Source organism: Formosa algae, assembly GCF_001439665.1.
GTDB lineage: Bacteria > Bacteroidota > Bacteroidia > Flavobacteriales > Flavobacteriaceae > Formosa > Formosa algae.
The window spans coordinates 57,672-98,308 of record NZ_LMAK01000036.1; the positions used below are offsets into that span (position 1 = coordinate 57,672).

The following is a 40,637-nucleotide window of genomic DNA, read 5'->3' on the forward strand; positions in this document are numbered from 1 at the left end:
TGGTGGTTTTATAATCCAATTGTAATACTCCAAAAGACGATGTTGCAGAGATGGTATATTCAAATGGAATTAAATTGCCGTCTGTATCGCGCTTTGTAATCCAAGTATCTTGAGATCCTAGAAATACATATGCTTCTACTAGCAATTCGGTTTCAGATTTAGAGTCGTAGTTTACAGGTTTTGTATCTGAATAAAGCTGCCCCGTACTTTCATCCATAATATTTAAAATTCTGAAGCCGTCGTAACCTGCATAAGAGTACGAACTAGAAAAATAAATTAGTAAATACGTATAGGTTTTTCCCGAAGTTACACCGGTGACTTCTCCGTTAGCGTACCACCATTCGGTTGGTTCTTCGGAATGGAATCCTTCGTCGGTAGGAAAGGACACTAAGCTACCTGTAGGTGTATAAGGATATGTTTTCCAGTCTTGAGCAAAAGTTAACGTAGAAATAAAACAGACTAATAATAAGGTGGTTAGATTGGTTTTCATAGCGATTGATTTTACAATCAATATAGCCACTAATGCTAAACACCTAAAAATAAACCCGTTAAGTTTCAGTTTTTTAAGCCTAAAGGTAAAACTGTGAGGTTATTTTTTAAGATAACCACTCTTTGAATGTCTTAACACGTTCTCTGGATACAATAACTTGGTCTGCTTTGAAGGTTTGTAATTTAATCTCTAATCTGGAATTTGTATAGTTTACCATATCGTGAATGGCATTAATATTTACAATGTATTTTCTGCTAACGCGGTAAAACATATCTGGTTCCAATTCGTTTTCTAACTGATCTAAAGTTGAGTTTAATAAATAATTACGCCCTGAAGTTGTATGTAAATACGTCCCTTTATTCTCACTGTAAAAACACTCTACATCTTCGCTATTTATTAATTTTAAATGCTGACCAACTTGAACTGAGAATCGTTTTTTATAAGTGCGGTCTAATGGATTCACTAATAAATTCTTGATTTCATTAAAATCTAAAACGACTTGTTCTTGTTTAGGCATTCTGGATTTATACTTAGCGACAGCTTGTTCTAAATCGTCTTCATCTATAGGTTTTAATAAATAATCTATACTGTTTAATTTAAAAGCTTTAAGTGCATACTCGTCGTAGGCTGTAGTAAAAATTATAGCTGATTTAATGTCTAAACTTTCAAAAATTTCGAACGACAAGCCGTCACTTAACTGAATATCTAAGAAGATCAGTTCAGGATGTTCGTTATTTTGAAACCATGTTATGGATTCTTCTACGGAATGTAACATAACATCTGCTTGTAAGTTTAATTGTGCTAACATACGCTGTAAACGCCTTGCAGATGGTTTTTCGTCTTCTATAATTATAACTTTCATAAAGGATTGAAATTTCTAATGTTTAGTATACTGTTCTTGGGTATTGCGTGAGCGATTGCAGCAAGCTACCGTGTAACGCGGAAAGCGCGGTTTTGGAGCCCAAGCGGAAAAACACGCCCAAATTATTCCCATTTATGGTTTTTCTCTTTATCCATTAAGGATTTTATTTTTTCGTCTTCCCAGTTTTTGCCTATCACTAATGTTGGTAAAAACACAGACACGCCATGAGCCAACAACCCTATTCCCCAAGAGCCTAAGGTTATAAAGTTCTTCCATTGCAGATAACTTTCTCCAGGTTCCAGATTATTAATATTTATAAAGACAAGCATAAGGTTAATCACGACATATACTATAGCATGTGTATAAAATCCTTTAATACGTCTCACTCGTTTTTTTGCACGTTCGTAGCGCTCTTGTTCAAAGTATGTGTTTTCCATTAGTTCCAATTTTTTTGTTGTTTTTCTTCTTTTAAAATTTCTTCTATTTTGCGTTCTTCCCAAGATTTACCATATCCGAAGACAGAAAACCCGTGAAAAACAAGTCCCATTCCCCAACCTAACATCGGGTACCAGAACCATTGATGACCCCAAAATGTTTGATAATTTATAAATATTAAAAACGGAATCACGACACAGTATGACAGTAAATTACCATAAAATCCTTTAATTTCTTCTACTCGTTTCTTTGCGCGATTATACGCGTCTTGCTCGTTATAATTATGTTTTGGTATTTCCATGATTGCAATGCGTTTTGTTAGTATGGGTAGCTTTACCGCGAAATACGTTTGGGTTTCGTCTACTAATACTTTTCTGTTAGTTAATATGGCGTAGCGATTTACTATGTTTTGTAAGCCTACGCCTTTTCTGGTTTGTAAAACCTCTTTCTTTTGTAAATTATTTTTAACAACTAAGACATTATCTTCTATTGTTATATCTATTTTTAACGGTTTTTGCTCACTTACCGTATTGTGCTTTATGGTGTTTTCTAACAATAACTGCAAAGATAAAGGCACCACTTTAGCTTCTGGATTATCGTAATCTTCCGGCAAATTGAAGACGATACTGTTTTCGAATCGCATTTTAAGCAAATTCATATAGGTTTTAGCGAATTTTAACTCCTCTTCTACCGTTACTAATTCTTTATCCTTTTGCTCCAATACGTAACGGTAAATTTTAGATAAAGACACTGTGAAACGTTGTGCACTATGCGGATTTTCTTCGATTAAAGAGGTTAATACATTTAAACTATTGAATAAAAAATGTGGATCGATCTGATTTTTTAAACTCTCGAACTGTGCACTGGCCGTTCCCGCTATTACTTTTTGTTCTTTTAATCTCGATTTTTGTAACTCTTTGTAATAATAAACCGCATGAAAAAACAACGAAATCACTAATGTTATTAATAGCGCACTGAAGTAAAATGCTGTTTTTTCAGAATCTATAAACTCTTGCCAAGTTTCACCTTCAACGACAACCTCAATAAAGGCTCGTACAAAAAATATAGTTATCAGTGTAATGGATACTGACCCCAAAAAACCAATTAACATTCTATATTTAGTGTATCGCTTCCAAACAATTTTATAATTTAAATAATGAAAGAAATAAGAGTTGACTAAACTTAAAGGTACCGAGTAAATTAAGTAATATAAAAACGAACGAAAGAAGTCTTCATTAAACTCAAATGTAGCTCCAGAAAAAAACTGAATGGTTTGATCTATCACCATAATCGCAATACCGACTATGACTCCAGATAGTATACTTTCTAATAACTTTTTCATTTGTATCCGTTCTAACTTTACTACAATTACTCCTCACATGATGCTAACACTTGTTTAGCGCGATCTTCTCCCCATTTAGGATGAAACGGTGATTCTGGTTTAAAGTTAACAAAAAGTTCTAATGCATGCGCTATGTCTTTACAAAACGGCGCTGTGTCTTGCCCAAAGTACTTGGCGCTTCCCATGCCCCATTCTGCTTTACCTAAAACTACCATTGGGTTTTCTGGAGCAATAGCATACGCTTTATTATACAGTTCTGTAATTTTTCCAGAATACTTCATACCGTAGGTCATCCCATCAAAAGCTACCCAATTGGTGTAAACTTGAGCTTGTAGCACCAGGATATCTGCATTATTAGTGCTAATCCCTTTAGCGGTGTTTAAATACTCCTGTGCCTTATCTAAATTCGCTTTAAGAACTGTTGCATCTTGCTCTCCCCAGCTCTTTAAACTATTTATTTGAGCCACATAGTAATTTGGTAACCATTGGTCTGTTTCGGCAGCTGCAATACGTTCAAAAAGCTGTTCTGCTTCTGTTACTTTATTGTCTTGCCATAATGCAAAAGCCTTTTGCATACCTGTTTCAAAATTGGTTTGTGCATTAGCTACTAAACTCACTAAAGACACGACTAAAAGAATTAAATGTTTCATATTATTTTTGGTTGATTAATTATTATAAAGCAAATATCTATCGAAACTCTTGGTTTCTAAAAATTGAACTACTGAACTGTTGTTTTTATATGATGAATTGTTACTCGTGATATAATCGAATTAAAACGACTATAAATTATCTAATTGATTGTCGGTTCCATTATCACTTATAGTCCAGAAAAACCCGATAAAGAAAAACTGATCTGCAGCCGGTTTTAAAGCACGCCTGTTATACACACCATTACTATTAGGTGTACTTGCATATTGATAACCATTAACGTTCTTAAAATCGAGCGCATTACTTACGGCTACATATAAAATCTTTTGCGGACTCATTAAATACGCCCAGTTTAAACTTAAGTTGTTATACGTTTTTGTTTTTTGGTTTAGAAATCCAGTTTCGTTTGGATTAGTGTAAGTACGCCCAGAGGCTAAACTATAACTAAATCCGATCTGACTCTTCCAATCTTCCACCCAATATTTTCCTACTACAGAAAGGTTGTGTGCATTTGCAAAATTAGGCTGTGCTTTGGTTGGATAATTCTTATAATCCCGCTCAGTATCTAGGTAAGAATAACTCACCCAATACTCGAAATTTCTAAGACTTACATTATCGCGCCAAAACAAATCTATTCCCTTAGCATACCCATAGCCATCGTTATTAAAGTTACTCGTATAACTTGCGTATTCTGTATCGTATTTAATGAGATTATTATAGTCTTTATAATATGTTTCGGCACGAAATAAGCGCCCTTCAACATTAAACTGATAATTTAATATATAATGACTAGTTTCTTCTGAATCAATATTTTGACTAAACTTTAATATATCATTATTCGGATTTTGATAAAACGAACCATACGCTAAAGACAACTGACTTTTTGCAGATGTTTTATACGCTAAAGACACACGCGGAGCTACTTCAAACGCTTTAAAAAGCTGACTATATTCTGCACGCAACCCTGCTTTTAATGCTAATTGTTTTGTGAAGATTACATCGGCTTCTGTAAATGCTGCAGCGATATTATTATCGAATCCGTAAGACTCCGTATCAATAGAAGGAGATGAATATTTCTCATTAAAATGGGTTAAAAAATACTCTGTACCGAAGTTCAATTTGAAACGATTATTGAAACGGTATTTTAAACGTGCTTTGGCATGAACGGAATGTTCTATATTATCTACCGCATCATCAATTACATCAACATCAGAATTATTATTGGTGTAACTCGCTCCAGCAAACACAGACCAATTTGCATTTAGTTTGCCTTGGTATGAGGAGTTGACATACGTATTTTTGTTATTCAATTTGTAATGAATGCCATCCTCATAGTCAATATCTTCCAGAGTTAATTCAAACTGACTGAATTCATAGGCTGTATATAGCTTAAACAAACCTTTACTAAATTGTCTACGATACACAGCTTCTCCAGAAAAACTCTGAAAAGGTTTATCCCAATCATTTCTACCTGGAAATAGCTTTATATACGGCCCTAAATTCATATATGACCCATTTACACTCAAAGCACTTTTTTCCCACTTTTTAGTATGCCCTAGTGCGCCACCAACACTCATAATCCCGATATCTGTTTTATTTTGTTCAGGTTCATCAATAGTATTTAATAAGAGTACACTAGACAAAGCTTGGCCATATTCTGCAGAATATCCACCCGTTGAGAAAGTTATACCGTCAAACAAAAATGGAGAATAGCGTCCTCTAGACGGCACATTGTTTGTTGTTGGTGTGTATGGAGTAAATACGCGAATGCCGTCAATAAAAATCTGTGTTTCATCGGCTTCTCCTCCTCTAACAAACAACCGTCCATCTTCTGCCACGGTTGTGGTTCCTGGCAACGTTTGTAAAGCCCCTACAAAATCGCCCATAGCACTTGCGGTAGTGACCACATCTAAAGAAGACAAGGCATTGACTTTACTATTATCTCCTGCAGAAAACGTTCCTGCCGACAACACCACCGCATCTAAAGCATTTACATCTTCTCTTAACTTGATGTCAACATCCTGGAAAGCCGATATATGAGCAGTTTCACTATAAGTTTCATAACTTAAAAAAGAGACTATTAAGGTTTGAACACCTGTTTCTGTCGTTTTAAAACTAAACACCCCAGAATCGTCACTGGTTCCGCCATCGTAAGACCCTTGGATATATACATTCGCTCCTGCAATTGGATTGTGCTTAGCATCTGTAACGCGACCAGAAATTAAGGTTTGTGAAAACCCAACACTTACTGTGAATATGCACACAAGGTTTAGGAGTAGTTGTAATTTTTTCATGATTTGATTGTTTAAATTAGCAATACAAAAATGAAACAGAATTAAAGGTTTAAAAACTAAACCACACCCAACTGTTATATTTTAAGGATGAATTGAAATTACAACTGTTTGTATTAAATAAAAGGCTTAAAAGTTTCATGTTCTATCTGCCTATAAAAGTATTTTATTTTCAAATTACAATCTTAAATTACATAATTACACAAGGGATCAGCAACTAAAAAACATCATTTTTTTAAGCACTAAAAACCATATAGTTTATATTTTTTTCGCATATTTAAGAATAAATATAATTAGCTATAGAAGACTTAAAACACGTACCATAAGCTTTATCTATAGCACGAACTCAAACAACTCATAATCAAACACAAAAACATTTTAAACTAAACCATTTATTTAATTAAAATTTAATTTTACACAGGGTTTAAAATGATAAAAATTCAGTATTTTAAGTTTCAAAATATAATAAAAACACCACAGTTAACACATTTAAACATTCACCTTAAAAAACAAAATTTAAAAACTTTTGTAACAATTTTTATATAAAAGACACTAATATCTTAACTAACCTCTCGACTTGAATAAAGAGCAAGAACATAACTTTATACAATTGCTTGAAGAGCATCAAAACATTGTTCACAAAGTGTGCCGTTTGTACACTAATGACTATGATGCACACAACGATTTGTTTCAAGAAATTACCATACAACTTTGGAAAGCCTATCCTAAGTTTCGTGGTGATGCAAAGTTTAGTACTTGGATGTATCGTATTGGTTTAAATACAGCCATTACTTTATACAGAAAGTCGAAACGGAGAGTGACAACTCAGGATTTTGATGCCGTTCAATTTAGAATAAAAGCAGAGGATTATGATGATACCGAAGAACAGCAATTAAAACTGCTTTACAGTGCCGTAAAACAATTAAACGACATTGAAAAAGCATTAGTCTTCTTGTATTTAGAAGATAAAAATTACAGAGAAATTAGTGAAACAATGGGAATTAGTGAAGTAAACGCTAGAGTGAAGATGAATCGCGTGAAAACAAAGCTGAGAACTATTTTAAATCCGTAACCGTATGGATGAATTAGATATTTTAAAAAAAGACTGGAATAAGCCGGAAAATCAGAATTTCCCTAAGCTGTCTTATAACGATTTATATATTATGCATGTTAAGAAATCCTCTTCTACAGTGAAGTGGATTTTTATAATTAGCTTGTTAGAGTTTGTATTTTGGACCATTATCTCTTTTGGTATTAAAGATAACAAAGCTATGGCACGCTTTAAAGACACTAGTGCAGAAACCATTTTAGACACCTTATCTGTAATGGGATACTTGGTATTGTTTTACTTTTTCTACCTCTTTTACAAGAACTACAAAAAGATTTCTACCACAGACAATGCTAAAAAACTTATGGAAAACATTTTAAACACTAGGCGCACTGTTAAACAGTATGTTGTGTTTAACCTGTTATTCTTAGTAATCTCTACAGTAGTGGTGTTATTAATAGAATTTAATCAGGATCCGGTTTTAGGAGCAAGAGTAAACGAAGCTGCTGCCAGTGGCCATATCTTTATGTTTTACTCTAAAGTAATACTTATAACTGCGGGAATTTTAACCATTACTATTACCATATTATTAGGATTTTATTATCTGATATACGGAATCTTGCTAAAACGATTAAACCACAATTATAAAGAGCTTAAGAAGATGGATTTATAATTAAAATCCTCTTTTCGTATTTAGATCTTCTATATCTTGAATTTGTTGTTTCGTAAGTACTTTTAAGAACGACGGGTGTTGTTCTATAGAGTATTCAATCTTTTCTACAATATCATCAATAGTATCATTCTTGTAATCGATATCTAAAGGCGCTTTAATCTCCATAGTTTGAAGAATATTCTTTTTCTTAACACGTAACCCCTTTTTATCAAAAGAACGTCTAAAACCGTCTATTACGACAGGAATCACGATAGGCTCGTAACGTTTTATAATGTGAGCTGTTCCTTTTCTAATAGGCTTAAATGGTGTGGTTGTGCCTTGAGGAAAAGTAATTACCCACCCATCTTTTAACGCTTTAGCAATACTAGAAATATCACTCATTTTAACTTGTCTATTCACGTCTTTTCCTTCAGATCGCCACGTACGCTCAATACTAATGGAACCCGCATAAGCAAAAATCTTAGGTAAAAGCCCAGATTTCATTGTTTCTTTTGCGGCAACATAATAGATATTAAGTTTTGGATGCCAAATATATCCTATGTTTTTAATCGAGTCTTCTCGTCCGCTTAAACTGGCATTAAAAACATGAAACATAGCCACTACATCTGCAAAGTATGTCTGGTGATTAGATATAAAAAGCACATTTTCTGAAGGTAAATCTTTAATAATCTCAGATCCTTCAATTTGAAGTTCGTTAAACCCCCTAAAGCGTCTATGGGTTAGAATTCCTAAGAATCTAATAATCCATTTTTTAAATAAAAGTATATGTCCGAAAGGATTTCGTTTCAACAATCCCATGATTTTTGTCGTTTTTTATAATTTACAAATGTAGGGAAAACTCAAAGATATCGCACTTGTTTTAAAATGTCTTTTACTTCGCTTAGCATCATAGCAGTTGCTCCCCAAACTACATGCCCCTGAAAAACAAAGGCTGGCACATCTATTTCTTGAGCGTAAGATGTTGTTACTCTTTTAGTCACCACATTTTTTTCGCTTAGAAACTCTACCAATGGCACTTCAATAATAGCATCTACTTCTATATCTTGTTTTAGAAAAATTGGTGTTTTTTCAGCTATTCCAATAAATGGTTGCACCACAAAATGACTTGGAGGAATATAAATATCAGTTATTTTTCGCCAGACGTTTATATCGCGTTCGGGCACACCAACTTCTTCAAAAGTTTCCCTAATCGCTGCTGTTTTAAGCGAATCATCTTCAGGTTCTAACTTTCCTCCTGGAAAACCAATTTGTGCAGAATGCACACCTTTGTAGGTGTTTCTCAGTATTAAAACCAAATGGGTTTGCTGTAAGTTATTTGGATAAAATAAAGCCATGACCGCTGCTTTTCTAGCTGTTTTCATCTTAATTTTATTCGCTTCCAATAAATCTTCTCTAAATGGTGGCGACATTTTAAACTGAGATGCTTCGGCTGGAAGCGGTATATTTTCTATTTTTGATCTTAACTTTATAAAATCATCAAAATTCATCTATGAGATTCTTAGTATACTGTTGTCTGTTTGTATTCTTACTTAACTGTGAAGATACGAAATCTAAAAAAAATAATAGCGATAAACCTGCTATAGAAACACCCGTAAAGCAAACTTCTGAAACTAAAACATTACAAACAGACGCGATACCTGAAATAGTTGAAGACACACGAGAGTTTCCGGTACTTACAGACGATAATGCCATGGAGTTCTTCTTAGAGTATGAAAAAGAACATAAAGAGAATACAGTTAGAATAACTACTGAATACGGTACAATTGATATTCAACTATTTAACGAGACTAAATTCCATCGTGCCAACTTTATCTTTTTAACCAAACAAGGTTATTTTAATAACACTCAATTTTACAGAGTTGTAAAAAACTTTATTATTCAAGGTGGTGGTAGCGATGATTCTGAGATAGGAAAACGCCGTGTAAGCATTGGAAAATATCTTTTACCAACAGATGCTAAACGCGGATTTAAACATGATAGAGGTGTTATTTCTATGCCAAGTAGCGATATAGAAAACCCGTATAAATTAGCTTCGCCTTACGAGTTTTTTATCGTTCAGGCTCCCGGAGGTGCCCACCATTTAGATGGTAGTTACACCATTTTTGGAAAAGTAATTAAAGGTATGGATGTGGTAGATGCTATATCGAATGTAGAAACCGATGATGCAGAATGGCCGTTACACAACGTATATATTAAAAAGGTTGAAATTATAGATTAATTTCTTCCACGTCATCCTTATACACATTCGGTAAACTAATTTTAAAACGCACGGCTAATAATCGGATTGTAATGATAATTACCCCTGAAATTAAATAGATAAAATTACTATCTACATGCAATTTACGTAGTAAAAAAAAAGAAACGCCTCCTAAAATACAAGCCGTTGCATAAACCTCTTTCCTGAATATTACAGGAATCTGATTACATAAAATATCTCTTAAAACACCGCCAAAACAAGCAGACATGGTACCTAAAGAGATACAAATTATAGGATGTAGTCCTAAATTAATCCCTTTCTGAATCCCTACAAGCGTGTATAATCCGATCCCGATGGTATCAAACATAAACATAGGTGTTTTTAAATAATCTATTTTTCTTTTAATAATAACCGCTGAAATTGTAGTCGCCAGAATAACGTACACATAAGTCATATTGGTCATCCAAAACACTGGTGTATCTCCAATAAGAACATCTCTTAACATCCCGCCTCCAGTTGCAGTAACAAAAGCAATAATAAGAATACCGAACGCATCCATTCGCTTATTTAAAGCCACAAGCACACCTGAAATAGCAAATGAAATAGTTCCTAAAATATCTATAATATAAAACATTTAATACGGTTTTAATTTATGCTTTTTACCATTAAGAAGCTTCAAATGTATGCTTTAATAACGGTAATCAAAATTTGAAACATAAAAAAACCCTTTAAATATATATTTAAAGGGTTTTTAAGAATATACTAAATAATTAAACAGTAGTTTCTCCTAACCATGCTTTCATCATCCAGATTGTTTTTTCTTGTTCTGTAATAAAATCACTCATCATAGAGTTTGTACCTTCATCTCCTGCATCTCCAGATTTATCTAAGATATCACGTTCAATTTTTAAAAGTATAGATAATGATTCAACGATAAGAGCTACAGCTTTTTCATCGTCAGATACATTTTTACCTACAGGCACTTTTGCATGATCTGTATAGTCGCTAAATGTATGTAATGGCGTTTCTCCTAAGGTTAATACACGCTCTGCTATTTCGTCTACTTTTACGTTAGCATCTGTGTACAATTCTTCGAATTTAACATGTAATTCAAAAAATTGCTTTCCTTTAATATTCCAGTGTATACCTCTTAAGTTTTGGTAATACGTTTGAAAGTTAGCTAATAAGCTATTTAAGTCTGTTGCTAAATCTTTAGTTTTCTTGGCGTCTAATCCTAATATATTAAGTGTCATAATTAATGCTTTTTTAGTTTATACAAATTTACTTATAATTAACACAACTATTAATCAGTTTTATTGATTGATTTTATAGTTTTATAGTCTAAATTTATACCATGACAATTACTCAACTATATTATGTTTTGGCAGTTGCCGAAAACCAGAACTTTACCAAAGCGGCAGAGAAATGTTTTGTAACTCAGCCTACCTTAAGTATGCAGATACAAAAACTTGAAGATGAATTAGATATATTAATATTTGATCGTGGTAAAAAGCCTATTGAACTAACTGAGATTGGTAAAAAAATTGTAAATCAGGCAAAAAACATTGTTAACGAATCTTATAGAATTCAAGATATCGTTGATCAACAAAAAGGATTTATTGGAGGAGAATTTAGATTAGGTATTATACCAACAGTAATGCCTACGTTATTACCCATGTTTTTAAATACCTTTATAAAAAAACACCCTAAGGTTAAACTAATTATTGAAGAAATTACGACCGAAGAAATTATTTCTCGATTAAACGAAGGCCATTTAGATGCTGCTATAGCTGTTACCCCTTTAGAATCTGAGCTTATAAAAGAGCGAGTATTGTATTTCGAACCTTTTGTTGGTTATGTACCTACAAACCATAGATTGTATAAGAATAATACAATTAGTCCAGAAGATTTAGATGTAGATGATATGCTTTTATTAGAAGACGGACATTGTTTTAGAGAAGGTGTTCTTAATATTTGTAAGTCTTTTAAAAACCATAACGACACCAATTTTCAACTTGAGAGCGGAAGCATAGAAACCTTAATAAAACTTTCTAATGAAGGTTTAGGGATGACTTTATTGCCGTATTTACATACTTTAGATTTAAATCCGAACACCTTACACCATCTTAAACAATTTGAAGCACCATCTCCTGCTAGAGAAGTGAGTTTAATTTACCATAAAAGTGAATTAAAAATGCAAATTATTGAAGCTTTACAATCTGTAATTTCAGGAATAGTTAGAGGAGCTATCACATTCCAGAATGTAAAAATTGTGAGTCCTCTACCAACAAAGAAAGCGGTATAACAACCTAAGAAGTTACGGTAGAACCAATATACAAGAGGTTAAACACCAAAAAAAGCAACTATTTCTAGTTGCTTTTTTTTATGCTTCTAAATAAATTAAGCATTTATTTAAGTCAGGGTTTTGCTGTACCATAGATTCTATAAAAATCTTCAGCTCTTCAATTTCGTAAGGTAACAACCTCTGAAGTGCTTTTTGTACTTCTTTACAAAACAACGTAGTATCAAAACTAACTTTATTAAGTATAGTTTTAGTATACTCGAACATTGCTCTAGCCATAATTATTCAATTTAGGTTTAATAATTTTTTAAAAGTAGATTTGTTTAATAGGCAACTACAACGTTTTAAATTCAATTAAAAATAGATATTTTTATCTTAATAAAAACTTAAAATTTCAATAATTTTATTAAAACCTATTATCTCCACTCAATAAATCTCCCAATCCGCCCAACACACTTCCTTCGCCTTTATTGTTATTTCCTTTAGGTAATGCTGCAAGCACACGCCCTGCCAATCTGCTAAAAGGTAACGACTGTACATATACTGTTCCTGGCCCTGTAAGCGTTGCAAAAAACAGACCTTCGCCTCCAAAAACCGTATTTTTTATACCGCCAACAAACTCTACATCATAATCAATATCTTTGGTAAACCCTACAATACAGCCGGTGTCTACTTTTAATTTCTCTCCTGCTTTTAAAACTTTAGTAGCTAAAGTACCGCCTGCATGTACAAAGGCCATACCGTCTCCTTCTAGCTTTTGCATGATAAAACCTTCGCCACCAAATAATCCTCTCCCCAAACGCTTAGAAAACTCTATGCCTACGCTTACACCTTTTGCTGCACATAAGAATGCATCTTTTTGGCAAATTACTTTTCCTCCAAACTGCGTTAAATCTACAGCCAGTATTTTACCTGGATAAGGTGAAGCAAAAGACACCGAACGCTTATCGTGAAGCGTATTATAAAATGCCGTCATAAATAGACTCTCTCCGGTTAACAATCGTTTTCCTGCTCCGAAAATAGAATCCATGAAGCCCTCATTCTGTTTAGAGCCATCTCCAAATATAGTTTCCATTTTAATGCCCTCGTGCATCATCATAAAACTTCCCGCCTCGGCTATTACGCCTTCATTTTGGTCCAGTTCTATTTCTACATATTGCATTTCTTCTCCATAAATACGATAATCTATCTCGTGTGCTTTCATAATGTCTAAACGTTTAAGGTTACACTACATATGTTGATGATTATTATATTTTGTTACACTTTCAACTTAACTTTTACATTAAATAACAAGAATACTATATGGCCAGATTCTATATTAGATCACTATTTACAACTAAAAAAGGAATTAATATAAACGCTTCACATTCGTTTTACTCTTAAAAATATATTTTACTCCTACATTTAAATAAAAACTGTTTGGTATCTCAAAATCGTAAATTTCTTCATTATCATAATCTTGTAACTGCAAACTATTATATACAGAATACCCACCATTTAGAGTTGCTTTAAAATTCTTTAAGAAATTAAAGTTGTAACCTAAACCTAGTAAAACACTAGTTTGTCTTAAGGTACCGCTATATTCCACTTTATAAACATCTAACCCATCGTTTACATTTCCAGTAAATCCATTTAAAGTCGCAAAACCTTCAACTTCATGATTTTTTGCAAAAGACCATTTTACTCGGGTATCTGGAACTCCTATTTTATATGCCCAAGCATCATCTATTCTCTTGGTATAAGAAATTACAGGAATTGGATATATTTAATATCGTATGCCGCTCCAAATGTCCAAATCGATTTTTTTTCAGCATTGTATTTTTCTAAAGTAACTAAGGCGTTAAAGAACAAATCGTCTGTCTTGATTTCATTCTCGCCAAAATTTGAAGACACCTGAGATTCTCCCATAACGTTTAAGGCCCAACTGTCACTTAAACTACGCTGATAGTTGAATCTAAAACTAAAGGCATTAAAATTTTCAATTTCATCGGTTTCAAAAGGCACATCTTCATCGACGTAGTTAAAACTGGTATTCTGAACTTTACCTCCGATAGTTAATTTATCTTTACTTGTGTTTATTACAGGAAGATCTATACCTGCTTCTAATTTAACCGCAGTACTCACATCAAAACTTGGCAAAATCTCTGTATTAACATACACACCATCTACCTGTTGGGCATAAGACACGCTAGTCCCAATACATACCAAAAGAATCCATACTTTTTTCATAAAACAATTTTACTTTAATTAAGGTTTAAAGAATGTTTGTAATCCATTCTTACAGATTGTAAAAATGTTTAAAACAAGCTCTATTATCAATTGGAATAGATAGACGGGTATAGTTTATAGAACAAAAGGAAGATTTTGTCTACCAAAAAAAGAAACTATTTTTAAACCCATAACCCCTTATAAACATTGAAGAAACAACAAAAAGTTTAACAAAATTTTACAGGACATTACACAATAAAGTCAATGTGTATTATGCTTTAACACGAACTGTCCATTGGAATTTAAAAGTAGAGACCTCTACTCCATCTTGGTTAACGCCAATCGCTTTCATCCAGAAGGTTTGCCCATCGCCTGTAGCGACTGTTTTATCTATAGCGTCTTGTATTAGATGGCCATCTTGGCAAGTAAATGTAATTTTTCCCGTTGCTTTTTTTGTAAAGCTAGCTTCATTACTTAATACAAGCATAGAGATTTTCTTTTTGCTTTCTGCAATTCTTAACATTACCAAAGCTCCTGTAGACAGTTCTGCAGCCATGCCTTGTACAGCCCAAAACATAGATTTAAACGGATTCTGATTAATCCACCTGTGTCTTACAGTAACGACACAGCTATCTGGATTTAGGCTCTTAGTGCGCACACCACATATATATGCCGATGGTAGTTTAAACATTAAAAAGCCATTTAGTTTAGAAGCTGTAAGTGTCATAATCGTGTTTGTTTGTAGTAAAAATATCGAAAATAATCGGATTCTCAATTTGTTAATATTATGTTAAATTACACTACTATGTTTTGCATAATACCTTTTTTTAAACATATATTTGCATAGACAACTATTATATAGTTATAAAATCATGAAAAAAATCACTCTAATAGTTACCCTTTTTACTTTCGTATTAGTACTTAACTATACTAAACAAGTGGATTTAATTTACATGACAACATTAAAGCAATAAATTTCTAAGGTATCTATTAGAGATAATATTAATAGCATTAGAAAACAATGAGAATTCGAAAAACATGTAAAAACACTAAAACGAAACCGATTTAATTATATAAAAAAAGTAGTTCAGAAACATTAAACCTATTCCAGTAAACCCATAGAAACCATGCCAAACAACCACCAAAAAAATATAGCTACTTGTATTCATCTCTCTACTTTTTCTAGATTCTTTTTTCCTTTAGGAAATTTTATTGCTCCAATTATTTTATGGATTACCAATAAAGACAAATCGGAATTTATAGATCAGCATGGTAAAGAAGCTATTAATTTTCAGTTAAGCATTTTATTATACACTATTGTATTGGGCTTAATTACTGTACCCTTTTTTATATTCAATGTCTTTAGTGGTTTAGATTTTATTCAAATTAATCCTTTTGATAGTATTCAAATTAACCTCGATAAACCTTCACCCCTTTTATACCTGGGAGGTGCTTTAGGCGGATTAGCCATTTTAGGATTTATAATAGAACTCGCCTTAATTATAAGAGCAAGTTTAAAAGCGAAAGACGGAGAAATTTTTCATTACCCATTAAACATACATTTCATCAAATAAATCAATCATCATCAATCAAAATCAAAAAATGAACAGTTTAAATTTAAAACACACTAAAACATGACTCACACTATTTTAAACCTTATATGTCCATCACAGAGTCTTAAAACCATTGTAAAACACACAAACAGATGAAAATAGAAAACACAAAGGCACAAATGCGTAAAGGTGTTTTAGAATACTGCATCTTATCTGTTTTAAAAGACGATGACGCTTATGTTGCAGAAATTTTGCAGACCTTAAAAGATGCCAAAATGCTAGTTGTAGAAGGGACTATTTATCCATTATTAACACGACTAAAAAACGCAGGACTTCTTAATTACAGATGGGAAGAATCTACATCGGGACCACCACGTAAATATTACGGGCTCACCGAAACAGGACAATTATTTTTAAGTGAATTAAACACCACTTGGAGTGAATTACAACATGCAGTAAACCTAGTAACAAGCCAAAAAAACAACAGCAATGAATAAGACAGTCAACATAAATTTAGCAGGTACATTCTTCCATATCGATGAAGATGCTTACCAAAAGTTACAACGCTATCTTGATGCTATAAAGCGTTCGTTTACAGACTCGCAAGGCCGTTCTGAAATTCTTGCTGATATTGAAGCTCGTATTGCTGAATTGTTTAATGAGCGCGTAAAGCACGATAAGCAAGTTATTAGCTCTAAAGAAGTAGAAGACGTGATTGCTATTATGGGGCAACCTGAAGACTATCTTGTAGACGATGAGATTTTTGAAGACGAGCCTAAAGCAAAACCGTTATTTAAGGCTTCTAAAAAATTATATAGAGACACAAGCAACTCTTATATTGGAGGTGTCGCTTCTGGTTTAGCGCATTATTTAGGTATAGATTCTATTTGGGTACGTTTAATCTGGGTTTTATTAACCTTTGGATCTGCAGGTACGTTTATACTAATCTATATTCTATTCTGGATTCTAGTGCCTGAAGCTGTAACCACAGCAGAAAAGCTAACTATGACGGGAGAACCTGTTAACATTAGCAACATTGAAAAAAAAATTAAAAAAGGGTTTGAAGACGTCTCAGACACTGTAAGAAGTGTAGATTATGAGAAATACGGTAGCAAAGTCAAGTCTACTTCCAAATCTTTTTTTGATACCATTGGAGATATTTTGATGTTTTTCTTGAAATTGTTTGCCAAATTTATAGGGTTTATACTTGTTCTTTTCGGGGCCGTTTCCATTTTCGCCTTACTTATTAGTGTATTGTCTTTAGGAAGCTCATCGTTCTTTCACCCATGGTGGATGGATTACCCTGATGCTGTAAACACAACCGGATTACCTATTTGGTTAGGGTCGTTATTAGTATTTTTCACTATAGGAATTCCATGTTTTTTCATCTTATACTTAGGTCTTAAAATTTTAATCAATAACTTAAAATCTATAGGTAAACCAGCTAAATTCACCTTATTAGGTATCTGGTTAATTTCTCTTATCGGGTTAATAACTGTTGGTATTAAACAAGCGTCAGACCACGCTTTAGATTCTGTAGTAACACAAAAGGAAACGTTATTTTATGACACTCAAGATACATTGCATATCACGATGGTAAAGAATAACAAATTCAATAGAAGTATTAGAAGAAGTTCTGATTTTAAAATCGTGTATAATGATAATGATGAGAAAGTGATATTCTCTAGAGATATTAGAATTAATGTGCGATCAACAAAAGATAGTGTGGCTACTATTCAGATTGAAAAAGAATCGAAAGGAAAAAACTTTCTAGAAGCTAAAGATCGTGCAGAAAAAATCATGTACAATTATACACTTAACAACAACACCTTATTATTAGACAGCTATTTACTCACTGATTACGTCAACAAATACAGAGAACAAAACATTCAGATTGTTTTATATATTCCTGAAGGTACTTATGTAGAGTTTAACAGAAATATGCGTTCGTATTTACAGAATCATAAATCGGCTGAAAGTATTATCACCTACAAAGATTCCAGCCATATTATGAAAATTTTAAATGATGATGCCAATTGTATAAATTGCTTGGATGATGGTTTGGATGAAGATTCTGACTCTGAAAACAGTATCGATTTAAATATAAACGATGGTAATGGCTCTGTTAAAATTAACAACAAAGGTTTGAAAATTAAAAATGACGAGGTCGATATTGAAATTAGCAGCGAGGGCGTGAAAGCAAACTCTGAAGAAGTAAATGTTAATATAAACGAAAACGGTATTAATATAACATCAGAATAACCACATGTAATTGCCCAATATATCTATTGGGCAATATTTATTTTAAACATCATCATCAATCAAAAACCAAACAATATGAAATTATTAATCACTTTTATAACCACATTAATTCTCGATATATTGTGTTAAGTCATAATATATAACAAAAACAAGCCCCAAACACATATCATGTTTGGGGCTTTAATTTTTATAATAATCTGTATTTATAATTCTTCTTTAGAAGCTAAATAACGTTCTGCATCTAACGCAGCCATACATCCTGTTCCTGCTGCTGTAATAGCTTGTCTGTATACATGATCTGCGGCATCTCCAGATACAAACACGCCATCTATATTTGTTTTAGAAGACCCTGGTTTATTAATAATGTACCCTGTTTCATCTAAATCTAAAAACGATTTAAAAATATCGGTATTGGGTTTGTGGCCTATGGCTACGAAAAATCCAGTTGCTGGAATCTCTGTTAGTTCGTTGGTTTGATTGTTTTTAACCATAACACCTGTAACCACTTGTCCGTCTCCTAAAACTTCTTCTGTTTCAGAATTAAAAAGAATTTCTATGTTTTCGGTTTTCTTAACGCGATTAGTCATTATTTTAGAGGCTCTAAACTCATCACGTCTCACTAACATTGTAACCTTCTTACATAATTTAGATAGGTAATGTGCTTCTTCACATGCAGAATCTCCAGCTCCAACAATAACAACTTCTTGATTTCTATAGAAAAAACCGTCGCAAACGGCACAAGCAGATACACCTCCACCTAACTGAAGATATTTTTGTTCTGATGGTAATCCTAAATATTTAGCAGAAGCTCCTGTAGAAATAATTACTATTTCTGCATGAATTTCTTGAGTTTCGTTTACCCAAATTTTATGTATACTTTCAGAAAAATCTACTTTAGTAACCCAACCATCACGAATATCTGTACCAAAACGTTTTGCTTGATCTTGTAATTGTATCATCATATCTGGCCCAGTAATCCCTTCTGGGTAACCTGGGAAATTTTCAACCTCATTGGTTGTCGTTAATTGACCACCAGGCTGCATTCCTTGATATAACACAGGAGACATATTTGCTCTTGCAGCATAAATAGCTGCAGTATATCCTGCAGGACCAGACCCTATAATAAGGCACTTTACTTTCTCAATAGTATCAGACATATCTTCTTATCATTTTTTAATGTAACAAAAGTAGAATTTTTGAAACAAACCTAACAATTTAAGTTATTAAAAGTTATTATAAAATCATAGAAAGTATTGATAGGAAATAAGCATAAAAAAACCTAATACAGAGACAATAGTCTCAATATTAGGTTATATGTAATTGTTTTAAAAGTATTTTTACGTCATAGACGGTTATGTTTTATTTAAATAACTTTTTAAGAAATACCAAAGATCCGATTTTACCTGTATAATTAATGGCAGTATGTACCCAATTAAGGGGTTTAAGATCTTCTTTAACATTCCCTTTTAACGCTTTAAATTCTTCAAGAGCAATTTGGCGTTCTAAGTCTAAACGTTTCAGTTCTAATTTAATCTCATCAAAATTTGTAAATTCTTTCCTCATAGTCTAATCGAAAAAGTTTTCAGACATAACTTCTATAAATTTTTGATCTATACGACGTCTTAATAAATAAATTACAAATGCTATTAACAAAAATGAGCCACCAACAATAAGAGTTCCTATTGCAAAATTATTGAACAAATAACCAATGGCTAAGGCTGCAGACATGGCCAAAAACAGGAAAGCTATAAATAGCATAGCTCCTATTAGTAGCATTTTGCCAAACAGGCTCATAGCACCAGTAAGTTGCTGAAAAATTTTAAGCTTTAAATATTGATGAGAAGACTCTACGTACCTCTCACCAATATCTTTAGCTTTATTTGAAGTCTCATTTAAAGATTCAAAAACATTCATATATTACGATTTTTGAAATTTCTTATTTTTCTCCTTTAAATATGCTAATTTTTTTTCTAGAGTTGAAATTACATCATCTGCTTTATGGCTAGCATCAGTAACAATAGTTTCCAATTGTTCATCTAATGTTCCTTTTTGACTTGCCATAGTACTATTAACTTTAGCTTTTAAGTCGTGTGCACTACTGCTCACTTTTTCTTTTAAATCGTGTGCACTGCTATTCATTTTATCTCGAGCAGCCATAGCTTCTTCAGATAAACGTTTTCTAGTTTTACTTCCTTCTTCTGGAGCATATAAAATTCCTAATACTGCTCCTATAGCTGTTCCTGCTATAAGACCTAATACGGTGTTACCACTTTTACTCATAACTGTATGTTTTAATGGTTAGATAAATATTATGATTTACTTAAAAATCATTATCAAATTTACACAATATTAAGATATTAACCGTATTATAAAACACAATTTTAAGTTAAACAACGCTTTTTATTTCGCCTAAGACAATACACACAAAATACTTATAATCAATTAATTAAAACAACATAAACTCTTTTGTATATTAACTATATTATGCAGTTTTTGTTAACAATATCGAAATGAATATTAACGCAAATACATAAAAATAAATTCGCTTAAACGCAGAACATGGTAGAAATAAAAAAAGCCTTGTTCAAAACAAGGCCTTTAAAATAATGGGAATTGGTTTTTAAATTAAGTAGTGACTTGTACCGCTTGTTCTACTTGTAAACTGAGTGCTTTTAATCTGTTTAATTCGGCTTCTAAACTATCTTTAATTGTGCTCTTAGAGGCTTCAAAATAACCTTTTGTCTCAGCTAAAAGTTCTTCATAATAGGTTACACCTTCTTTTAAGTTATTTATAAAAGTTGTAAAATATTTTTCTTCTCGCTTATTAGAGATTACAGGAGACTCGTTAAACTTTTTAGTAATATAGTCTACATAAATAGTAAGCTCTTTCACAAAAATATGTGGTCGTTTTGCAGACACAATGTTTTTAATTTCACCATAGATGTGAGCAGTCATTTCTTTTAAACTCATCACCTTCGAGAAATAGGCCATATTTGGGCCTGGACAAATAGACACGCCTCTACCTTCCGTTTTTGTATCTAAATTGTATTTTAATAGTGCAGATGTTCCTAATCCTACACATGTACAGGACTTGACTGTAATTTTATCTAACTCTTTTTTATAGTCTATAGCATCTAATCCTTGGGCATCTAATTGTTTAATTTTTAAATGCTGATATTGTCTAGAGGCAGTACACAAACCTTCTTCTGTAAATTCTTTATCTAGTGCAACAAACTTTTTAGGACACGCACTTCCCGGTCTGTTTTTAGCAATATTTCTATACTTTTCTTCATCTTTAGTATTCCCTTTAAGACTGTTAAAAGGCACGCCTAAAGGCGATATGTCGCTTAAATATAAATCTTCTTCCTTAGCGCCCACTAATTGCTGTAGAGTCTCATTATCTACTGCTGTGGCTTCTGGAACCAATAAAAACGGTGTTCCCCAACCTATAGAATCTAAATTATATTTACTTAATAAAAATTCATGTTCTTCAGAAGTTCCTACACCACCTTGAGCCGTTATTTTAATGGGTAGCGCTGTTGCTGGCACATGATACTCTTTAGTCTTTAAAGCTTTAGTAAGCAGCTCGTGAAGCTCGTTTGTTAGCACCTGCTTGTTTACTGTAAATTCATTTAAAATGGGTCCTAGTAACAATCCGTTAGTTGCAAAGGCGTGTCCGCCACAATTTAATCCAGATTCAATTCTAAATTCTGAAATCCAAATGCCCTTTTTAGCTAATATTTTACCTTGAATTAATGCCGATCTGTAGTCACTTACTTTAAGAATAACTTTCTTTTTTATGTAACCCGTGGCATCAGGATAGAAATCTTTAAAGTTTTCTAAATAACTAAATAAGTGCGGATTCATTCCTGCAGATAAAATTAAAGATGAACTTAAATTAGAATTCGCATACCCTCTTAACGCTGCATGCGCATCATTATATTCTGCAGGTAATTTTTCTTTATCGTTAAAGTGATCTTTATCGACTTTAGTCATGATGTTAACATCAATACTGCCTTTAACCAAATGTTCTGTAAAAAACTTTTTAGCTTTATCTAAGTTAAAAGTATCTGAAATTGCATTCATAAATTGCGATTTAATTTCAGAGGTACTTGGTAATAAATTAAAGTAGTGCTTTAATTCATCTGTACAAGATTTATTAACTTCTTTAAGCTGATTAAATTTTTCTTCGGTAACATCATGTATCATATCTAAATAAGACGTTATGCGCTTTGCTCTAAAATCGGGTTGCGAATTATCGATCTCTTGATAAGGTAACTCGAACATATTACAGTACATTTTCCGAAGCTTCTCTAATAAGATATCATCTACTAAAGATATAGCAGAATCTATCCCTAAATGAGATACTTTCAGCGGTGTATCAGCAGTAAACCCTATACCCATTACCGGTATGTGGAAGGAATGTAGTTTTTTCATTATTAATGTTTTTAGTGACTCTTTTTTTTAACAAAAAGATTTACAAAAGTGAGATTATTTTTATCTAAAACTCATGACATTTATCATGTTACATCTCTGCCAACTAAAACATAAAGCCTTAACAAACCCTAAATTAGATGTTTAAAATACAAAAGACCACCTATGTAGATGGTCTTTTGTTACTTATTTTAATGAATCATTTACAAAAACAACCCTACATTAATACTGTTTTAACACGTACTAATGGGACGTAAACGCATCCATAATTTTAGTGACTTGTAATGCCTCTTCTGCAGCGCATGGATTTTCTCTTTGTCCTAAGAAATAATCTACTACAGCAGCAATCATAGGTTCTTGTACATGTTTTGGATTCTTAAAACTAAATGTTTCTGAAGTTTCTTTTGTAGAACAGGTAACATGTTCCCCAAAAAATGAAAACGTTATTTTCCCTTCACTGCCATAAATAGTACAGGCATCTTTTTGGTCGGATTCTGAATTATTGAAAGACCAAATACCACGACATTGAATTCCGTTATTAAAGTTAATTATACCATTCACAATATTGTCTGCACCATCCCCACTTCTATTCCCTGAAAAACCTATAGCTGAAGTATGCATGCCGAAATATTGACACATTAAATCGAGTTGATGTGGGGCCAAATCATGAAACAATCCGCCACCAGAAATCTCTGGGTCTAATCGCCAAGGCTCCTCTGTTTTTGTAATAATTTGAGATTGTCGAGATTGTAAAATCTGAATATCTGCGAATAACACCTCTCCTATTGCTTTTTGGTCTAGCAAGGCTTTCACTTTTAAAAAAGCAGGCAAATGTCTTCTATAATGCGCCACTGTTAATTTGGTTTTAGATGCTTTTAAAGCCCTTACAATTTGATCTGCTTCTGCAGTATTTAAAGTCATTGGCTTCTCTAAATACACATGTTTTCCAGCTTTAATGGCCTCTAATGCATATTGTAAATGAGATGCTGGAGGCGTTGCTATATAGACTGCATTAATATCGGGATCGTTTAAAATATCTGAAGCATCGTTAAACCAATGCTTTACGTGATGGCGTTTAGCAAAATCCTCCGCTTTGGCTAAATTTCTTCTCATAACCGATTTTAATTCAGAATTTTTAACCAACGAAAAGGCTGGACCGCTTTTAACCTCGGCAACATCTCCACAACCAATAATTCCCCAAACAATTTTATTCATATTATTACATTTTACACCATTTAATTCTGAAGTACATATTCAAATTTAAGAATTTCAATCCGGACATTAGTGCGCTTTCAAATTGAAAACGGCTGTTTTTAAAACAAAAAAGCTTGAGGATAACCTCAAGCTTTTTATTTATATGTAGTAAACTACGTTTTACTTTTATTTAAAGTACTATTTGTAATACAATGGATCTACACCAATTGTACCTTCTAAGTCTTGTAAATATTCAGCTGTATTTGCTTCATTATACAAGTCTTTTACAGATTGTAAACGGCTCGCTAAATCCATTTCTGCAACAAGTTGTTTATTACTAGTATTAGACATAAACGTTTCTAAATAATTAATTTGTTTGGTGTAGAAAGCGATATCTTTTTGTTGTTTCAATTTCAATCTTTCTTTATACCAATCGCTATTAATTACATAGTCTCTTGTAAAGTAACCTCTTAATTCTGGATCGCTCATTTCTTTACCTTCGTAATTTCCATAAGCCATCATATGTAAAAGAATTTTTAACGGTGGAATGGCAGCATCAATACTTCCATCTTCGAAATATCTTAAAGCTACTTTTTGTTGTGCTTCAACAATATTGTTAATACCATCTACATAATCTTCCATACCTTGTAGTTCTGGTTTAAGCATTTTTTCGTTGAACACAGCATTAGGTTCATCAAAAATACGGTTTAAACATCTTAAAGAAAATTGTTTAGTAATACGGTAACCTAAACGGCTTGCTAAAACTTTCTGACCGTTATATTCGAAATCTTCAAGTTTTTCAAGAGCACCATCGCTAATTAAGAAATTAGGATCTCTATCTTGTGGCTCTAAACGTGCCCAGATTTCAGGAATTAAGATACTAATATCATGATCTACTTTGTTTTCTCCTCCTACATAACCTGCAGCCGTACTAAAGGCATTAGATTCTGTTAAGATATGAGATAGTAAAGCGTTATTTAAATCTGTTGTTGGTGTTAACATATTAAAAGGTCCTTTTGTTAAGGCACCTTCAGACCCTGCTCCTGTTGTAGATGGAGACTTACCTGTAAGACTACAAATAAAGTCCATAAACAATTCTGGAGTTTCTTGATAGTGAATTGGGTTATACACTGCTAACGGGCGAATTCCTGCTTTTGTATCGGCTGGATTATTACGTCTACCTGGTAATACCGCATTTACAACATCGATAATTGGATCTTCAGAATCTACTTTTCTGAATAAACGCATCCCTACTTCAGCTAAATAACTCGCTTCAGACTCATTTAAGAAGATGTTTTTTTCTAAATAACGTGGGTTTTTAGTTGGTTCTCCATTTACAATTCTAGTATGTGATGGTAACGCAAAATACTCCTCGTCTTTATCGCTCTCTACAACACTTTCAATTAAATCTTTAACTGGTTGTGTATATTTATCGAAGTTAATAGTGTCTTCGTAAATTTCTATTGCATCTTTTTTAGTTAACAATTCGTAATTAGTTAAGAATACATTTTCTCCAACTATATCACGTTCTGCACCTTTATCATATCCACGAATAATAGCTTCATCTGGTCTTTGGAATAAATGCCCTTCACAGTTTGCTGCAACTTTTAAACTCTTATTTGTGTACTGCGTATTTAGATTTTTAAATTTATTACGTGGTAGTGTAATAGACGCTGTAATATCGTCTTCCATTTGAATTTTTTGACTCGCAGAGAAATCAGATCTTAGTTTGTTTAACAACCAATTTCCATCTTGATTAAATCCGATACGTACATAACTCCCCACAACAGGATTATTCATGTATTTAAGACCTGTTCCTTTTTGTCCGTTTACAATGTCTACAGATACACAATCTTTCCAGTTTAAAGCCCCATGATCTTGACGATATAGACGTTTAATAAATAACACTAAAGATCTAATATGTACAGGAATGTTAGTTACAAACTCGTTATACTCGTCTGTAAATACATCTAAAGGCTGTAATAATCTTACTGCAGACCCTAATGTTCTATTAGAACTTAAGAATGAATGTGAAGGTGGTAAAGTAGGATCGTAATCTCTCCATCGCTTAGAATAGTCGTATTCAATAATTTCATCGGCTTTCTTAAAGTCAGCTTCAATATCAATAATGTTGAATGCACTATACGTAATCGCATTTTTCATAGATTTAGAAATCTCCGATTTTCCTCCTCCAGAAACTGTACAAGGTTTGTGGCAGAACACCCCTTCTGGAGCAGTCGCTACAATTCGCCAAAGGGCAACAGCATCGTGTTTTTCTAATTTAAATTTATGTCCTGATGGGTGCACATAAGATTTATTTGGATTTAAAAGGATACGTTGTTCTTCTCCGTTATACGTCCACGTAATATCATTTGTATTTGTATTTATATATGCATTTTCAGGCACGTATATAATATTTGGATATTTCTTATCTATAGCATAGTTTCCGTCTTGGACATCAATTCTATCGCCTAAGTATTCTTTAACGCCTTCAAAACTGTAAATGTTATTATATTTAGCAGAAAATCCATTCCCGTTAACGATATCTCCCATAACTCCTCTAGGATAAGCTACAGCTCCTCCAGAGTGCTCTTCTTCTACCAAACCAAATAAGTTTGCAGAATAGCTAATTTGAGTCTTAATTTCTTTTTTAGAGTAACCAAAATAGTTGTCTGCAATTAAAGTTACAACAACACCTCTATCATCTCTACATGTTAATTTAAATGCACCACCGTCGTTATACAGTTCGTCTGCATCTTTCCAGCACATACCATCTGCTTTTTGACGCTCAGTAGCATCATCAACATGTGGTAAACCAACATCTTTTTTCTTAAGTAATTTTAATTGAGGCGCAAGAATAATACAACCTGTATGTCCTGTCCAATGTTCTGTATCTAAAGCCGCATCGTTTTGCACAAGAGATGGATCTCCTGCATTACCAAAAATAGCTTCAACAAAGTCTAAGTTACTCACTAAACTACCTGGCGCAAAGAAACGGACTTCTAAACTCTTTTTAGACATTACTCCTTTTACTTCTGGGCAAACCATTGGTCTCATTAACATAGACACCATAACTTCTGCTTGCTCCTTTTGTTTAGAAGTAAACGGTAACGTTTTTAATTCTGAAGATGGCTTAAGCGCTTCTGCTAGTAAATGAGCAAAGGTAATTTTAGGCACTTCAAACTTATCTAAAGGCACAGGTAATGGTCCTTCCACAATATGGAACGTTCCTTTAGTTGTTCTTTTATCATGTATAGGATTATTTAAAACCCCTTGTCTTACTCTGTACGAGGTAACGTCTTCACTCACAAATTTATCACCATTTGGTGGTAAACTCACTTCTCGAGCATGTCCTGCTTGGTTTAGTACTAGAGTATCGTTTGGTATTTTTATATCTTGATCAAAAGTAATGTCTTTTAAATAATCTTCAATAAAAGACTGAATACGACTATCTACAGGTGATAAATGATCTGAAAGTATTCTGGATTTTTCACGGAAACTTTTAATTAATCCGTTAGTTAATTTTTGAAAATTTGGATTACTATATGCAATTTCTGCATTTTCATCATCGTGATAAATAGGTTGTCCTAAAGCTGCTAACTGAAGGTTGATGTACCGAATGGTGTCTTTTCTGCTTCTTATTACAGCCTCGTTATTCGTATTCTTTTCTCTACTCATGTTATATGTAAATTTAAAATCGATATACTTGATGTTAAAAACTAGTGCTAGCTATACATTTTTTAAAGCCTAAAAAGAGGTAAAAAAAAAAGGAGGTATTAACACATTGTTTTTCTTAAAAATTTAGCTTGTTTTTGATGCTTTTTTTAGTAGATTTTTATACTAATTTTCAACTGCTAATTTAGACATGCAAAACAATCTTATTACTCTTGTAAATTTAGTTAATAACGCTGTAAAAAACTAATAAGTTTCAGGAATATTCAGGCTTAAATCACCTAAAAACAAACAACTTGCAAAAAAATAGAATTATTCTAAATAAGAAAATACTTACTTAAATTTATTCAAACGTTTTCGTCTTTATATTTACAAAACACTAATAAAAACACTTAATTTTTAGGCAAAAAAGAAGAGCAGATAAAACAATGGAAATAGGTGCTTATTTTAGCTTAAAGATTGACTGAAATTTAATGTAAAATATTAGGAATTACAAACCTTGGTTTTACAACCATAATTGGTCTAAAAAAAATAGAGACAAAACTGCGCTTTGAATAATTCTGAAAATGAAACTAAAATTTTAGAAGTCTTTTAATTTAAAGTTTAAATATTAAGAATAGCATACCTTAAGTTAATCTAATTTTAGATAAAGAGAGCTCAAAAAAAGACTAATTACATGTAAGTAAAATTATTGAATCTATTTTTTTATAATACGGAAGCTCAATTTCACATTCATTAGTGATCACTTAAAAGAAAAGAAGAAAAGGGTGTAAAACAAAAAAGCTTTCGATTTCTCGAAAGCTTTTTGTGATGGCAGAAGGATTCGAACCTTCGACCGCCTGCTTAGAAGGCAGGTGCTCTATCCAACTGAGCTATGCCACCATTCACGAACAACTAGTGTTCTGAAGTTGCTTTCGTAGAAACTTAATTTCTGAAAAGCTGTGCAAATATATGAGTCTTTGTAAAACTACACAACATTATTTTAGATATTTTTTAAAAAAATTTAACTGCTTTTTATAACCCTATTGTAAATCAATTATTTCAGGTTTTATATTTTTTAAAACACATGCAATTGGCAAGATTTAAAACAAAAAAAGAACTGTCTTGTAAGACAGTTCTAAAATTTAAAATGTAATATTTAGAAAAAATTATTTTCTAACTGCTTTTACTATAGCTAAAGCAGCTTTAACATCTTGCTCTAATTTTGCATAATCTTTATTTGCAATAATATCTTTAGATATTAATTGAGATCCCATACCAACACAAGTAACACCAGCATCAAACCATCCTTTTAAATTTTCTTCTGTTGGAGAAACACCACCAGTTGGCATAACGCTTGTCCAAGGTTGTGGGCCTTTAATTCCTTTTACAAATTTAGGTCCGTAAATATCACCAGGGAATAATTTAACGATTTCACATCCTAATTCTTCTGCTCTAGTAATCTCTGTTAAAGTACCACATCCAGGAGACCATAATACTTTTTTACGGTTACATGCAATTGCGATATCTTCTCTTAAAACAGGAGTTACAATAAAGTTAGCTCCTAAAGCCATATATAAAGATGCTGCTGCGCCGTCTGTAACAGAACCAACACCCATAATCATACCTGGTAATTCTGCAATTGCATATTTAGTTAACTCTCCAAAAACTTCGTGAGCGAAATCTCCACGAGCTGTGAATTCCATTAATCTTGCTCCACCATCGTAACAAGCTTTTAATACTTTTTTACTTAACTCAATATCATTATGGAAAAATAAAGGAATCATCCCTGTATCTTTCATTGCTTGAGCCACTTCTAATCTTGAAAATTGTGCCATTTTGTTTTGTTTTAATTTTTAATTCCAGTTTAAGATTTTCTTGAAATCGTATGCTTCTGGATTTGGTAAATATTGTTTTGCTTTTTCGTAATCTTTTTCTTTAATATAAAATAGATTATCTATGAAAAGCTGAGCCATATCAGAATTGATATCGACTAATCTTGGTGGTATCTTTCCGTTTTCATCTTCAAAATCCTTTAAATATAAAGGCGTAATATCACCTTTTGAATTTGCACTAACGATACAACCTGAAATACCTTGATCGAACAACTTTTTCACACCTATTCCTAACAATGAACACAGTGTTAAATCGAATGCTATAGGATTACAACATCTTAATTCGTAACCAAGTTCTACTGGTCTTGATTTTACGACTAAACCAATCTCTTTCAATTTGACTTGTAACAGATAATTGAAAATATGTGACTTACTTACATTTCCCAATTCTGGATGCCCATGATCATCGTAAGTAAAATTAATTCCAGAATTTATAATTTCTTCTTCATCCATAAAATGAAAAACACCCTCGCTAACTAAAGCTACTCCATATTCAACACCTTCTAATTTACATTTCACTATAGAAGATACAATCATATTTGTAAGCTTCTCGAATGTAATTTTTGTTTTGTTGAACATTTCAGGAATTATCATCATTTGAAAATGACATGCAGAAGCAATTCCAAATGCTAAATGCCCTGCCGAACGTCCCATAGCAGACATAACAAACCAGTTTTCACTCGTTCTAGCATCTTCATAAACCGTATTCCCTATTCTAACCCCTTCGTCTTTAGCTGTATGAAATCCAAAAGTTGGGTTTCTATCAGGTAAAGGCAAATCGTTATCTATAGTTTTTGGTACGTGTACATGCTTTACGTCCAATTGTTCTGTTTGAAGAAATTTAGTTAATCTATTGGCGGTAGACGCTGTATCGTCGCCGCCAATAGTAACTAATAATTTTACATTATTTTTCTTAAAAAAATCTGATTTAAAATCACTGTCTTTTGGTTTAAACCTACTCATAATTAAAGTAGATCCGCCACGACTAAAAATACGATCTGCATGGTGAAAATCAAAAACTTTAACTTCTGGCTCTTCAGAAAGCAATCCTTGGTACCCGTGATGCACACCTATTACTTTGTAACCATCTTTCATAAACGTTTTGGCTACAGTACTAATTACGGTATTAATTCCAGGTGCGGGCCCTCCGCCACAAATAATTGCAATTGATTTTTCCATGTATAAATCGTGTTTGTTTTTTAAATGATTTTAAGTTTTCAGTTATTATCTAGCAACACGACCAGAAGCGTCTCCACCCATAAGTTTGTTAACTTCAGCAACAGTAGCTAAGTTAGCATCACCTTTAATAGTGTGTTTTAAACAAGATGCAGCAACAGCAAAGTCTAATGCATTTTGATCGTTATCTGGGTATGTTAATAATCCGTAGATTAACCCTCCCATGAAAGAATCTCCACCACCTACTCTATCAACGATATCAGTAATTTGGTATTGACGTGTTTCTAACATTTTAGTTCCATCGTATAATACTCCAGCCCAAGTGTTATGAGATGCAGAGATAGATCCTCTTAATGTTGTAATTACTTTTTTAGCTTTAGGGAATTTAGCCATCATTTGCTTACAAACAGATAAGAATGCTTCAGCTTTCACATCGTGTCCAGCAGTTTGAACAGCAGCACCATCAGGCTTAATTCCGAAATGCATTTCTGCATCTTCTTCATTTCCTAAAACAACATCACAGTAAGATGTTAATTCTGTCATTACAGCTTCTCTGTGCGCATCGTCACAGTAGTTCCATAATTTAGCACGGTAGTTTAAGTCTGTAGAAATTGTAATTCCTTTTTCACTTGCTGCTTTAACAGCTTCTAAACATACATCTGCAGAACTTTGAGAAATAGCTGGAGTAATACCAGTCCAGTGAAACCACTCAACACCATCAAAAACAGTATCCCAATCAATCATTCCTGATTCAATTGTAGACATAGAAGAATGCGCTCTATCGTAAACCACTTTACTTCCTCTAGATACAGCACCAGTTTCTAAGAAATAAATTCCTAGACGCTCTCCACCCCATACAATTTTATCAACACCAACGCCTCTTTTACGCATTTCCATCATAGCACACTCACCAATATCATTCTTTGGTAAACGCGTTACAAAGTCACAAGACACACCATAGTTCGCTAACGATACTGCTACGTTAGACTCTCCTCCTCCGTAAACAACATCAAAATTGTTAGCTTGAGAAAATCTTAAAAATCCTTGAGGAGCTAATCTTAACATGATTTCTCCAAACGTTACTACTTTACTCATTTATTTAAATTTATATTAATTAAGTTTTACTTTTTAACAGGAATCCCATTCCTCTTTGTATTTTTACAATGATAAAATTATTCAATAATTACCATTAAGACAAACGTTTGTGCAAATCTTTTATATTTCCCTATTCAATTCAAAATCAAGAATTGATTCAGATTTTATACTGAAATGAACCGCAAAAGGAATATATTTGTTCAAACGATTGACCAAATTTACATAAAATTTTGAAAAACAAAAGAAAAACGACCATAAAAGATATAGCAAATGTGTTAAATATTACGCCTTCTGCTGTTTCAAGGGCGTTACATAACCATCCTAGAATCAGTGATAAGACTAAGGCTGCAGTGAAAAAAGTAGCTAAAGAGTTAGATTATCAGCCCAATCATTTAGCCTCTGCCCTACGTAGTGGAAAAAGTAAATTGGTGGGGATTATTGTAGCTAAAACCAACAGTTACTTCTTTTCGTCTGTCGTAGAAAACATAGAATCCGAGCTTAATAAAAAGGGATACAATCTTATCATTACACAGTCTAACGAATCTTTTGAAAAAGAGTGCAGAAATATTGATGCCCTTTTACAAACTCAAGTCGATGGTATTATTGCTTCTTTAGCGAATGAGACCGTAACGTTCGATCATTATAACAAAATTAAAGAAAAAGGCATTCCGTTAATCTTATTTGATCGTGGTGAAAATGATATTGGTGTAGATTATGTAGGTATAGATGATTACCAAAGTAGTAATATTGTTGTAAACCACTTAGTAGAACAAGGCTGTAAGCGTATTGCACACATTGCAGGTTATAGTCATACCAGAATATATAAAAACAGAATTAGAGGGTATAAGGATGCGTTAAAAAAGCATGAATTACCAGAAGACGAAGATCTATTATTAGAAGGAAGTTTATCTATAGAAGATGGAAGAGCTAAAATGGAACAACTTTTAAAACTTCCTATTTTACCTGATGCAGTTTATGCTGCTGGCGATTATGCTGCCTTAGGTGCCTTACAAGTGCTACAAGAGCACAATATTAAAGTCCCTGAACAAATTGCATTGGTAGGATTTAGTAACGAACCTTTTACATCACTCGTATCTCCTTCTATTTCTAGTATATACCAACATAATAAAGAGATTGGTAAATTAGTAGCCAAACAGTTTTTACTGCGTGTAAATGATAAAAACTACAAGCCTGTACTACATAAAAGTATTTTGGAACCTGAATTAATTATTAGAGATTCTTCTAGAAAACTAAAATAAAACGTTAGTATAGCTGTTATATCATTTTTTATAAGATATAACAAAGCTTGTAACCTACATAGAAACAATCTCTTATTTCTGAGTTAGCTACAAGCTTTACTTTTAGATTTGCATGTTACAACACCTTATTGTGGCGTAACTTTACTATTTCTTACCCGGTGGTCTTTGTCCGCCTTCAGGTTTTGGTGCGTTTTCTAATTCTGTTTTAGAAACAAAACCATCACCGTCTGTATCGATCTCAGAGAAGGATTCGGCTATAGGACCTTTCAGTTCGTTTTCAGCTAATTTCCCATCTTTATTTGTATCCATTTCAGACAACAAGGTATCAAACGTTGGTGGTCCTCCTGGTCTGCGATCTGGATGCGCTTTTTCGGTTTTGCGAGTGTCGGCTTCTACTGTTGTTTGTTGTTCCGCTTTTTTGTCTTTCTTAGACTCACAAGCAAAAAACACACAAGCAAAAGCGCCTAAAAGTAATATTCTTTTCATGTTTAAGGTTTTATATTAATATTTCACTTTTTGAACACAAAATGCATTCAATTTAAATGGTTTTCTTGTTTTTACTAACCTGTGTCACCACTGTTTCGTTACTTAATTCGTAACAACTTTTGGCTTTTTGTAATCCATATCTAACTCCGTTTTTTACTATAAAATTGCGATACAGACTTCTGTTAATTCTCCATGCTTGTTGCAAACCAAAGAGGCGATCGTTTTTATACCGGTATGAATATGATAAATTTCCATTTTCGAACCAATTTTTATGAGAGCCTTCTTTCTTTTGATCGTAATAATTATATTCAAATTTTAAATTTCCGTTACTTTTCCAATAGGCAACATGTGTTCCAATAGCTAGCCCATTACGGTAATATCTAATCTCGTACGGTTTACCATTGTCATAAAAACTACGATACGTCCCATGAAGTTTGCCGTTTAAGACAGAACTATACGTTTTAACGTCGTATCCTTTTAAAACAGTGTAAACTATACCTGAATAGGGTTTATTTTGCAGGAGATACAAACCATTTATATATGTTAAGTTTGAATTTGTAAACGCTATAGTATCTATTGGAATAGCACTAACATCTATAAAATAATCGAATGTATCATCTGCATGTGCTTCATGAATTATTGAAGTTTTTGAAGTCTCACGATCTTTACAACTCTGACATACTGAAAGTGTTATTAGGATTATCAGACTATGAAAAAACAACTGCTTCATCTTAACTACAACGTGTATTTATTCTGTAAACGTGCCTTTAGTACCATAATAATCTCCAGATTTAATAACGTATAAACCAGAAGTAGAATACACATCGTTACTTACATGATAATGATAAATCGCTTCAGAAAAATCACTAGTAACTCCTACATGTCCACCATTTTCATCAAGATCGTCTGGATAAGAATCATCCATATCTTTTCGGCCATATACTGGGAATCCGTCTCTTAAAAACCCGATAAGATTAGAATCGTCTACAGTTAAATACTCCCCTTCACAATGGTAATGATAATCTTCATTCGGGCCAGGATGTGCTCCAGACGCATCAAATGTTCCCCATGCATCTTCAGCTAATAATCCGCCACCTTCATAATCATTATATAGCGGCACTCCATTAAGTGCCATCCCAACTGGACCAAAATCTGTTTGCTCTTTTTCACTGGCTTCTGCGGGATACGTTGGAATCGTCATTACATAATTAAAGGCAATCATGGTGGTATTCGCATTTGCATGATTAGTCCCCGGAAAGTCTTCGTACATCTCGTGACCTTCTCCCCAATACGGAGTTTTATGGTCTGGTAATCCTGTGCTAGATATAGAAATATAATCTCCGTTAACCTGAATGCTAACAGCTTCTGTATAATCGTTTATAAAATTAGCTTGAATCACAGTAGTAATATCTACAGTACCTTGAGAGTCTGTATCATCATCTATTTCAATCTCTAAATCTGTGTCTGCATCACTACCATTATCACTACTACAAGACAGCACGAGTGTTAAAGTAATACACATGATATAAATTAACTTATAATGTATAGATTTCATATTATAAATTTTAGTTCTGATTACCGGACAAAATCAATTTTCTGCCCACAAATACACTAGGAACCATAATGGCTAAAATCCATAAATAATTCGTCTGAGACTGTTCCTTATCAATTATCATTTTATTATTTTCAAAAAGAACAGTTGTGCTATACTTATTCTTTTCTGATAAAATAACTTTACTTGTTTCTCCGTTTAATAACACTGAAAAAACAGTTTGATGATGCTCGTTCTCTGAAAACGCATATATATTAAGATTTAAAGTTTCTACCGTTTTAGGCAATTCTGAAGTGATAAATTTTAAATCTGTTTCGTGATTTCCTAATTTCAATCCGCCATTTAAAAGCGTGATACGGTTTCCGTTAATTTCTAAATTAAAATTCTCTTTAATATATTTAACAGCCAACAGTTTATACTCATCTGCAGACAAAGCAACCAAGTCTAAATTGGAATAATGTTTTGCTAAAGCTTCTTGAAATCCAGCTTGACTTAAACTCACGTTTAGGATTCCAAATTCTTGATTTATTTCTAAATAATAAGCCGCAGATAACGGATTATGTGCCTGTGCCATTTGCAAAGACATGATTGTATACAAACAGAAAAAAAGTATCCTTCTCATAACCTTATTAATTATATGTAAAACTATTATTTGCAGCGACACCTTTTAAACATTTTGGTACATTAGGCGCATCTGTATTACTGGCTACATAATGGTATGTTCCTTCTGGAAACTCTGTCGTTTCGGCTGTTCTTCCACCACAATCATCTAAATCGTCTGGTTCTACAGCATACGCATAAATAGGAAAACCATCTTTAGCAAAACCAATAAGTTTAGTATCTGTAACTTGCTCTATTAACGTACAACTTACATCTGTTATACCATTAGCATCTAAAACTTGATTCATAGATTCTGGAATAAAATGCCAGTGGTAATAGCCTGCAGGATCGTGATGACCACCACATGGATCTAGAGACGGTATATTTCCTGCAACTTCTCTTCCTGGATTTGCTACAGACGGCGGATCTCCGTTAATTGGCACACCATCTAAAGATACTCCTACCAATTCTATAGTATCTATATCGTTATTTGAAGACGCTAATTTTGGCGTAGCAGGAATTAAAAATGTTAGTTCCAACTCGTTATCTGGAGCAGCTTCTAAACAATAAGACAAATCTGCATCTACAGCGCCTGAAACAAAATCGTCTATATTTATATTACCTTCATCATCAATAATATCGTAACCATCGGCCTCCATAGCATTAAATAATTCTGCTTTCATAACTTGAAATCCAGGATTTGTATCGCCATCGTAAATACCTAAACCTCCAATATCTTCAATGGTTTCTGGACAATACGGACCATTTTCAACAGGATTACTCGAAAATGTAAGTTGAAAACATTCTGCTGAAGTGCCATCTTCAAGAGTCGCTGTAACAGTTTCTATTGATAATAATGACGTTGAATTGAATAATGATTCTGAAATCAAATAATCGCCATCTTCTGACGTGTCTGTTTCGCTATCTGTATCACTATCCGAATTACTACTGCTACATGAGCTGTAGCCTATTAAAGTGAGCAGAGCTACAAAACAAAATCCGAATATATATTTGTTGTTTTTCATAATAAATGGGATTAAGATTGAATACATAATACAGTTATTAAACCACCTCTTTTACAACTTTAGGGTTAAAAGCTGGAATTAGTTTCTCCTTTTTTTTGAGTTTAAAAACCAAACCTATAATACCAAGCATCGCTAAAAAGACAACTACATACCATTTTAAACCACTGCTAGCTAAGCTATTTGTAGTGTTTACTAAAGTAAATTTAGTATCTTCAAGTTTAACTTTAGCTTTAAAATTATTCGCCTTTTCTAAAGCAAATAAATTTCTATTTACACCATTTTTTAAAATCATAAACGTGTTTTTACTTTTAAAAATATTCTGAAACATGGTATTATTTAAAGTTACCGTTTTAAACGTTTCTGGCACATCTATTAAATACACTACTAAAGTCTCATGGCCTAATTTAATTTTAGGACGACTTAACTCAATATTCTGACCATCAACAGTTAACTCTAAATTTTTAGCCATTAAATTGAATACTAATTGTTCAAATTCTTCTGGAGTATTGTACCCTTTAACGGTATACTCATTATTGACCACACTTTCAAAAGCCGAAAGTGCAGCTCTAACCTGAAGTGTCCATTGTCCGTTTTTCGTTTCTACTAATACGGTACTAGATTGCGATGTTGAGTGTGCCAAAGCTAGCATTGGCATTAACATCCAGATAAAGAATGCAATCACTCGATTTTTTTTTCCTGTTTTATAAAACATAAGCACCTCTTAAACCATTAATAAAGTTGTTATTTCCTGCTTCATCTACATGATAGTGATACCCTCGAACATCGTCTGAGTGTCCACGTAAATCGTCTAAATCTGTAGGCTCATTTCCATCTTCATCTAACAATTCATAAATAGCATATCCATCTAAAGCGTAACCAATTTGTGCAGCGTGACCATCTTCTTGATCGACAGTTGTGCTATAGCCTGTTGCCGCATGATAGTGATACCCTTGGTGTACATTTATATGTCCTCCAGCATCGTCAAACGGCGCTAAAGTGTAAGCACTTAAAATATTACTTGTAGGTGCTGGCGCAGAAAATTCTATACCATTTAAAGCAATACCACGAGTTGTAGGGACTGTACTTTGAGCACCACCTGCTGTATTGAAATAAGTCGCACTACTTTGATATACCGGTGTAATAGGAATTAACCACGTTTGAGACACACTTGTAATATAATCTGGAATACACTCTACACAGAAATTCTCATATTCTGTACCAACATCTGGATTCGCTGCATTAATACAATCTTCTTCTGTTTCTGTAATATATACATCACCATTATCATCGTACATTAACCAATTATCATCATTATAAAAAGTGGCCATGTTTTTTATAAACGCTCCATCTACATCGTACACCTCTCCGTCTTCAAGCCAAATCCCTCCTGCTTCAGCATCATCGTCTATATTATCCGGACACCAAGGTCCCATATTATGATCTGCCGGTACACTTGTCGTTACTATTTGATAACAATCTGCGCTAGAACCATCCGATAACGAACAAGGCACTGTGGTAATTGTTAACGTTTCGCCTTCGGTATAAAAATATGTAGCATCAACATCTATAGACACACTATCATCGGTCTCTTCTGTATCGGTATCTGTTGTACTATCACTGTCGCTGCTAGAACATGAACTAAAACCCACTACTATTACTGTAAATAAAGTGAATCTTAATACTGGTATTTTTAAATGTCTTAATTTCATGGTTTTTAGGTTTTATGTTGATTATTTTCTTTTTTGACATTGAAGCCAGGTTTTATTAATTAAACTGTATCACAGATTACTTTTAATCTTCTAATTCTTGTTTTAATTTAATAGAAAGAATTTGTGTTTTTTTTCGAAGATTCATAGTAATATTTAACTGTATTTTAGTTTGTAATAATTGATCTATTATACTGTTTTGATATTCTTTACAGTTTAATAAGGCTGAATAATTAGATTTCTGGCCATACGTTCTAATTTGATTATAATTATTATTCACTTCTGGCAAAATGTCGATTAACGAAAGATGTTCTTCCAGAACAGGCTTTAATCTATTATTTACAATATTTTTAATCTTTAATTCTTGCTCTTGAAAAGACTTTAATTCAGAAGGATATTCTGCTATCAATTCTGCAAGTGTATCATTTTCAAGAAATTGAAACTTGTCTGTAAAATTCACTGAGCTTAGTGCTTCATTTCTAAGATTAGCACTTTTAAAATTTACTAGTATGATTACATCTTTATCTGCTTTAGACAAGCTGTCTAATCCAACAAAGTTTAGAGTTTTTTGTAGGGATGCACTACTATTATTGTATTGCAATAAAGAGGAATCGAGAACCTCTAAGTTTGTATGGAGTTCCTCGTATAAACTCTGATATATTTTTTCTTGGACTATTTTATTTTTTCTTATTTCGTTTAGGTCATTAATTTTCCATGCAATTAAAATCCCTATTACAATCAATAAAATTTCTCCTAAGGCGTATACTATATGATTTTTCGTTTTCCCAGAAAGTAATTGTTTTTTTCTAATAGCTCTAAACACTTTCATACCAAACTTAATTTCAATATTATACGATGTTATTTAATGAAAAAAGCTTCATAATTGCTTACAAAGCTTTTTTCTAACAACAACAACAAACAATTTATTTAATTTCTTTTCCCACTAGGTTTTGGAGCATCTTCAAACTCTTTTTCTGAAATGTAACCATCTTCATCTGTATCTATAGTTGCAAACTCGTCTTTTAACGGACCTTTTACTTCAGATTCTTCAAGTTTTCCATCTTCATTAGCATCCATTTCTTCTAATAATTTAGCATAAGTTGGCGGCTCTTTTTGATCACCTCCACCTCTTTGTTGTGCACTTGCAACACTTACAAATGCTAAACAAAAAAATACCATCATTAATCCGATTTTAGAATTTACTGTTTTCATAATTATCTTTTTTTAAGTTCTTATAGGCACAAAGATTAGAAATAGTTGGATAGCATTTTTATGTTTTCAGCGAATGGCCTTTTACATTAAGTAAAAGCTCATAAAAATTCGTTAAACCACACTAAAACGCATACTTATGTGGCTATATACAATATTTTATTACACCTAAAAGGAACAAAACCTTTACTAAAAACCTATATCAGACTGCGAATTAACAGAAGCTAACACGCTATATATAAGCACAAAAAAACCGTCTAGAATCTAGACGGTTTTTTTGTGCTTATATATGTTATAAAATTATTTAACTACTACTTTTTTAGTGATGGGTTTTCCTTCCTTATAAATGGATAATAAATAAAAGCCTTTAGGGTATGAAGATAAATCTAACGCTTCGTGTCTTAAGCTCCCGTCTGACTGAATCATATTATTGTATAAGACTTTCCCAGACATATCATAAATTCTTACCGGAGTAGCACGTTCTAAACCTGTAATTTTTATATTTAAGACATCTGAAGTTGGATTTGGATAAATATCAAATTCAAAATCTAAGACATCTTCTTCAAGGTCTTCTCCTTTAAAAGCTTCTACAATAACCATAACATCATCTTCTGTATAACACCCTAGTGCATTAAAGACAGCTACTGAATATGTTTCAGTCTGTACTGGGCTAACCGTAATACTTTGGGTTGTTGCTCCATTACTCCATAAAAACTCTGAACCTCCTGTTGCTGTTAATGTGACTGATTCTCCTGATTCTATGGTTTTGTCTTCTCCTGCATTAGCTACTGGTAACGCGATTATATTTACGGTCACTTCTGCAGTCGCAGATACATCGCCTTCTGAGACTTCAACGGAATAGGTTGTGGTTTGTTTCGGACTAACTGTAATACTTTGAGTGGTTGCCCCTGTGCTCCATACATAAGACGAACCTCCTGTTGCAGTTAGTGTTACGGTTTCGCCTGCACAAATCGTTTCATCTTCTCCTGCATCGGCAATCACTTCTACTTTTGTAGCGTTTACGGTCACCTGAACGGCATCGCT

The 40,637-nt window shown here is 33.0% G+C and carries 43 protein-coding genes and 1 tRNA gene (1 of these 44 only partly in view); 8 read left to right on the top strand and 36 right to left on the bottom strand.

The window, feature by feature from the left end:
- From AST99_RS10480 to AST99_RS10505, 6 genes are all read right to left on the bottom strand, one after another.
- On the bottom strand, positions 1 to 490 hold the 5' portion of the coding sequence (locus AST99_RS10480) for a lipocalin-like domain-containing protein (RefSeq protein WP_057781790.1). Its footprint begins 1,130 nt before the window's first position; 490 of the gene's 1,620 nt are visible here — the first part of the coding sequence; its start codon is at positions 488 to 490; its stop codon lies beyond the left edge, outside the window.
- Positions 491 to 596: 106 nt separating this feature from the next.
- Positions 597 to 1,352 (bottom strand): LytR/AlgR family response regulator transcription factor, encoded by a 756-nt coding sequence (locus AST99_RS10485; protein WP_057781791.1) that lies wholly within the window; start codon positions 1,350 to 1,352, stop codon positions 597 to 599.
- A gap of 122 nt (positions 1,353 to 1,474) precedes the next feature.
- On the bottom strand, positions 1,475 to 1,789 hold the full coding sequence (locus AST99_RS10490) for a 2TM domain-containing protein (RefSeq protein WP_057781792.1): 315 nt from the start codon (positions 1,787 to 1,789) through the stop codon (positions 1,475 to 1,477).
- Positions 1,789 to 3,129 carry a 2TM domain-containing protein gene (locus AST99_RS10495; RefSeq protein WP_057781793.1) on the bottom strand — a complete coding sequence of 447 codons (1,341 nt, stop codon included), beginning with the start codon at positions 3,127 to 3,129 and terminating at the stop codon, positions 1,789 to 1,791. The genes AST99_RS10490 and AST99_RS10495 overlap by 1 nt, the downstream gene beginning before the upstream one ends.
- A gap of 26 nt (positions 3,130 to 3,155) precedes the next feature.
- Positions 3,156 to 3,779 carry a hypothetical protein gene (locus AST99_RS10500; RefSeq protein WP_057781794.1) on the bottom strand — a complete coding sequence of 208 codons (624 nt, stop codon included), beginning with the start codon at positions 3,777 to 3,779 and terminating at the stop codon, positions 3,156 to 3,158.
- 129 nt (positions 3,780 to 3,908) lie between these two features.
- Positions 3,909 to 6,071 carry a TonB-dependent receptor gene (locus AST99_RS10505; RefSeq protein ID WP_057781795.1) on the bottom strand — a complete coding sequence of 721 codons (2,163 nt, stop codon included), beginning with the start codon at positions 6,069 to 6,071 and terminating at the stop codon, positions 3,909 to 3,911.
- A 574-nt stretch (positions 6,072 to 6,645) separates the two neighbouring features.
- On the opposite strand from AST99_RS10505, the gene AST99_RS10510 reads away from it, so the two are divergent.
- Positions 6,646 to 7,140: an RNA polymerase sigma factor gene (locus AST99_RS10510; protein ID WP_057781796.1), complete on the top strand. Its 495-nt coding sequence runs from the start codon at positions 6,646 to 6,648 to the stop codon at positions 7,138 to 7,140.
- Positions 7,141 to 7,144: 4 nt separating this feature from the next.
- The gene (locus tag AST99_RS10515) at positions 7,145 to 7,789 is read left to right on the top strand and encodes a hypothetical protein (RefSeq protein WP_057781797.1); all 645 of its coding nucleotides are present in this window, start codon (positions 7,145 to 7,147) and stop codon (positions 7,787 to 7,789) included.
- On the opposite strand, the gene AST99_RS10520 is transcribed toward AST99_RS10515, so the two are convergent.
- Positions 7,790 to 8,587 (bottom strand): lysophospholipid acyltransferase family protein, encoded by a 798-nt coding sequence (locus AST99_RS10520; RefSeq protein WP_057781798.1) that lies wholly within the window; start codon positions 8,585 to 8,587, stop codon positions 7,790 to 7,792.
- 41 nt (positions 8,588 to 8,628) lie between these two features.
- A complete protein-coding gene (locus AST99_RS10525; RefSeq protein ID WP_057781799.1) occupies positions 8,629 to 9,276 on the bottom strand; it encodes an NUDIX hydrolase in 648 nt (215 codons plus the stop codon).
- Positions 9,277 to 9,278: 2 nt separating this feature from the next.
- Here AST99_RS10525 and AST99_RS10530 point away from each other — a divergent pair, with 2 nt between their 5' ends.
- Positions 9,279 to 10,007: a peptidylprolyl isomerase gene (locus AST99_RS10530; protein ID WP_057781800.1), complete on the top strand. Its 729-nt coding sequence runs from the start codon at positions 9,279 to 9,281 to the stop codon at positions 10,005 to 10,007.
- Here the strand turns inward: AST99_RS10530 and AST99_RS10535 are convergent.
- Positions 9,997 to 10,620, bottom strand: a complete 624-nt coding sequence (locus tag AST99_RS10535; protein ID WP_057781801.1) for a trimeric intracellular cation channel family protein — start codon at positions 10,618 to 10,620, stop codon at positions 9,997 to 9,999. The genes AST99_RS10530 and AST99_RS10535 overlap by 11 nt on opposite strands.
- Positions 10,621 to 10,756: 136 nt before the next feature.
- Positions 10,757 to 11,239 carry a Dps family protein gene (locus tag AST99_RS10540; RefSeq protein WP_057781802.1) on the bottom strand — a complete coding sequence of 161 codons (483 nt, stop codon included), beginning with the start codon at positions 11,237 to 11,239 and terminating at the stop codon, positions 10,757 to 10,759.
- A gap of 101 nt (positions 11,240 to 11,340) precedes the next feature.
- On the opposite strand from AST99_RS10540, the gene AST99_RS10545 reads away from it, so the two are divergent.
- Positions 11,341 to 12,291, top strand: coding sequence for a LysR family transcriptional regulator (locus AST99_RS10545; protein ID WP_057781803.1), 951 nt, complete (start codon positions 11,341 to 11,343; stop codon positions 12,289 to 12,291).
- 78 nt (positions 12,292 to 12,369) lie between these two features.
- Here the strand turns inward: AST99_RS10545 and AST99_RS10550 are convergent, their stop codons facing one another.
- From AST99_RS10550 to AST99_RS10570, 5 genes are all read right to left on the bottom strand, one after another.
- A complete protein-coding gene (locus AST99_RS10550; RefSeq protein ID WP_057781804.1) occupies positions 12,370 to 12,567 on the bottom strand; it encodes a hypothetical protein in 198 nt (65 codons plus the stop codon).
- 127 nt (positions 12,568 to 12,694) lie between these two features.
- Positions 12,695 to 13,492 (bottom strand): TIGR00266 family protein, encoded by a 798-nt coding sequence (locus tag AST99_RS10555; RefSeq protein WP_057781805.1) that lies wholly within the window; start codon positions 13,490 to 13,492, stop codon positions 12,695 to 12,697.
- 144 nt (positions 13,493 to 13,636) lie between these two features.
- Positions 13,637 to 14,053 carry a DUF6268 family outer membrane beta-barrel protein gene (locus tag AST99_RS18950; RefSeq protein WP_338044114.1) on the bottom strand — a complete coding sequence of 139 codons (417 nt, stop codon included), beginning with the start codon at positions 14,051 to 14,053 and terminating at the stop codon, positions 13,637 to 13,639.
- A complete protein-coding gene (locus AST99_RS18955; RefSeq protein ID WP_057781807.1) occupies positions 14,035 to 14,517 on the bottom strand; it encodes a DUF6268 family outer membrane beta-barrel protein in 483 nt (160 codons plus the stop codon). Before AST99_RS18955 ends, AST99_RS18950 begins: the two co-directional genes overlap by 19 nt.
- A gap of 250 nt (positions 14,518 to 14,767) precedes the next feature.
- Positions 14,768 to 15,223, bottom strand: coding sequence for a DUF4442 domain-containing protein (locus AST99_RS10570; RefSeq protein WP_057781808.1), 456 nt, complete (start codon positions 15,221 to 15,223; stop codon positions 14,768 to 14,770).
- A gap of 400 nt (positions 15,224 to 15,623) precedes the next feature.
- Here AST99_RS10570 and AST99_RS10575 point away from each other — a divergent pair, with 400 nt between their 5' ends.
- The 3 genes from AST99_RS10575 to AST99_RS10585 all read left to right on the top strand — a co-directional run bounded on the left by AST99_RS10575 (position 15,624) and on the right by AST99_RS10585 (position 18,311).
- Positions 15,624 to 16,070, top strand: a complete 447-nt coding sequence (locus tag AST99_RS10575; protein ID WP_057781809.1) for a DUF4870 domain-containing protein — start codon at positions 15,624 to 15,626, stop codon at positions 16,068 to 16,070.
- A gap of 131 nt (positions 16,071 to 16,201) precedes the next feature.
- Positions 16,202 to 16,546: a PadR family transcriptional regulator gene (locus AST99_RS10580; protein WP_057781810.1), complete on the top strand. Its 345-nt coding sequence runs from the start codon at positions 16,202 to 16,204 to the stop codon at positions 16,544 to 16,546.
- On the top strand, positions 16,539 to 18,311 hold the full coding sequence (locus AST99_RS10585; RefSeq protein WP_057781811.1) for a PspC domain-containing protein: 1,773 nt from the start codon (positions 16,539 to 16,541) through the stop codon (positions 18,309 to 18,311). The genes AST99_RS10580 and AST99_RS10585 overlap by 8 nt, the downstream gene beginning before the upstream one ends.
- Positions 18,312 to 18,514: 203 nt before the next feature.
- Here the strand turns inward: AST99_RS10585 and trxB are convergent, their stop codons facing one another.
- From trxB to AST99_RS10640, 11 genes are all read right to left on the bottom strand, one after another.
- On the bottom strand, positions 18,515 to 19,468 hold the full coding sequence (trxB, locus tag AST99_RS10590; RefSeq protein WP_057781812.1) for a thioredoxin-disulfide reductase: 954 nt from the start codon (positions 19,466 to 19,468) through the stop codon (positions 18,515 to 18,517).
- Positions 19,469 to 19,670: 202 nt separating this feature from the next.
- The gene (locus AST99_RS10595; protein ID WP_057781813.1) at positions 19,671 to 19,874 is read right to left on the bottom strand and encodes a hypothetical protein; all 204 of its coding nucleotides are present in this window, start codon (positions 19,872 to 19,874) and stop codon (positions 19,671 to 19,673) included.
- Between the two features lie 3 nt (positions 19,875 to 19,877).
- Positions 19,878 to 20,225, bottom strand: coding sequence for a hypothetical protein (locus AST99_RS10600; RefSeq protein ID WP_057781814.1), 348 nt, complete (start codon positions 20,223 to 20,225; stop codon positions 19,878 to 19,880).
- A 3-nt stretch (positions 20,226 to 20,228) separates the two neighbouring features.
- Positions 20,229 to 20,591, bottom strand: coding sequence for a YtxH domain-containing protein (locus AST99_RS10605; protein WP_057781815.1), 363 nt, complete (start codon positions 20,589 to 20,591; stop codon positions 20,229 to 20,231).
- A gap of 345 nt (positions 20,592 to 20,936) precedes the next feature.
- Positions 20,937 to 22,748: a hypothetical protein gene (locus tag AST99_RS10610; protein WP_057781816.1), complete on the bottom strand. Its 1,812-nt coding sequence runs from the start codon at positions 22,746 to 22,748 to the stop codon at positions 20,937 to 20,939.
- Between the two features lie 240 nt (positions 22,749 to 22,988).
- Positions 22,989 to 23,960: a Gfo/Idh/MocA family protein gene (locus AST99_RS10615; protein ID WP_057781817.1), complete on the bottom strand. Its 972-nt coding sequence runs from the start codon at positions 23,958 to 23,960 to the stop codon at positions 22,989 to 22,991.
- Positions 23,961 to 24,137: 177 nt separating this feature from the next.
- Positions 24,138 to 27,617: a PPi-type phosphoenolpyruvate carboxykinase family protein gene (locus AST99_RS10620; RefSeq protein ID WP_198151471.1), complete on the bottom strand. Its 3,480-nt coding sequence runs from the start codon at positions 27,615 to 27,617 to the stop codon at positions 24,138 to 24,140.
- 802 nt (positions 27,618 to 28,419) lie between these two features.
- A tRNA-Arg gene (locus tag AST99_RS10625) sits at positions 28,420 to 28,493 on the bottom strand.
- 266 nt (positions 28,494 to 28,759) lie between these two features.
- The gene (locus AST99_RS10630; RefSeq protein ID WP_057781819.1) at positions 28,760 to 29,428 is read right to left on the bottom strand and encodes a bifunctional 4-hydroxy-2-oxoglutarate aldolase/2-dehydro-3-deoxy-phosphogluconate aldolase; all 669 of its coding nucleotides are present in this window, start codon (positions 29,426 to 29,428) and stop codon (positions 28,760 to 28,762) included.
- An 18-nt stretch (positions 29,429 to 29,446) separates the two neighbouring features.
- Complete coding sequence (locus AST99_RS10635; RefSeq protein WP_057781820.1) at positions 29,447 to 30,664, bottom strand: 6-phosphofructokinase; 1,218 nt, start codon at positions 30,662 to 30,664, stop codon at positions 29,447 to 29,449.
- Positions 30,665 to 30,709: 45 nt separating this feature from the next.
- Positions 30,710 to 31,756 carry a sugar kinase gene (locus AST99_RS10640; protein WP_057781821.1) on the bottom strand — a complete coding sequence of 349 codons (1,047 nt, stop codon included), beginning with the start codon at positions 31,754 to 31,756 and terminating at the stop codon, positions 30,710 to 30,712.
- 230 nt (positions 31,757 to 31,986) lie between these two features.
- On the opposite strand from AST99_RS10640, the gene AST99_RS10645 reads away from it, so the two are divergent.
- Positions 31,987 to 33,015: a LacI family DNA-binding transcriptional regulator gene (locus AST99_RS10645; protein WP_057781822.1), complete on the top strand. Its 1,029-nt coding sequence runs from the start codon at positions 31,987 to 31,989 to the stop codon at positions 33,013 to 33,015.
- Between the two features lie 144 nt (positions 33,016 to 33,159).
- Here AST99_RS10645 and AST99_RS10650 read toward each other — a convergent pair whose 3' ends face one another.
- The 10 genes from AST99_RS10650 to AST99_RS10695 all read right to left on the bottom strand — a co-directional run.
- Positions 33,160 to 33,501 carry a CREC-EF hand family protein gene (locus AST99_RS10650; RefSeq protein ID WP_057781823.1) on the bottom strand — a complete coding sequence of 114 codons (342 nt, stop codon included), beginning with the start codon at positions 33,499 to 33,501 and terminating at the stop codon, positions 33,160 to 33,162.
- A 52-nt stretch (positions 33,502 to 33,553) separates the two neighbouring features.
- The gene (locus AST99_RS10655; RefSeq protein ID WP_057781824.1) at positions 33,554 to 34,231 is read right to left on the bottom strand and encodes a toxin-antitoxin system YwqK family antitoxin; all 678 of its coding nucleotides are present in this window, start codon (positions 34,229 to 34,231) and stop codon (positions 33,554 to 33,556) included.
- An 18-nt stretch (positions 34,232 to 34,249) separates the two neighbouring features.
- A complete protein-coding gene (locus tag AST99_RS10660; protein WP_198151473.1) occupies positions 34,250 to 35,056 on the bottom strand; it encodes a YHYH protein in 807 nt (268 codons plus the stop codon).
- Positions 35,057 to 35,066: 10 nt separating this feature from the next.
- Positions 35,067 to 35,675 (bottom strand): hypothetical protein, encoded by a 609-nt coding sequence (locus AST99_RS10665; protein ID WP_069727837.1) that lies wholly within the window; start codon positions 35,673 to 35,675, stop codon positions 35,067 to 35,069.
- A 7-nt stretch (positions 35,676 to 35,682) separates the two neighbouring features.
- Positions 35,683 to 36,678 (bottom strand): YHYH protein, encoded by a 996-nt coding sequence (locus AST99_RS10670; protein ID WP_057781826.1) that lies wholly within the window; start codon positions 36,676 to 36,678, stop codon positions 35,683 to 35,685.
- Positions 36,679 to 36,715: 37 nt separating this feature from the next.
- Positions 36,716 to 37,390, bottom strand: coding sequence for a DUF6702 family protein (locus AST99_RS10675; RefSeq protein ID WP_057781827.1), 675 nt, complete (start codon positions 37,388 to 37,390; stop codon positions 36,716 to 36,718).
- On the bottom strand, positions 37,380 to 38,387 hold the full coding sequence (locus AST99_RS10680) for a YHYH protein (RefSeq protein WP_057781828.1): 1,008 nt from the start codon (positions 38,385 to 38,387) through the stop codon (positions 37,380 to 37,382). The genes AST99_RS10675 and AST99_RS10680 overlap by 11 nt, the downstream gene beginning before the upstream one ends.
- An 82-nt stretch (positions 38,388 to 38,469) precedes the next feature.
- Positions 38,470 to 39,213 carry a hypothetical protein gene (locus tag AST99_RS10685; RefSeq protein WP_057781829.1) on the bottom strand — a complete coding sequence of 248 codons (744 nt, stop codon included), beginning with the start codon at positions 39,211 to 39,213 and terminating at the stop codon, positions 38,470 to 38,472.
- 98 nt (positions 39,214 to 39,311) lie between these two features.
- The gene (locus tag AST99_RS10690; RefSeq protein ID WP_057781830.1) at positions 39,312 to 39,596 is read right to left on the bottom strand and encodes an EF-hand domain-containing protein; all 285 of its coding nucleotides are present in this window, start codon (positions 39,594 to 39,596) and stop codon (positions 39,312 to 39,314) included.
- 297 nt (positions 39,597 to 39,893) lie between these two features.
- Positions 39,894 to 40,637 (bottom strand): T9SS type A sorting domain-containing protein (locus AST99_RS10695; protein ID WP_157486359.1); only part of this gene is annotated, 744 nt, incomplete at its 5' end.

Excerpts from the sequence above, each read along its gene's own strand:
- AST99_RS10485 (WP_057781791.1), bottom strand. The coding sequence starts at position 1,352 with ATGAAAGTTATAATTATAGAAGACGAAAAACCATCTGCAAGGCGTTTA.
- AST99_RS10490 (WP_057781792.1), bottom strand. The coding sequence starts at position 1,789 with ATGGAAAACACATACTTTGAACAAGAGCGCTACGAACGTGCAAAAAAA.
- AST99_RS10495 (WP_057781793.1), bottom strand. The coding sequence starts at position 3,129 with ATGAAAAAGTTATTAGAAAGTATACTATCTGGAGTCATAGTCGGTATT.
- AST99_RS10500 (WP_057781794.1), bottom strand. The coding sequence starts at position 3,779 with ATGAAACATTTAATTCTTTTAGTCGTGTCTTTAGTGAGTTTAGTAGCT.
- AST99_RS10505 (WP_057781795.1), bottom strand. The coding sequence starts at position 6,071 with ATGAAAAAATTACAACTACTCCTAAACCTTGTGTGCATATTCACAGTA.
- AST99_RS10515 (WP_057781797.1), top strand. The coding sequence starts at position 7,145 with ATGGATGAATTAGATATTTTAAAAAAAGACTGGAATAAGCCGGAAAAT.
- AST99_RS10520 (WP_057781798.1), bottom strand. The coding sequence starts at position 8,587 with ATGGGATTGTTGAAACGAAATCCTTTCGGACATATACTTTTATTTAAA.
- AST99_RS10525 (WP_057781799.1), bottom strand. The coding sequence starts at position 9,276 with ATGAATTTTGATGATTTTATAAAGTTAAGATCAAAAATAGAAAATATA.
- AST99_RS10530 (WP_057781800.1), top strand. The coding sequence starts at position 9,279 with ATGAGATTCTTAGTATACTGTTGTCTGTTTGTATTCTTACTTAACTGT.
- AST99_RS10535 (WP_057781801.1), bottom strand. The coding sequence starts at position 10,620 with ATGTTTTATATTATAGATATTTTAGGAACTATTTCATTTGCTATTTCA.
- AST99_RS10540 (WP_057781802.1), bottom strand. The coding sequence starts at position 11,239 with ATGACACTTAATATATTAGGATTAGACGCCAAGAAAACTAAAGATTTA.
- AST99_RS10545 (WP_057781803.1), top strand. The coding sequence starts at position 11,341 with ATGACAATTACTCAACTATATTATGTTTTGGCAGTTGCCGAAAACCAG.
- AST99_RS10550 (WP_057781804.1), bottom strand. The coding sequence starts at position 12,567 with ATGGCTAGAGCAATGTTCGAGTATACTAAAACTATACTTAATAAAGTT.
- AST99_RS10555 (WP_057781805.1), bottom strand. The coding sequence starts at position 13,492 with ATGAAAGCACACGAGATAGATTATCGTATTTATGGAGAAGAAATGCAA.
- AST99_RS18955 (WP_057781807.1), bottom strand. The coding sequence starts at position 14,517 with ATGAAAAAAGTATGGATTCTTTTGGTATGTATTGGGACTAGCGTGTCT.
- AST99_RS10570 (WP_057781808.1), bottom strand. The coding sequence starts at position 15,223 with ATGACACTTACAGCTTCTAAACTAAATGGCTTTTTAATGTTTAAACTA.
- AST99_RS10575 (WP_057781809.1), top strand. The coding sequence starts at position 15,624 with ATGCCAAACAACCACCAAAAAAATATAGCTACTTGTATTCATCTCTCT.
- AST99_RS10580 (WP_057781810.1), top strand. The coding sequence starts at position 16,202 with ATGAAAATAGAAAACACAAAGGCACAAATGCGTAAAGGTGTTTTAGAA.
- AST99_RS10585 (WP_057781811.1), top strand. The coding sequence starts at position 16,539 with ATGAATAAGACAGTCAACATAAATTTAGCAGGTACATTCTTCCATATC.
- trxB (WP_057781812.1), bottom strand. The coding sequence starts at position 19,468 with ATGTCTGATACTATTGAGAAAGTAAAGTGCCTTATTATAGGGTCTGGT.
- AST99_RS10595 (WP_057781813.1), bottom strand. The coding sequence starts at position 19,874 with ATGAGGAAAGAATTTACAAATTTTGATGAGATTAAATTAGAACTGAAA.
- AST99_RS10600 (WP_057781814.1), bottom strand. The coding sequence starts at position 20,225 with ATGAATGTTTTTGAATCTTTAAATGAGACTTCAAATAAAGCTAAAGAT.
- AST99_RS10605 (WP_057781815.1), bottom strand. The coding sequence starts at position 20,591 with ATGAGTAAAAGTGGTAACACCGTATTAGGTCTTATAGCAGGAACAGCT.
- AST99_RS10610 (WP_057781816.1), bottom strand. The coding sequence starts at position 22,748 with ATGAAAAAACTACATTCCTTCCACATACCGGTAATGGGTATAGGGTTT.
- AST99_RS10615 (WP_057781817.1), bottom strand. The coding sequence starts at position 23,960 with ATGAATAAAATTGTTTGGGGAATTATTGGTTGTGGAGATGTTGCCGAG.
- AST99_RS10620 (WP_198151471.1), bottom strand. The coding sequence starts at position 27,617 with ATGAGTAGAGAAAAGAATACGAATAACGAGGCTGTAATAAGAAGCAGA.
- AST99_RS10630 (WP_057781819.1), bottom strand. The coding sequence starts at position 29,428 with ATGGCACAATTTTCAAGATTAGAAGTGGCTCAAGCAATGAAAGATACA.
- AST99_RS10635 (WP_057781820.1), bottom strand. The coding sequence starts at position 30,664 with ATGGAAAAATCAATTGCAATTATTTGTGGCGGAGGGCCCGCACCTGGA.
- AST99_RS10640 (WP_057781821.1), bottom strand. The coding sequence starts at position 31,756 with ATGAGTAAAGTAGTAACGTTTGGAGAAATCATGTTAAGATTAGCTCCT.
- AST99_RS10650 (WP_057781823.1), bottom strand. The coding sequence starts at position 33,501 with ATGAAAAGAATATTACTTTTAGGCGCTTTTGCTTGTGTGTTTTTTGCT.
- AST99_RS10655 (WP_057781824.1), bottom strand. The coding sequence starts at position 34,231 with ATGAAGCAGTTGTTTTTTCATAGTCTGATAATCCTAATAACACTTTCA.
- AST99_RS10660 (WP_198151473.1), bottom strand. The coding sequence starts at position 35,056 with ATGAAATCTATACATTATAAGTTAATTTATATCATGTGTATTACTTTA.
- AST99_RS10665 (WP_069727837.1), bottom strand. The coding sequence starts at position 35,675 with ATGAGAAGGATACTTTTTTTCTGTTTGTATACAATCATGTCTTTGCAA.
- AST99_RS10670 (WP_057781826.1), bottom strand. The coding sequence starts at position 36,678 with ATGAAAAACAACAAATATATATTCGGATTTTGTTTTGTAGCTCTGCTC.
- AST99_RS10675 (WP_057781827.1), bottom strand. The coding sequence starts at position 37,390 with ATGTTTTATAAAACAGGAAAAAAAAATCGAGTGATTGCATTCTTTATC.
- AST99_RS10680 (WP_057781828.1), bottom strand. The coding sequence starts at position 38,387 with ATGAAATTAAGACATTTAAAAATACCAGTATTAAGATTCACTTTATTT.
- AST99_RS10685 (WP_057781829.1), bottom strand. The coding sequence starts at position 39,213 with ATGAAAGTGTTTAGAGCTATTAGAAAAAAACAATTACTTTCTGGGAAA.
- AST99_RS10690 (WP_057781830.1), bottom strand. The coding sequence starts at position 39,596 with ATGAAAACAGTAAATTCTAAAATCGGATTAATGATGGTATTTTTTTGT.